This window comes from Sphaerisporangium album, from assembly GCF_003323745.1.
GTDB lineage: Bacteria > Actinomycetota > Actinomycetes > Streptosporangiales > Streptosporangiaceae > Sphaerisporangium > Sphaerisporangium album.
Genome location: NZ_QOIL01000034.1, coordinates 1 through 54514, shown reverse-complemented (window position 1 = coordinate 54514; position 54514 = coordinate 1). Strand labels below are relative to the sequence as shown.

At 69.7% G+C, this 54514-nt stretch carries 65 protein-coding genes (1 of these 65 cut by a window edge); 9 read left to right on the top strand and 56 right to left on the bottom strand.

Translation table 11 applies throughout. The annotated features are described in order from the left end of the window. Positions 1-269, top strand: partial view of a hypothetical protein gene (locus tag DQ384_RS38290; RefSeq protein WP_114033787.1) — the final stretch only. The gene continues 397 nt to the left of window position 1, outside the view; 269 of the gene's 666 nt are visible here — the last part of the coding sequence; the start codon falls outside the window, past its left edge; it ends in the stop codon at positions 267-269. Positions 270-688: 419 nt separating this feature from the next. On the opposite strand, the gene murJ is transcribed toward DQ384_RS38290, so the two are convergent. The 28 genes from murJ to DQ384_RS38155 form a co-directional block, all read right to left on the bottom strand. After that, positions 689-2353 carry a murein biosynthesis integral membrane protein MurJ gene (gene murJ, locus DQ384_RS38285; protein WP_114033786.1) on the bottom strand — a complete coding sequence of 555 codons (1665 nt, stop codon included), beginning with the start codon at positions 2351-2353 and terminating at the stop codon, positions 689-691. A 1085-nt stretch (positions 2354-3438) separates the two neighbouring features. Then, on the bottom strand, positions 3439-3684 hold the full coding sequence (locus DQ384_RS38280; protein ID WP_114033785.1) for a hypothetical protein: 246 nt from the start codon (positions 3682-3684) through the stop codon (positions 3439-3441). A gap of 395 nt (positions 3685-4079) precedes the next feature. Then, entirely contained in the window at positions 4080-4358 is a 279-nt protein-coding gene (locus DQ384_RS38275) for a hypothetical protein (RefSeq protein WP_147269058.1), read from the bottom strand. A 54-nt stretch (positions 4359-4412) separates the two neighbouring features. Beyond that, positions 4413-5000 (bottom strand): hypothetical protein, encoded by a 588-nt coding sequence (locus DQ384_RS38270; RefSeq protein WP_147269057.1) that lies wholly within the window; start codon positions 4998-5000, stop codon positions 4413-4415. A gap of 150 nt (positions 5001-5150) precedes the next feature. Then, the gene (locus DQ384_RS38265; RefSeq protein WP_114033782.1) at positions 5151-5480 is read right to left on the bottom strand and encodes a hypothetical protein; all 330 of its coding nucleotides are present in this window, start codon (positions 5478-5480) and stop codon (positions 5151-5153) included. After that, positions 5470-5922, bottom strand: a complete 453-nt coding sequence (locus DQ384_RS38260) for a hypothetical protein (RefSeq protein WP_114033781.1) — start codon at positions 5920-5922, stop codon at positions 5470-5472. The genes DQ384_RS38265 and DQ384_RS38260 overlap by 11 nt, the downstream gene beginning before the upstream one ends. Further along, entirely contained in the window at positions 5919-6164 is a 246-nt protein-coding gene (locus tag DQ384_RS38255) for a hypothetical protein (RefSeq protein ID WP_114033780.1), read from the bottom strand. The genes DQ384_RS38260 and DQ384_RS38255 overlap by 4 nt, the downstream gene beginning before the upstream one ends. An 8-nt stretch (positions 6165-6172) precedes the next feature. Beyond that, complete coding sequence (locus DQ384_RS43895; RefSeq protein WP_114033779.1) at positions 6173-7363, bottom strand: hypothetical protein; 1191 nt, start codon at positions 7361-7363, stop codon at positions 6173-6175. Beyond that, the gene (locus DQ384_RS38245; protein ID WP_114033778.1) at positions 7360-7878 is read right to left on the bottom strand and encodes a hypothetical protein; all 519 of its coding nucleotides are present in this window, start codon (positions 7876-7878) and stop codon (positions 7360-7362) included. Before DQ384_RS38245 ends, DQ384_RS43895 begins: the two co-directional genes overlap by 4 nt. Beyond that, entirely contained in the window at positions 7879-8346 is a 468-nt protein-coding gene (locus tag DQ384_RS38240) for a hypothetical protein (RefSeq protein WP_114033777.1), read from the bottom strand. Beyond that, a complete protein-coding gene (locus tag DQ384_RS38235; protein WP_114033776.1) occupies positions 8340-10946 on the bottom strand; it encodes a LamG-like jellyroll fold domain-containing protein in 2607 nt (868 codons plus the stop codon). The genes DQ384_RS38240 and DQ384_RS38235 overlap by 7 nt, the downstream gene beginning before the upstream one ends. After that, on the bottom strand, positions 10946-14539 hold the full coding sequence (locus DQ384_RS38230) for a hypothetical protein (RefSeq protein ID WP_114033775.1): 3594 nt from the start codon (positions 14537-14539) through the stop codon (positions 10946-10948). Before DQ384_RS38230 ends, DQ384_RS38235 begins: the two co-directional genes overlap by 1 nt. Beyond that, entirely contained in the window at positions 14536-14982 is a 447-nt protein-coding gene (locus DQ384_RS38225; RefSeq protein WP_114033774.1) for a hypothetical protein, read from the bottom strand. Before DQ384_RS38225 ends, DQ384_RS38230 begins: the two co-directional genes overlap by 4 nt. 132 nt (positions 14983-15114) lie before the next feature. Beyond that, positions 15115-15501, bottom strand: coding sequence for a hypothetical protein (locus DQ384_RS38220; protein WP_114033773.1), 387 nt, complete (start codon positions 15499-15501; stop codon positions 15115-15117). Positions 15502-15532: 31 nt separating this feature from the next. Continuing rightward, complete coding sequence (locus DQ384_RS38215) at positions 15533-16522, bottom strand: phage tail tube protein (protein WP_114033772.1); 990 nt, start codon at positions 16520-16522, stop codon at positions 15533-15535. A gap of 2 nt (positions 16523-16524) precedes the next feature. Beyond that, on the bottom strand, positions 16525-16776 hold the full coding sequence (locus DQ384_RS38210; RefSeq protein WP_114033771.1) for a hypothetical protein: 252 nt from the start codon (positions 16774-16776) through the stop codon (positions 16525-16527). Positions 16777-16785: 9 nt separating this feature from the next. Further along, the gene (locus DQ384_RS38205) at positions 16786-17316 is read right to left on the bottom strand and encodes a hypothetical protein (RefSeq protein ID WP_114033770.1); all 531 of its coding nucleotides are present in this window, start codon (positions 17314-17316) and stop codon (positions 16786-16788) included. After that, a complete protein-coding gene (locus tag DQ384_RS38200; protein WP_114033769.1) occupies positions 17313-18185 on the bottom strand; it encodes a hypothetical protein in 873 nt (290 codons plus the stop codon). Before DQ384_RS38200 ends, DQ384_RS38205 begins: the two co-directional genes overlap by 4 nt. Then, a complete protein-coding gene (locus DQ384_RS38195; RefSeq protein WP_114033768.1) occupies positions 18182-18454 on the bottom strand; it encodes a hypothetical protein in 273 nt (90 codons plus the stop codon). The genes DQ384_RS38200 and DQ384_RS38195 overlap by 4 nt, the downstream gene beginning before the upstream one ends. Positions 18455-18457: 3 nt before the next feature. Further along, entirely contained in the window at positions 18458-18706 is a 249-nt protein-coding gene (locus tag DQ384_RS38190) for a SprT family zinc-dependent metalloprotease (RefSeq protein WP_114033767.1), read from the bottom strand. Further along, positions 18703-18927 carry a hypothetical protein gene (locus tag DQ384_RS38185; RefSeq protein WP_114033766.1) on the bottom strand — a complete coding sequence of 75 codons (225 nt, stop codon included), beginning with the start codon at positions 18925-18927 and terminating at the stop codon, positions 18703-18705. The genes DQ384_RS38190 and DQ384_RS38185 overlap by 4 nt, the downstream gene beginning before the upstream one ends. A gap of 2 nt (positions 18928-18929) precedes the next feature. Then, the gene (locus DQ384_RS38180) at positions 18930-19268 is read right to left on the bottom strand and encodes a hypothetical protein (protein ID WP_114033765.1); all 339 of its coding nucleotides are present in this window, start codon (positions 19266-19268) and stop codon (positions 18930-18932) included. Positions 19269-19359: 91 nt separating this feature from the next. Next, complete coding sequence (locus tag DQ384_RS38175) at positions 19360-21030, bottom strand: hypothetical protein (protein WP_147269056.1); 1671 nt, start codon at positions 21028-21030, stop codon at positions 19360-19362. A 26-nt stretch (positions 21031-21056) separates the two neighbouring features. Continuing rightward, a complete protein-coding gene (locus tag DQ384_RS38170; protein ID WP_114033763.1) occupies positions 21057-22493 on the bottom strand; it encodes a hypothetical protein in 1437 nt (478 codons plus the stop codon). Positions 22494-22749: 256 nt separating this feature from the next. Next, positions 22750-23106 (bottom strand): phage minor head protein, encoded by a 357-nt coding sequence (locus DQ384_RS38165; RefSeq protein WP_181871646.1) that lies wholly within the window; start codon positions 23104-23106, stop codon positions 22750-22752. Further along, the gene (locus DQ384_RS41870; protein WP_181871645.1) at positions 23103-25319 is read right to left on the bottom strand and encodes a phage portal family protein; all 2217 of its coding nucleotides are present in this window, start codon (positions 25317-25319) and stop codon (positions 23103-23105) included. Before DQ384_RS41870 ends, DQ384_RS38165 begins: the two co-directional genes overlap by 4 nt. After that, the gene (locus DQ384_RS38160; RefSeq protein ID WP_220183369.1) at positions 25316-26866 is read right to left on the bottom strand and encodes a hypothetical protein; all 1551 of its coding nucleotides are present in this window, start codon (positions 26864-26866) and stop codon (positions 25316-25318) included. The genes DQ384_RS41870 and DQ384_RS38160 overlap by 4 nt, the downstream gene beginning before the upstream one ends. Beyond that, complete coding sequence (locus tag DQ384_RS38155) at positions 26826-27401, bottom strand: hypothetical protein (RefSeq protein ID WP_220183368.1); 576 nt, start codon at positions 27399-27401, stop codon at positions 26826-26828. Before DQ384_RS38155 ends, DQ384_RS38160 begins: the two co-directional genes overlap by 41 nt. A gap of 412 nt (positions 27402-27813) precedes the next feature. On the opposite strand from DQ384_RS38155, the gene DQ384_RS38150 reads away from it, so the two are divergent. Further along, positions 27814-28587 (top strand): hypothetical protein, encoded by a 774-nt coding sequence (locus tag DQ384_RS38150; protein WP_114033760.1) that lies wholly within the window; start codon positions 27814-27816, stop codon positions 28585-28587. 376 nt (positions 28588-28963) lie between these two features. Here the strand turns inward: DQ384_RS38150 and DQ384_RS38145 are convergent, their stop codons facing one another. From DQ384_RS38145 to DQ384_RS38120, 6 genes are all read right to left on the bottom strand, one after another. Then, positions 28964-29605, bottom strand: coding sequence for a hypothetical protein (locus tag DQ384_RS38145; protein ID WP_114033759.1), 642 nt, complete (start codon positions 29603-29605; stop codon positions 28964-28966). 243 nt (positions 29606-29848) lie between these two features. After that, on the bottom strand, positions 29849-30505 hold the full coding sequence (locus tag DQ384_RS38140; RefSeq protein WP_114033758.1) for a hypothetical protein: 657 nt from the start codon (positions 30503-30505) through the stop codon (positions 29849-29851). Continuing rightward, entirely contained in the window at positions 30496-31404 is a 909-nt protein-coding gene (locus tag DQ384_RS38135; protein ID WP_114033757.1) for a PfkB family carbohydrate kinase, read from the bottom strand. Before DQ384_RS38135 ends, DQ384_RS38140 begins: the two co-directional genes overlap by 10 nt. A 1-nt stretch (position 31405) precedes the next feature. Beyond that, the gene (locus tag DQ384_RS38130) at positions 31406-31843 is read right to left on the bottom strand and encodes an NUDIX hydrolase (protein WP_114033756.1); all 438 of its coding nucleotides are present in this window, start codon (positions 31841-31843) and stop codon (positions 31406-31408) included. A 95-nt stretch (positions 31844-31938) separates the two neighbouring features. Next, the gene (locus DQ384_RS38125) at positions 31939-33075 is read right to left on the bottom strand and encodes a radical SAM/SPASM domain-containing protein (protein ID WP_114033755.1); all 1137 of its coding nucleotides are present in this window, start codon (positions 33073-33075) and stop codon (positions 31939-31941) included. After that, positions 33072-33809: an adenylate kinase family protein gene (locus DQ384_RS38120; RefSeq protein WP_181871644.1), complete on the bottom strand. Its 738-nt coding sequence runs from the start codon at positions 33807-33809 to the stop codon at positions 33072-33074. Before DQ384_RS38120 ends, DQ384_RS38125 begins: the two co-directional genes overlap by 4 nt. 101 nt (positions 33810-33910) lie before the next feature. Here DQ384_RS38120 and DQ384_RS38115 point away from each other — a divergent pair, with 101 nt between their 5' ends. After that, positions 33911-34366, top strand: coding sequence for a TSCPD domain-containing protein (locus tag DQ384_RS38115; RefSeq protein WP_114033753.1), 456 nt, complete (start codon positions 33911-33913; stop codon positions 34364-34366). On the opposite strand, the gene DQ384_RS38110 is transcribed toward DQ384_RS38115, so the two are convergent. From DQ384_RS38110 to DQ384_RS38100, 3 genes are read right to left on the bottom strand one after another with little or no spacing between them, the layout of a single operon-like run. Further along, positions 34356-34973, bottom strand: coding sequence for a nucleoside/nucleotide kinase family protein (locus tag DQ384_RS38110; protein ID WP_114033752.1), 618 nt, complete (start codon positions 34971-34973; stop codon positions 34356-34358). The two genes, DQ384_RS38115 and DQ384_RS38110, sit on opposite strands and share 11 nt — an antisense overlap. Continuing rightward, entirely contained in the window at positions 34961-36340 is a 1380-nt protein-coding gene (locus tag DQ384_RS38105) for an NAD(P)-dependent oxidoreductase (protein WP_114033751.1), read from the bottom strand. Before DQ384_RS38105 ends, DQ384_RS38110 begins: the two co-directional genes overlap by 13 nt. Then, positions 36337-37353 carry a 7-cyano-7-deazaguanine synthase gene (locus DQ384_RS38100; protein WP_114033750.1) on the bottom strand — a complete coding sequence of 339 codons (1017 nt, stop codon included), beginning with the start codon at positions 37351-37353 and terminating at the stop codon, positions 36337-36339. Before DQ384_RS38100 ends, DQ384_RS38105 begins: the two co-directional genes overlap by 4 nt. Positions 37354-37593: 240 nt before the next feature. Between DQ384_RS38100 and DQ384_RS38095 the strand changes: the two genes are divergently transcribed. Further along, positions 37594-39072 carry an NsdA family TPR-like regulatory protein gene (locus DQ384_RS38095; protein WP_484378271.1) on the top strand — a complete coding sequence of 493 codons (1479 nt, stop codon included), beginning with the start codon at positions 37594-37596 and terminating at the stop codon, positions 39070-39072. 250 nt (positions 39073-39322) lie between these two features. Here the strand turns inward: DQ384_RS38095 and DQ384_RS41865 are convergent, their stop codons facing one another. From DQ384_RS41865 to DQ384_RS38075, 5 genes are all read right to left on the bottom strand, one after another. Then, positions 39323-39493 (bottom strand): hypothetical protein, encoded by a 171-nt coding sequence (locus DQ384_RS41865; protein ID WP_181871643.1) that lies wholly within the window; start codon positions 39491-39493, stop codon positions 39323-39325. A 189-nt stretch (positions 39494-39682) separates the two neighbouring features. Further along, entirely contained in the window at positions 39683-40297 is a 615-nt protein-coding gene (locus DQ384_RS40695) for a hypothetical protein (protein WP_147269054.1), read from the bottom strand. A 112-nt stretch (positions 40298-40409) separates the two neighbouring features. Next, on the bottom strand, positions 40410-40751 hold the full coding sequence (locus DQ384_RS38085; protein ID WP_220183367.1) for a hypothetical protein: 342 nt from the start codon (positions 40749-40751) through the stop codon (positions 40410-40412). Positions 40752-40894: 143 nt separating this feature from the next. Beyond that, positions 40895-42151, bottom strand: coding sequence for a DUF932 domain-containing protein (locus DQ384_RS38080; RefSeq protein ID WP_114033747.1), 1257 nt, complete (start codon positions 42149-42151; stop codon positions 40895-40897). A gap of 52 nt (positions 42152-42203) precedes the next feature. Further along, on the bottom strand, positions 42204-42521 hold the full coding sequence (locus tag DQ384_RS38075) for a hypothetical protein (RefSeq protein ID WP_181871642.1): 318 nt from the start codon (positions 42519-42521) through the stop codon (positions 42204-42206). 376 nt (positions 42522-42897) lie between these two features. Between DQ384_RS38075 and DQ384_RS38070 the strand changes: the two genes are divergently transcribed. Continuing rightward, a complete protein-coding gene (locus DQ384_RS38070) occupies positions 42898-44070 on the top strand; it encodes a hypothetical protein (RefSeq protein ID WP_114033745.1) in 1173 nt (390 codons plus the stop codon). Positions 44071-44313: 243 nt separating this feature from the next. Here the strand turns inward: DQ384_RS38070 and DQ384_RS38065 are convergent, their stop codons facing one another. Both DQ384_RS38065 and DQ384_RS38060 read right to left on the bottom strand, forming a co-directional pair. Further along, positions 44314-44685, bottom strand: a complete 372-nt coding sequence (locus tag DQ384_RS38065; RefSeq protein ID WP_114033744.1) for a hypothetical protein — start codon at positions 44683-44685, stop codon at positions 44314-44316. Positions 44686-44816: 131 nt separating this feature from the next. After that, on the bottom strand, positions 44817-45038 hold the full coding sequence (locus DQ384_RS38060; RefSeq protein WP_114033743.1) for a hypothetical protein: 222 nt from the start codon (positions 45036-45038) through the stop codon (positions 44817-44819). Positions 45039-45177: 139 nt separating this feature from the next. Here DQ384_RS38060 and DQ384_RS38055 point away from each other — a divergent pair, with 139 nt between their 5' ends. From DQ384_RS38055 to DQ384_RS38040, 4 genes are all read left to right on the top strand, one after another. Then, the gene (locus tag DQ384_RS38055) at positions 45178-45636 is read left to right on the top strand and encodes a hypothetical protein (RefSeq protein ID WP_114033742.1); all 459 of its coding nucleotides are present in this window, start codon (positions 45178-45180) and stop codon (positions 45634-45636) included. Positions 45637-45754: 118 nt separating this feature from the next. Then, positions 45755-46006 carry a hypothetical protein gene (locus DQ384_RS38050; RefSeq protein ID WP_147269053.1) on the top strand — a complete coding sequence of 84 codons (252 nt, stop codon included), beginning with the start codon at positions 45755-45757 and terminating at the stop codon, positions 46004-46006. Then, positions 46003-46437 carry a MerR family transcriptional regulator gene (locus DQ384_RS38045; RefSeq protein WP_114033740.1) on the top strand — a complete coding sequence of 145 codons (435 nt, stop codon included), beginning with the start codon at positions 46003-46005 and terminating at the stop codon, positions 46435-46437. Before DQ384_RS38050 ends, DQ384_RS38045 begins: the two co-directional genes overlap by 4 nt. A 264-nt stretch (positions 46438-46701) precedes the next feature. Next, on the top strand, positions 46702-48333 hold the full coding sequence (locus DQ384_RS38040) for a DNA methyltransferase (protein ID WP_114033739.1): 1632 nt from the start codon (positions 46702-46704) through the stop codon (positions 48331-48333). Here the strand turns inward: DQ384_RS38040 and DQ384_RS38035 are convergent. Genes DQ384_RS38035 through DQ384_RS37980 form a run of 12 tightly spaced genes read right to left on the bottom strand, consistent with a single transcriptional unit; the run spans position 48330 to position 54221 of the window. After that, on the bottom strand, positions 48330-49220 hold the full coding sequence (locus DQ384_RS38035) for a hypothetical protein (RefSeq protein ID WP_114033738.1): 891 nt from the start codon (positions 49218-49220) through the stop codon (positions 48330-48332). The genes DQ384_RS38040 and DQ384_RS38035 overlap by 4 nt on opposite strands. Then, entirely contained in the window at positions 49217-49648 is a 432-nt protein-coding gene (locus tag DQ384_RS38030; protein WP_114033737.1) for a DUF4326 domain-containing protein, read from the bottom strand. Before DQ384_RS38030 ends, DQ384_RS38035 begins: the two co-directional genes overlap by 4 nt. Beyond that, positions 49648-50046, bottom strand: a complete 399-nt coding sequence (locus tag DQ384_RS38025; RefSeq protein ID WP_114033736.1) for a DUF7694 domain-containing protein — start codon at positions 50044-50046, stop codon at positions 49648-49650. The genes DQ384_RS38030 and DQ384_RS38025 overlap by 1 nt, the downstream gene beginning before the upstream one ends. Next, positions 50039-50431 carry a hypothetical protein gene (locus tag DQ384_RS38020; RefSeq protein ID WP_114033735.1) on the bottom strand — a complete coding sequence of 131 codons (393 nt, stop codon included), beginning with the start codon at positions 50429-50431 and terminating at the stop codon, positions 50039-50041. The genes DQ384_RS38025 and DQ384_RS38020 overlap by 8 nt, the downstream gene beginning before the upstream one ends. Then, positions 50424-50900 carry a hypothetical protein gene (locus DQ384_RS38015; protein WP_114033734.1) on the bottom strand — a complete coding sequence of 159 codons (477 nt, stop codon included), beginning with the start codon at positions 50898-50900 and terminating at the stop codon, positions 50424-50426. The genes DQ384_RS38020 and DQ384_RS38015 overlap by 8 nt, the downstream gene beginning before the upstream one ends. After that, positions 50893-51105 (bottom strand): hypothetical protein, encoded by a 213-nt coding sequence (locus DQ384_RS38010; RefSeq protein WP_114033733.1) that lies wholly within the window; start codon positions 51103-51105, stop codon positions 50893-50895. The genes DQ384_RS38015 and DQ384_RS38010 overlap by 8 nt, the downstream gene beginning before the upstream one ends. After that, positions 51098-52237 (bottom strand): hypothetical protein, encoded by a 1140-nt coding sequence (locus DQ384_RS38005; protein WP_114033732.1) that lies wholly within the window; start codon positions 52235-52237, stop codon positions 51098-51100. The genes DQ384_RS38010 and DQ384_RS38005 overlap by 8 nt, the downstream gene beginning before the upstream one ends. Continuing rightward, positions 52230-52781: a hypothetical protein gene (locus tag DQ384_RS38000; RefSeq protein ID WP_114033731.1), complete on the bottom strand. Its 552-nt coding sequence runs from the start codon at positions 52779-52781 to the stop codon at positions 52230-52232. The genes DQ384_RS38005 and DQ384_RS38000 overlap by 8 nt, the downstream gene beginning before the upstream one ends. Beyond that, a complete protein-coding gene (locus DQ384_RS37995; protein WP_114033730.1) occupies positions 52774-53004 on the bottom strand; it encodes a hypothetical protein in 231 nt (76 codons plus the stop codon). The genes DQ384_RS38000 and DQ384_RS37995 overlap by 8 nt, the downstream gene beginning before the upstream one ends. Positions 53005-53015: 11 nt before the next feature. Beyond that, positions 53016-53351, bottom strand: a complete 336-nt coding sequence (locus tag DQ384_RS37990) for a hypothetical protein (protein WP_114033729.1) — start codon at positions 53349-53351, stop codon at positions 53016-53018. Between the two features lie 41 nt (positions 53352-53392). Further along, positions 53393-53812: an ASCH domain-containing protein gene (locus DQ384_RS37985; RefSeq protein ID WP_114033728.1), complete on the bottom strand. Its 420-nt coding sequence runs from the start codon at positions 53810-53812 to the stop codon at positions 53393-53395. Between the two features lie 13 nt (positions 53813-53825). Beyond that, positions 53826-54221, bottom strand: coding sequence for a hypothetical protein (locus tag DQ384_RS37980; protein WP_114033727.1), 396 nt, complete (start codon positions 54219-54221; stop codon positions 53826-53828). Positions 54222-54514: the final 293 nt, after the last annotated feature.

Sequence of the window (54514 nt, the reverse complement as noted above, 5' to 3'; positions counted from 1 at the left end):
GGCACGCCGCCGGGTTGCTGGTGGCCGCGATCCGGTTCCGCATCCGCGACCTGGCCCGCCCCGCGATGAAGCTGCTGGACTGGTTGCTGGTCTCCCCTCGTACCGAGTGGCTGATCGCTGCGGTCACGCTGCTCACCTGCCGCTACTACTACGGGCAGGGCCGCGGCTGGGACGGGGTGATGGACAGTGCCGAAAAGATCGGCGCCATCGCCGGGTCGGTGGCCAGCGTCCTTTTGTGGCTACGCCACCGACGCGACAAGAACCGCTGATCCCGCGTGTGGCCTGCCCAGGCGTGGGCTGGCCCGGACTCGCAGCCGCTGATCGGCGGGTTGGTCGCCTCAGGTGAACAGTACCTGCGCGGCGGGAATCTCCCGCCGCCTCAGCTCCTCGAGGAGAGGCTGTCCACACCAGGTTATGAGATCGATCCGAACGCCCTGTCCTGCGCGATATGCCGACCTTACGGGGTGGCCGCCAGGTCACTGCCTCGTTTCAGCGTCGGCCTCACGCGGTAGGCGTCTAAAGCGGTCACGCGAGCCATGGCATTACCACCTGCGCGGGAATGGCGCCACGATCTGTGCGCCTGGCCCAGAGTCGGGTGAGGTCGAGGCCCTGGACCCGGTGAGCTACGCCGATTCATGCGGGACGCCGTCGATCCTTTACATCGACCTCTTACTCACCCGGTCCTCGGTCAATCAGGTACTACCGCGGTGTCATCGATCGCGTCGGCGTCTTGTTTCACCGGTGGGGCTGCTCGCCTGGTCACCATCCCGAGGATCGAACTGATCTCCGGGATGCGAGTCTTGAGGGCGATACCTAGATAGAGCAGCATTCCAAGGCCTCCACCGACGACCAGGATGGCGAGTGCGCTGACGAATCCGAGGCCTCCGGACAAGCGCTGGGCCGCCCAGACCGAGGCCAAGGCCAGCACAGCGGCGGGCAGCGATGACCAGTACATCCGGGTGATGGCCGCCCCGACTGCCCAGCCACCGAGGCCTTGTACGCGGCGGCTGGCCAGAACCCAGGCGACGATCCCACCGAGCGTGTAGGCGATGGCGTAGGCGAAGGCCAGTCCCATGACGACATACCGGGCGGGGAGTGAGACGTACAGGATCACCATGAGCAATGCGTTGACTGCGGTCGTACCCGCGCCCACGAACACCGGCGTACGGGTGTCACCGAAGCTGTAAAAGACGCGCAGCAGCAACTGGAACACCGCAAAAGGCATCAGTGCTAGCCCGTACACCTGGAGGACATTGCCGATGTAGATGGCATCGGCCACGGAGGTAGCTCCATGGGCGTAGATCGGCACGGTGATGGCGGGGCCCAGAACCATGAGCAGGATGGAGACCGGTACCATCACCGAACTGATAAGTCGCACGCTCGACTGAAATTCGTCGCGGACGTCGTCGAGCCGTCCCTTGCCGACGGCCCGGCTCATACGCGGCAGCATGGCTGTGATCACTGAGACGCCGATGATGCCGTAGGGCAGCTGGAAGAGCTGGAAGGCGAAGGTGTAGGGGGTGATGCCATGGCCAGGCGCCTGGTCACCGGCTGCGCTGGACAGATTCGTGGTGAGCATGAAGCCGAGCTGGGTGATCACTACGTACCCGATGGTCCAGACGCCCATCTTGGCCATCTCACCTAGCCGAGCGTTCCGCAGATCGAAGCGGGGGACGAAGGAGAACCCGGCTCGCTTGAGTGAGATGATCAAGACGATCGACTGCGCCACGATCCCGGCCGTCGTACCCAGGCCAAGAAGTGCCAGCTGCGCCTCAGTGACCTGTGAGACGTTGCTGCCCCCCCTACCCGCGACCATCGCGAAGGCCAGCAGTATGCAGATCACTACGAGGTTGTTGACCACCGGCGCCCACATCGGCGCGGCGAAACGATCGCGAGTGTTCAGGATGGCGCCGGCGACAGCCCCAATGCCGAAGAAGGCAAGCTGCGGCAGGATGAACCTGGCCAGCATCACCGCCACCTGGAACTCGTCGCTGTCGGGCGCCCAGTTGGTGGTGTAGAGGTCGATCAGCAACGGCGCCGCAAGCACGGCCGCAACCGCAACCACGATCAGTGCGAGCGTGACCACCGTCAACAACCGCTGCTCGTAAGCCCGCCCGCCATCAGGGTCCTCCTGCTGCGCTCTGACGATCATGGGAACCACGACACTGCTCAGAACGCCAAGCAGGAGCAGGTCCAGGATGCTGTAGGGAATGGCGTAGGCCGCGTTGTAAGCGTCGCCCATCGCTGCGGTTCCGATGGCGTAGGCGAGCACCATGGTACGGACGAATCCGGTGACCCTGGACACTGTCGTGCCTGCGGCCATGATGGCGCTGGCACGCAGGCCGCGACTCATGACGTTTCACACTCCAACCGGTGTTTTTATTAGCGACGATGAGGGCCCTGCATGGACTGACTCCGCTTGGACGCCGGTCCATCGCGTGAGGACTCCGGCATAAGCCAGTCGAAAATACCTCAGTTGCTGTGGCTGTGCTGAGCCGGCGAGCGTCCCAAGCATCAGAGTGGCAGCAACTCGTGCACCTGCCTCGCTGTAGCGCTGCCAGTAAATCGTGTTGAGGAAGTGCCGTTCACTGTGATATGGGCCCCCGGTAGGAGCGGATACCCCTCATCAAGGTCGCAGCCCAACACATAGTACGGGCGAGGCTACTGACTGTGCATCAATTCGGCAGCACTCCCTAGGAGTAGACGATGACCGCATCAGACCACACTTCCAAATATAGAATACTCGTCGTTCCGAAACGTTATAGTTTCTAACCCTGAAAGAAATACTATGGCCATCCCTATATCCACCAAGATCTCGATTGATTAATATCTGGAGTGCGACGCGGGTTTGTCGAGGGCTCATAGCAGCCCGGTCATTCTCAGATCTCCGCCACGCACGGCACGCGCAGTTTCAGCGAGTAGCGCGTGCAGTTCGGCAAGGTTCGTCATCCGTTCCCCGAAAGGTAGGACATGAAGAAGCGACTCGTTCTGGCATCGGTATTGACGGGAGGGGCTTTCGCTGCCTCCCTGCTGGCAACAAGCATGCCGGCCTCTGCCACCAGCACCTTAGCCAACCTCTGTACGCATCAGGCAACTTCGAGCGGAGGCTACGTTACCGGCAAGTCCTGGTGTCCCACCAAGCCGGCCCAGCATACACACCGTGTATGGATGGACTGCAGGCCTCAAGGAAGTCCCGTAACTTACAGGATTTACGGCCCGTACGTAGGCGGAAACCAAACCTCTACGGCTAGGTGTGGTCTGTACGAGACCTCGTCCAACATCGGTCACGACGAGTTCCCCGAGCCCCCCCTATTGAGTAATTAGGGGCCGCATCGAGCAGGCATCGCCGAGATAGCGGATAGGCGCTACAACGCAATACCGTGAGCTGCGGCGGACTATTACAGTTCGCCGCAGCTCACATCTACAATAAACAGGTACTTAACCCTGCTGCTGCGGCTGCACCAGCAGCCTGGCAGGCCTGGTCTCCGCATGGGCGATCCAACCAGCGCGAGAGTCCCCGGCCGACCTTGCCGCGTGTTGGGCCTTGAGTTGGCGCGTCCGGGTGCCGCTGAGGGTGTGCGGCGCCGGCCGTAGCGCAACCGAGGCATACATCGCGATGTCTTTGACCTGCTCGGCGGGGATGCCGCCTTCCAGCAGCGCGGTGAGCAGGGTGGTGCGCACCATGTACGGATGCAGGGCATGGGCGCGTTCGGGGCGACCGACCCCCCGTCTTTGCGTGCGAAGAGCAGCGCGCTGGCCGGGTGGTCTGTAGGCAGCGGCCGTAGAGGCTTCGACACGGGCAGCGGCTCGGTCTTGCCCGCCTTGTGGCAGAACCTCACCGTAAGGTGTCGCTGCCGTCGGCCTCGATCGCCGTCAGCTCGCGGCAGGAATTAGTCCCAGAAAGACGAAGCGTCCCCGTCTCCAGCCAAGTGGAGACGGGGACGCAGGCACGTCGGTGCTGGTCGTCCAGATAGGGCCAGACCCAGCCACCGGCGCTGAGCTAGGCGAACGTGCCTCCACCGGTACGGCCAGACCCTATCGGCGCCGCAGCGATCTGGGGCCGGATCCGCACAGGTCGTTCAGCTTTCCTGCTCGTAGGCGCGCGTGGTGACTGGTATCAGCACGCGGCCCGTAGCGTCACGCGGATCGGCCACGGGGGTGACCGCGCGATGGGCCGACCACCACGCGAGCACGACGATGATGCCGTCGATGACCTGCTCGATGCTGACCAGATCGACTCGGGCCCACTCGGCGGGCAGCCATCCTGCCCAGACGGCTAGGCGGAGCGCGCCGACGCCGATCAGGGCGAGTGCTCCCCGGATCGCCAGCGGCTGGCGGATGCGCAACCTGATTGGCATTGTGCTCCTTCCACGGGGTGAGGCCGGCCGCCGGGGCGGCCGGCCGGTGGACTGCTACTGCTGCTGCTTGCGGACCTCGCCGGGGACCATCTTGATGGTGGCGGTGCCGCCCGGGACCACGTCGATGGCCTCGGTCACGCTGAGGTCCAGCGCGGGGATGCTGGCCGTCACGGTCGCGCTGCCGGGGACGCCGGCGATGACGTCGGCCGAGCGGGTGTCCTCGGCCACGCGCAGCGTGGCGACCTCGGGGTTGTCGACCGACCAGGTGATGGTCTCGGGGGTGTCGAACCCCTTGGCGTCCTCGGTGTCGACGGTGTAGGTGATCTCTTCGTCGTCGTGCAGCTGCACGGTTTCTCCTTCGGGGATGGGGGTGCCGGTCGGCGCCCCGGTGGACTGGCTCCGGATGGGGCCAGGGATCAGGCGCAGGCGCACGGTGCCCTGCAGCCAGGCCAGGTAGGTCTGTGCGGTGCGGCGGATGTTGGTCTCGGCCTGGGCGATGGTGGCGGCCCGGTCGACGCCGGGGCACAGCGTGAGGCTGCCCAGGCGCACGTGGGTGTCGACGGCGGCCTGCAGCGCCGCGATCCGTACGGCCATCGGGTCGGCCGTCAGCGCGGGGAGCGGGCCGGTCTCGGGTTCGGTCACGCGGATGATCACCTCATTCGTGGGCGAGAAACAGGAACCGGCCGGCCACGTAGGCCACCAGCGGACGGAAGGGCTGGCCGGAGGGGGCAAAACGGCGGCCGACCCCGGGTTCGTCGTGCCGGGCGTAGGCCAGAGGTGCCGATCAGATGGTCATGCCTCGCGGCGTGGATCCCGGGCGGCGAGCTCGCGCTCCAAGGCGCTGACGCGGTCCTCCAGCGCCCGGCGCTCGCGGCGTTCGCGCGCCACGGTGTCCTCCAGCTCGCGGCGCTGGGCGCGTTCGGTGTCCAGCCGGGACTGCAACTCCACCAGCTGCACGTTCAGGCGGTCGTTCATCTCCTTGAGCGTGGAGAAGGTGGAGACGGTGAAGTCGCCCTTGTCTTTTCGCCGGTCCCGCAGGTAGCTGGTGATCGCGGTGATCGCTCCACCGCCGAGCACCGCGGTGACGATGGTGCCCAGGGTGGTCAGGGTGTCACCCGCCATCGCGGTCTCCCGGGCCTCCCGTGGCGTCGCGGCGGATGGTCAGGTCCACCCTGCGCATGTAGGTGGCCAGGGTGGCGACGATCAGCGGGTACGCGGCCAGCACGCCGTCCCATCCGGCCACCGCGATGATGGCCACCGCGTACACCAGGCAGGTGATGGACAGTAGCTGCAAGCCCAGGGCGAGCACCGGCAGACGGGTGACCACCAGGCGTCCCTCGTGCTCACGGACGCTGGCCAGCCCGGTCAGCCACGCCGCGCAGCCCACCAGCAGGCACACCGCCCACAGCCGGGTCGCCCACCACGGCAGCAAGGTGTCCAGCGCGCGGGAGCTGGTCAGGTTGCACAGCGTCGCGACCGCGGAGGGCAGGCCCATGACGGCGAACATCGTGTCCATGGGCTGGGTGCGCACCCAGGCCGGCAGGCGCAGGACCAGGCGCCTCACGCAGGTGCCGGGCGGGGGACGTCGACCACGATGACGGCCTGGGCGCCGGGCTCCTCGGCGCTGAGGAGTTGCTCGCCGCTCCACCACGCGCCCGACGCCGGCGCGCGGGGAACGTCGAGCTGCGCCACCTGCAGGGGCGGCATCCCTTCTTCGAGCAGCCACCGCTCGGCCTCGCGGCGCGCCTGCGCGACGTCGGGCGCGGTGAGGACCAGGCCGCGGTCGTCCACGTAGGTGATGACCATGTCCGCTCCTATCCCAGGTTGGTGAGGGTCCAGCGCAGCGCGTAGGTCGCGTTCGCGAACACCGTGCGCGACCCGGCGCCGACCCGGCCGTACAGCCGCACGGTGACCTGCCCGCCGGTGACGTCGCCGGGCTGCACGGTGTAGCGCTCTCCGCCGCGCGGGCCGGTGAAGTCGCCGGTCGGCACGTACCAGGTGCCGATACCGCCCGGCCACCTCGAGGACGTGGTGCCCGTCGACCACCACCCGGTGTCGGTGCCGGAGACCCGGGTCGCCGCCTCCAGCTGCAGATCGGACCCGGCGTTGTTGGCCATCAGGTCTGGATCGAGCACCAGGACGTCGCCGGTGGCCGCGGCGACGGTGCGCTCGGGGCCGAGTTGCGTCCAGGCGGTGCCGACGGTGATGTTCCCGGTGTCGATGTATCCGGTGTCCGCGGTGGCCAGCGCGCCGCCGCCGGCGCCCGGTGGCCCGGCCGGGCCTTGCTCGCCCGGGTCGCCCTTGGGGCCCTGCGCGCCCGTTGCTCCGGTGGGGCCGGTCGGGCCGGTGGGGCCTTGGGCGCCGGCCGCGCCGGCGGGCCCGGTGGCGCCCTGCGGTCCGCGCAGGTTGCCGGCCAGCACCCAGGCGCCGGCCTGCTGCTGGTACAGGTCCCCGTTGCTGGTGCGCAGGTACAGGTCTCCGTCCACGCGCAGCGTGCTCGGCGCGTTGGTGCCGGAGTACAGCTGCGGGGTGTGCCCGCCGCCTCCACCGCCGCCGTTGGCCGCCACGTACGCCTGGGAGGCGGCCGGGAAGCCGTCCTGGAGCAGCAGCGGGCCCGACAGTGCGCCGCCACCGAGCGGCAGGAACCCGGCCAGCTCCTGGCCGGCCGCCCCGGGCAGCGGCACCCGCAGGTCGCCGGCCCAGGGCGTCCCGGAGTCCGGGACCACGATGTAGTACGACGCGCCCACCCCTGTTAGGACGCGTTCCTGCACGTGGTACAGGGTGTCGCCGCGTGGGCTGGTGATATGGGCGGTGGGCGTTAGCGGGAGGGCCCACGTCCCGCCGGCGGCGACCTGGACGCTCGCCATGCCCAGGACCTCGGCGTCGGCGGCCTGGTCGAAACCGGCGACGGGGCGGCCTTCCAGGTCGACCAGCGTGATGACCACCGACGCGCCGCGCGGGGTTCCGGCGCCCGGGGCGGTGATGGTGCCGTGGACGACGGTCATTTGCTGCTCCACTGCCCCTCGAAGGAGATGCCGCCGTTGGCGGTCTGGGTGTTCAGCGCAGCCCCGGAGGATTGGAAGGTCTGCACCTCCACGAAGTCGGCGACGGCCAGGTAGATGCGGCGGCTGAGGCTCAGGCCCATGGATCCGGACGCGCCGGCCTGGAGCGACACCCATCCGGCCAGGGTCGTCCCGTTGATGAGGAAGAACACCTGCCGGACGCCGGTGCCGTTGGTCACCCACGGGACGTTGGCCGACAACGCGTAGTAGCCCGCGGTCTGCGAAACGTACCGGGAGGTGTTGGTCACCGTGCTGTGCCCGTTGTCACGGTCGACGACCTCGGTGTCGAACAGCAGGTTGTAGTTCGCGCTGTTGGGGGTGGCCTGGGCGACCGAGTGGCCCAGGATGAACAGCGGCGGCGACAGCATGAAGTTCAGCGCGTCACGGAGCTCGTTCATCTTGGCCGCGGTGACGACCTCCCCGACGACCCAGGTTCGCGGGGCCGGGACGGTCGCCATCTACACCTCCCCGATCGTGCGGCAGGCCTGGCACATCGCCGCGGTCTGCCCGGCCTGGTAGCGGGCGATGTCCTCGGCGCACGGCCAGGAGGCCAGCGAGGCGGGCAGCGTGGACAGGTTGGCCTCGATCCGCTGCCGCGCCGCCGGCCACGCCAGGGCGCAGGTCTTGCCGGTGGCGCCGTTGGCGCCGTTGGCGCAGCCGGTGCACCAGAACCGGGTCTCGGTGCGCGGGACGGCGTGGGAGGCGCCGCACTGCCACGGGCAGTCGGCGATCCACCGGGCGTGGTCCACCCGCGCGTACGCGGTGCCCGACTCTGGCGCGTCCCCCTCGGGCCGGGGGACGAACGGCACGCCGAGCCGGTCCACGTTGGCGTCCAGGTAGTCCAGGTACGCCTCCAGGGAGGTGACGCCGAACATCTCGTCGGCCGCCTGAATCACGCTGCGCCGTGCCGGCGCGGGCATCACCATCCGAGCACCCCCGGGCCATCCAGGACGCCATAGGTGGCGTCGTCGAGTCGGAAGAAGAACGGGTCGGCGGGGGCCAGCGACAGGCGTACGCGCCATTCCTGGTGCGGCACGACGTGGTGGCCGACGCCGATGACCTCGAACGTCCCGGTGATCAGCACCCCGCCCATCGGCCGCCGGTTCACGGCCACGATGTCGCCGGTCTCGATCCCAAGGGCGGTCGGCCAGATGGCGGGGTTGGATGCCGGGTCCAGCACGATCTCCGCGATGCGCTGGCCGGGGGCCTTGTTGCGCATCAGCAGGTAGTTGGCCATGTCGGTCACGCCGAGCGGGTCGTTGACGTGCGTGACCGCGTCGCGGGTGCGCCAGCCGCGCTGCTGGACCGACGCGTCGTCGACCGCGCGGGCCTGACGGCCGTAGTGGGCCTGGGTGGCGGTGATGTCGTTGGCGACCTGCCCGGGATCACGGTCGACGCCCATGCCGACGGCGTAGGGGACCTCGCCGAGGTCGGGCCGGTCTCCGAAGACGTAGGCGGGGGTGCGGTTGTAGCGGTAGGTCTTGCTGGTCTCGCACACATACCCCATGTCGTCCACGTACAGCCCTGCGCCGTCGGTCGCGGCGATCTCCTCCACGGCGCTCGCCAGGGCCTGGCCCTGGATGCCGCTGGCCGGGACGACGTACCCGCCGGTGGTGTAGGAGATGTTCCGGGGGCCGCCCCATCCGGCGATCTCCATCAGCTTGTTGATCCGCTGGTCGGGGGAGTCGTTCTCGTTGCCGGAGCTGGCGGCCCACCAGTGCGCGAGGATCCGGCCGTAGGGCAGGATCCGCGGGTAGATGGCCACGTGCGCGAAACTGCCGTTGCACATGCGGCCGTGGTAGACCTCATCGGCCTGCCCGCACACCGACACGAACGTCGCCGTGGAGTCCAGCGGGCACACCCGGCTTGCGACGAGCTGCGCGTTGACGTACAGCTTCCACCCGGCGGTGTTGAAGGTCAGCGCATAGTGCAGGTACTTGCCGGTGAGCGCCGGCCACGAACTCACGCTGTTAGTACGCGCCTTGGTGACCGGGTCCCAATCCCCGACCGCGACGTTCCCGGTCGCGATGTCGACATAGACGATGATCACGGTCAGGCCGGAGTTCTTGATGGCGATCAAGCCGAGGTTCGCCGCGGGCTGCGAGGCGGCGACGTCCAGCCGCGCCCAGAACTCCGCGGTGTACCCGGCGGCGACCGGAGGCATCTGCGGGACGGGGCCGTACCGCAGCGAGTAGCCGTTGCTGACCTGCAACGAGGTCAGGCCGCGGTTCTCCCACGCGGTGTTGTTCGGCGACCCAGTCAGCATGCCCTGGTCGACGCCGAACGTCGCAGCCGCCGAGCCGGGGCCGTACTTGGACACGTACTGCACCATGGGCTCGGTGTTGCCCTCGGCGAGGTTGCTGCCCGAGGTCGCGGTGTCGGGGTCCGACAGCGGCCAGTACCCGTACGGCGCATCCACCAGGATCTCGCCCTGGGCGATGTTGGGCAGCTCGGTCGTCATCGTGGCCCAGGCGTCCACCGCCGTGGCGTTGACCTCACCCCAGTGCGGATCGCGCCAGGTCTGCGGCCAACGCTCCATGAAGGAGTGCAGCACCGGATAGACCCGGCCGCCCCAGGTGGCCAGCACCCGGACCGGCGTCATGTCGGTCACGTTCGGATAGAACGGGCCCGAGCTGTTGGCGGGGTTCAACGCACCATCGTCGTTGCGCAGCCGCAGTTGCGCCTCCCCAGCCTCCAGCGTGCCGAGCTCGAACTGGCGGCCGCGGCTGGCGTCGAGCTCCAGCAGCCGGCCCGGCAGCGGGGTCCAGGTGATGGCGTCACGCGGGGTCTGCGCACCGGAGCCGAACCCGGCCGCCAGCTCGACCACGGGCCAGTTCGGGTTCGGCTGCGCCGGAGCCGCCGCCGCGGTGAGCACGGTCATGCCCGCCACGACAATGTTCGCGGCCGCCGAGGTGGTGTAGGTGACGCTGACGCTTCCGCTGGTGGTCTGGAAGCGCGGCAGCAGCCGGGTGTCGGAGGTCTGGTCGACGCCGTTGGTGCCCGACACCGGGGCGGCTGAGGACCATCCGGCCGTCGCGCTGGCCAGGGTCGCGGTCGCGCTGTCCGAGCCGCCAGCCACCAGCGCCAGCGCCTGGGAAGGCGGCGCGGCCAGGGTGATGGAGGCCGTGGTGCCCGGTGAGATGGTGGCGGTCTTACGGTCGGCGACCTGCAGGTAGTTACCGAGCCCGGAGTGCTCCTCCACGTTGGCCGCCAGGCCGGTCACGTAGTCGGTGGGTGACAGGTATACCCGGGAGGCGGCACGGGCGTTGGGCGCGGCCCAGATCGCCACCCCGCCGCCCACACCCGAGATCCGGATCAGGGGAACCCAGTAGTTGTGGACGTCGTCCCCGACGTGCACCGTCGGCACGCTCTGCGCGCCGGCCCCGGTGTGCCAGGACACCGAGCAGACCAGCCAGTTCCCGGCGGTGTTGGCGACCGCGATCTGCCGGGTGGAGATGATCGGGTCGGGGATGACGAACCCGGCGGACAGCGCGTAGGAGTCCACCCACTGATTGACCAGCGCCATCAGCCACCGCCCGGCAGCGACAGCCCGTTACTCGGGTTACGCCGGGCGTAGCGCAGCGTCTCGACCTGGACGGCCGCGCGGACCTCCCGGCCGCCGACGAACACCTTCACGTTCACCGCGGGCACCGAAGCGGACACCGCCGCCGCGGTGGAAGAGCCGCGATGCGCGACGACCGGCGCGATGACCGGGCGGGCGCGCGGGCGGGCCAGCCGCGGGGCCATCAGCGCGCTCGCCTGGTCCAGCGCGCCGAGGCTGGAGGTGACACCGACGGCGACGCCGGCGACCGTCATGGCGCCGGCCGCGCGGATCTCCGGATGCTGCGACGGGCTCTTGATCTTCAATGCCTTCTTGAGGCTCTTGGCCATCCGCTGGGCCAGGGTGTCCATGGTCTTGTCCAGGGACTTCAGCTCCGACTGCAACCCGGCGAGGAAGCCGCGCCCGGCGTCCTTTCCCGCGTCGTACAGCATGTCCGCCCCCGAGCGGCCCAGCGCGGTCGACGCCGAGTCGATCTGCTTCTGCACGGTGTTGATCTGCGAGAAGGTGCCCTTGTCGGCAGCCATCAGCATCTCGGCGTACTTCAGGCCGTCGTCGGGGCCCATGTCCAGGACCTGGCGCAGCAGGCTCTTGGACAGCCCGCGCTTGCCCAGGGCGGCCACCAGGGAGGCGAACCGGGTCATCTGGGAGAGCTTCATGCCCAGGCCCTGGCGGATCTGGCGGGCGTCGGTCGGGCCGTCCAGCGCGCTGAGCCCGGCGAACGACCGGGCGTTGCTGGTCAGCCCGGAGGCGTACTCCTTGCCCGCCGCCAGCGCCTTGGAGGCCGCGTCACGCTGCTTGGCCAGCGACTCCAGGCGGGCACTGTTGCGGTCCAGGTAGGCGATGAGCTTGTTGTCCAGCTGGGTGCGCTTGCCGCCGAACAGCTTGGCGATCGCCTTCTCCAGCCGCGAGTCCAAGGAGGCGATCTGCCGGGCGGTGCCGTCGGACATGGTCTTGAGGAAGTCCTTGCCGAGCTGCTGGCCCAAGCTCCGCCACTGGGCCGCCGAGACGTAGACGCCGCCGACGCTCACCTTCCCCCCGGAGGCGTAGCCGATCGGGCCGCCGCCGGCGTACCGCTCGACCAGGCCGCCGCCAGCGAACTTCCCGGCGTTGATCGCCTCGATGAGCGCGCGGTGCCGGCGGGTCTGCTCGGCGTTGATCACGTACTCCTGGTCCGACAGCATGACCAGGCCGCCGCCGTCCACCATGGCGGGGATGCTGTCGCTGGTGGTGGTGCCCGGCCCGCGCACCAGGCCGCCGCCCGCTCGGCGCACGATGCCACCGGCGGCCCTCTTGGGCGCCCACGGCACTCCGGTCTGGGAGACGTCGATGCCGAAATCCCGCCGGACCATGTTGATGTACACGGTCCGGCCCTGCAAAGCGTTGATCTTCGCCTGCGTCGCCGAGATCGCGGCGTTCGCTTGGGCGTTGTCGGCCTTAAGCTTGATGATCTTGCCGTTGGGCAGGACCTTGACGCGGTTGCCCAGCCGGTCGGTGACGATGATCGCGCCCTTGACCCGGGTGATGGTGCCGCCCAGCGAACTCGCGAGCCCCTCGATCGCCGCCGACCCGACCCGGCTGTTACCGGCCAGTGTCAGCAGCTTGGGCAGATGTGAGGCGATGGCCGCGTCGGTGAGCTGGACGCTGCGCTTGGCCTGGCTCTGCGCCGTGACCCACTGGCCGATGGTGCCGAGGTCGGCTTCCAGCTGACGGCTGCTTTCGGCCGCCGTCCGGTTGCGCTTCTTCAGTACCTGCTCGGTCGCGGCGAACGCATCCCGCATCCGGTTCGTCGCGCTGAGCACCCCGAGCGCCGGGGTGAAGAACGCGTTCATGGCATTGCTGACCGCCTGGACGCGCTGCTCAAGGACCAGCCCCTCGTTGGCCGCATCCTTCCAGGCCTGGGTGACCACGGCCGTGGGGTTGCGGGCCATCTCCACGGCCTGGCGGTAGCGGTCGAACTTCGCCGCGGTGGACGCGACGACGCGGCCGTTCTCCAAGATCCCCTTGGACATGTCGACGCCCACCGCGTCGGCCAGGGTGATCGCCTCATCGGAGGTGATGCCGTACTGGCGGGCCAGCGCCGCCGCCCCGGCCCGTACGTTGGCCATCTTCTTGTCGACGTCGGACTTGGCGGCCGAGACCCACTCGTTGGTCAGCGCCTGGGCGGCCTGCGCGCCCTGGTACAGCTGGATGTTGCTGGCGTTGACGTCGCCGGCGAGCTGCTTGGTCATGGCGTCGACCCGCTGGGTCGCCGGGACCAGTTGGGCGGTCAGCGCGCGGTTCATCGCCTCGTAGCCGGCCAGGTTGTTGCCGAGCGCCCGGTTGGCCACGGTCATGGACTCGACCAGCTTGTCGGTCGAGCTCTTGGCGTTGATCGCCTTCAGGGCGAAGTAGCCGATGGCGACCCCGGCCGCCACGTACAGGGCGGGCCCGGCGGCGGTGGCCAGGTTCAGCGCCTTGGTGGCCACCGAGGCACCCTTGGACGCCGCGGTGTAGGTCCTGGCCCTGTCGCCGAGTTTGCCGAGCATGTTGCCGGCGCCGGATATCGGGCCGCGCAGGCCGATGCCGAGCACGGCGAGCTGGGCGAGCTCGGGCGACAAGTCGCTGAGCTTGGCGGCCAGGTTCGCGGTGATGCCGATCAGGGACAGGCCGGTGGTGGCCAGCGGGGCCAGCGACTGGGTCAGGCTCGCGGCCAGATGCGCGGTCGACCCGAGGGTGTCGCCGAGCACGCCGATCGAGGGGCCGGCCTGCGACTCGATCCAGGTGGTGAACTGCCGGGCCTCGGGGCTGTCGAGCGCCCGGCCGAGGTTGTCCTCGAAGTCGAGCAGGGCCCGCGAGGTGGCCCGGGTGATCGGCTCCAGGCGGGGCATGATCTGCGCGGTGACCGCCAGGGCGCCGTTGTAGACCTTCAAGGTGTCCGGCTCGACGGCCTTGGCCAGGCTCTTGTAGTCGGTGACCAGGGTGCGGGTCGCGGCCGCGGAGACCTTTTGCCGGGCCGAGAGGCTGTCCCAGGTGTCGGCCATCTCGGTCTGTGCGTCGATGACCTTCTTCACCGCGGGGATCGCGAGCGCGCCGAACGCGACGGCCCCGCCGCCGGCGGCGATGAACGCCGGGGCGATGGCCACCGCGGCGGCGGCCAGCGTCACCAGCTCGCTGCGCATCAGGGTCGCGCTCTTGGTCGCCGAGGCCGACCCGGCGGCCTGCTTGCGGTAGGCGGAGGCGGCCTTGTCGGAGGCCTCGGCCGAGGCGATCGCGGCGGCCGCCTCGGCCAGGGACGCGCGCTCCAGCTCGCGCACCGCGCGGGCCGCGAGCCGGGCGGCCTGCTCCTCCTTCAGCAGGCCCTTGGCGGCCTTCTCGGCGCCCTCCGCCGCGGCCCGGGTGGCCAGGGCGGCCTTCTCGCCGGCCTCCTTGGCCGCCAGGCCCATCCGGCGGGCGCTGAGAGCGGCCTTGCTCGCGTCGCGGTCGAACTTCTTGGCCGCCTCGACCGCGGTGCTGGTACCGCGGACGAAGGGGTCAGCGTCGGCGATGTACTTCGCTACCGCCGGGGGCAGCTCGGTCACGTCAGCCCGACCTTGGCTGCGAACGCCGCGCGGGCCTGCCGCTCCAGCTCCCCAGAAGCCATCAGCCGGATATGGGAGGGCCCGACGTAGGGGCGGGGCGGCAGATAGGAGAGGTGGCCGCGGCCGGTCCACCCACCGAGCTCCTGGATGCGCGAATACTCGATGCTGGGCGCGGTGTGGGCCTCCCAGCGGGCTGCGCCGGTCTGGCGGGGCCTACGCGCCTTCACCGACCGTCGCAGGCCGCCGGAGACAAGCGCGGGCGGCGACCCCGGCGGCGACGGCGTCAGCGTGCCCTTGGAGTGGGTGTACGTCCGCAGCGTCGTCTTGATCTCCCGCTCGGAGGCCAGCGCCATCACATCGGCGGCCGCCCGGGCGCCGTCCGAGGCGCGCCGGCCGTACCCTTCCAGCGCCACAACGAGGGCGCCGACCTGGACATCAGCCACTGCCACTCCTCACCTTGTCGATCTCACCGGCGATCGGGAGCAGCCACGGCTCTACCGTGGCGGGGAGTTCGTCGACCTGGGCGGGGGTCCAGCCGTACCGGTCGGCGTACAGGGCGTAGTCGACGATCTCGGTCAGGTGCTCGCCGAGGTCGACGGGCTGCCCGGAGAGGTACCAGCGGATTCGCTGGAGGGTTTTGGGTCCGAGGCCGGGTCCTCGTGGATCAGCGCCATGTGCGGGGCGATCGCGGCGACCAGCGCCCGATACTGCGGGATCGTGATCTTGTCGAGGCTGCCCGGCTCTCCGGTGTCCGCGTCGCCGGGCAGGTCCTTGGGCAGCGGGAGCTCCAGGGACCAGGCGGTGATGACGCGCCGCAGCATCACGCAGTCCATCTCGTCCAGGAAGGCCGCCGACCTGGCACCGATCGGCACGGCCCGGTGGACGGCCTTGAGGTCGCCGGCGCGCAGGTCGGATGGTTCCAGGATCTCGGCCCACTGGTCGTCGGGCAGGGGTACGCGCATCGGGACTCCTCGAGTAACCGGGGGGCGGGGGTCAGTAGGTCGTGACGGCGTTGTTCAGCACGACCTTGGCCGGGGCCAGGCCGCCGCTCGCGCCGGCGTTGGTGGCGTTGGCGATGGCCTGGAACTCGACGTCATAGACGAAGATCGTCCCCTGGTTGATCTTCGTGGTGCGGTAGCCGACCTTCTGGAAGTCGAACTGCACCGACACCAGGCCGCCGAGCGTGCCGCCGTTGGACAGCAGGAACTGCAGCTGCGGCTGGGTGTTGGCCAGCAGATCCAGCAGCCGCTGCTCGGACTGCGCGATCTGCGTGAACTTCCCCGTCACGTCCAGCGCGCCGCGCGCGATCACGAACGGCGCCTGCGACCCGTCGGCGGTGTTGTACGGGGTGACCTCGCGCGACAGCGTCACCGAGAACTCGGTCACATCCGTCACCAGCGTGCCGGCCGACGCCGGGCCGCCGATGCCCACCGCACCCCGCCACGAGGGGATCGGCGGCACCGTGGACAGCGTGTTGGTCGGCGGCGCCCCAGGGACGACACTGGGCCAGCCGGTGGCCTTAGCCTCCCAGCTGCACAGCTGCTCGGCATTCCACGTGATCGTCAACTCGCTGACGCAGCTGTAGGGGTACTGGCGAGCCAGCCCGGTGGCCGGGATGCCCGTGGCGTCGGTGAGCGTGTGCGTCACCGGCTGCCCGTCACCGCTGTTGAGCAGCGAGAACGTGTGACTGTACGGCGCGCTGGCGCCGGTGACCGCGTACCCGCCGAGCACGTTGTGCAGCAGGTACCCCAGCGCGTCGCCGAACATCGGCCCGCCCAGGTCCCAGCTCGACATGATCGGCCCGGAGTACTGGCCGTACTGCTTGGACATCGACCCGCGCAGCGCCTGGTCGTCCAGCTGCGTCACGTCGTCGGAGGGGTCGAACTTGTCGACGGGGATGGTCAGCGCGGGCGCGACCGCCGTGCCGGGGGTGACCTCCTTGGCGATGCCGACCCATCGCCGCGCCCCTGCGAAGACGCCCACGGCTACTCCTTGCCCTTGTCGCTGGTGGTCGCCTTGACGCGCTCCCACGGCCCATCAGGCGGGACGGGAAGTTTCCGCACGGTCGGCTTGTCACCTTCCTTCTCGCCCGGCGTGACGGTCTCGGTGCCGTCGGCGGGCCGGATGTTGTACACCTGGCCCGGTTCGGCGAGCAGGGTGGTGACCTCGCCGTCCTCGCCGACCGCGAGATAGGCGGGGTAGGTCGCGGGCGTCTCGCCCGTGTATCGCCAGCTCACGGCGCTCTCCTATGCCTGGATGTAGACGTCGGCGTCGAACGTCAGCGACGCGTAGGTGCGGATGTGCTCGGTGCCCGGGCCATAGGCCGGCTGGCCCAGGAAGAACCGGATTCCGTTGGTGGACTCGCCGGCCTGCAGGACGACCTCGCCGAGCGTCCGGTCCCCGTGGATGAGAGCGGCGGCGGCCTCCAGGAGCTCGTCGAGGTCAGCCTGGGCCTGTTCGGCGGTGGGCGTGGTGGCCAGGTGGTACAGGTGCAGGCTCACCGAGTAGACGCGGGCCTTCCACCCGCCGGTCGCCCCGCCGATCGCGGTCCGCCGCTCCACCGCGTCCCCCAGGTGGACCACGCCGACCGTGCCCATCGCCCGGCCGGGCTCCAGGCCGGCGGTGTAGTCGGTGTCCGGCACCCGCTTGGCGAAGTAGGACCGCACGGTGGCCAGGCCGTAGGAGTGCAGCGGGCCGCCCCGGTAGAGCCGCTGGCCGGCATCGAACGGGCCGCCGAAGAACGTGGCGATGCCGTCGCGTACCTGCGCCCGGGTCACCGGACCCTCCGATGCGGCAGCAGCAGCCGGGCCGCCTCGCTGAGCAGGTCCCGGCGCCGGGTGCTGCCGTCGGCGCGCCGGGCGGCCGGCTCGTAGGGCGCCTCGGGGTAGTCGCCGCTGCCGGCGGTGGGCTCGCGCAGCAGCGAGGCGGCGGCGTGGCAGATGACGGCCTGGTGGGCGTCGGCGGGCAGCGCCGAGGTTCCCGCGCCCGCCGCGTGCCCGGCGCGCACCGGCCCGGCCAGTGCCACGGTCGTCGAGCCGGGGAGGTACCCGGGCGCCACGGTGACGGCCTCCTCGGCGCCCGGGTCCCAGATCCGCAGCACGTCCCCGGGGTAGATGCCGATCGGGTCGGCCACCGTGATGGAGGTCGCCGCCGCGGCGACATCGGCCGCCAGCGTGGTGGAGGCGTACCCGGCGACATATGACATTCGCAGGTGTACCTCGGCGCCGGCGCTGGGAGCCCCGAACTCCAGGAACCCGCCCCAGTTCCCCGCCACGGTGAGACCGCACACGATCTGCACGCCGTCCTCGACCCACAGCGCGGACAGGTCCGCGATCGCCGTCAGGCTGCCGGGAGTGGGACCGTAGGACAGGGCCGTGACCTGGCGCACCGGGGAGTGCTCGGCATGCACCGACAGGCGGCCTGCTCGGCCGATCTGGACGCGCATCTGCTCGGTGTGGGGGTGTGCGCCGAGCGGCTGATTCACCTGCCCGTCCGCCCACGAGCTCGCGCGCAGCAGCACGTTCACCAGCTCGGCGTCCTGGGCGGATTCGGCGCCGCCGGGCACGAGGTTCTGGGTGTCCAGCCACGTGGGCGACGCGCGGAACTCGGCGGCCGTGACGTACGGCTCGGTGAGCAGGAACGTCACTGGCTCTCGCCATCGGAGGCTGGCGCCTGCCGTCCGCCCCCGCCGGCGTCTTCCCGCGCGTCGCCGGGGGGCTCGCCCTGGGGTGCGTACCAGATGCCGTGCTCGCACCCGGCCGAGAAGACGCCCTCGCCGAAACCGGCCGGGAAATGCTCGGAACACGGCTGCTCGGCCATCGTGGCGAGCCCCGCAGGCTCTGCGGGCTCGGCAAGGTCGGCGGGCTCGGCCGCGGGCGCCGAGGCCCTGGTCTGCCCGCGCCTGGTCGGTGGCATGGCTCACTCCCTTTCGCACAGGCCGCCGCAGCGGCTGCAGGTTTTGATGAACGCCCCGAACCCGCAGGCCTGACACCGGTAGCCGGTGGAGCGGGACGTGGCGCCTGACAGCGACGGCAGGAACCCTCCCGCCGCCAGCAGGGCGCGACCGTCGCGCTCGGAGGTTTCGTAGATGCCGTCGCGCGCGGTGTAGCGGCGCCCGGACAGGCCATCGACCTGGACGCACGCCGCGGCGGGGGCGACGACCCTCACGAGGGTTTCCGGGCGTCCGCGGCGCGGATGAAGGATTCCCTGGCCTGCAACAGGGAGTGCAGGCCGGCGGCGAGGTGGTGACCGTCCGGCAGCGCCTTGATCATCTGCATGGCGAGGTCGTGGCACGGCTTGCCCACGGCCTGCTGGTGCGGCGGCAGGTGCCCGAAGCCGAACAACTCGGCGTAGTGCGCCGTCTCGGATGCGCGTCCGGACAGGTCCATGGTCAACCCCTCCGAGGCCAGAACGCGCGCTGCGGGACGGCGGGCGGCAGGTCGGGGAAACGCTCGCGCGCGGAGTCCTCGTCGGCGTACAGCGTCAGCGAGGTGAGCCAGTCGGACTGGTTGGTGTCGTACTGCACCCGGGCGTTGATCAGCCACGCGTCGCGGACCCCCGGCTCCTCCTTGAGGTCCTCCGGGTCAAGGCGGTCGACGCGCTCACCCCGGTTGTTGACCTTGATGGGCTCCCAGGCGCGGGTGACGATCCCGGCGGCGATGTCGCTGCCGTTGTTGCCGGCGGGATCGACCAGGACGTGGACCATGTCGCCGATGGTGGGCTGCTGCACTGTGGTTCCTTCGAGGTATGGGTGAGGCCCCGGGCTCAGGGGAGCGCTCGGGGCCTCACGACGACAGGAGGGGCTGCCTGGCGTGGCTCTGCTACGGCAGGACGCCGACGACCAGACCGGACCATCCAGGCGCGTAGTGCACCAGGGATCCGTACATGTAGGTCGAGGAGTCGTAGGTGTACTGGATAACCGGCCAGTCGATCGCCATGTAGTCCTGCACGTTGACGATCTCGGAGGTGTTCGACACCTCCGAGTCGGGCACCGGGAGGCTCCGGGAGCGGATCAGCACGCAGCCGAGCGGCATGTACGGATGCACCTGCAGGTCGACCATCTTGCCGGTGACCTGGTTGGCGATCGCGTTGACCACCGAGCCGATGGTCGCCCCGCCCGCGGCGTCGCTCTCGGTGAGCGCGATCCGGTACGCCGAGCTGGTGGCGGTCTTCTTCAGGTAGTCGCCCAGCACCTTCCTGATCTGCCCGTCGAGCCACACCTCGTCGGGGTCGGCCAGCCGCCGGTCGGCGTTGCCGATGGCGTTGGCCCCGTACATGCCGATGAACGCGGCCTGGAGGAACTCGTCCCCGGTGGTGGCGATGGAGGCGTTGTGCCGCTTGAAGTACCCCGACACCGCCGGGTCGGCCTGAACGGTGAGGAACCCGTCGTAGCCGTTGGCGTTGGCCGTGCCGTCGGAGACGGGCATGGCCGCGCCGCCCGTGACCGGGGTGGTCAGGACCGTGATCGTGTTCCCGGCGAAGCTGGTGACGAACGTCTCGGCCCCTGAGGCGGTGCCGACGTACAGGTTGTAGCCGAGCGCGCCGGTGGGTTCGGTGGCGACCGTCACGGTGAACTGGTTCGCCCCGCCGGACAGGGCGCCGGTGTTGACCTCGTTGGAGACCACCGACTCCCCGCCGCCGCCGCGCGCGGTGACCTTCACGTAGTAGGTGCCCGCCGCGACCGCGCCGCCGTTCGCCGAGGAGGTGATGGAGATGACCGGTGCCGAGATGGCGCCGGCGTAGCCGTTGCCGGAGGCGCCGCGGCCCAGCAGGATGCCGCGCTCCTCGGCGCCGAGCGTGGCCCACAGCAGCGCCGTCTGCGACAGGCTGCGGATGTCCTGGAACCCCTGGCCGGCGAACTGGGCCTTCCAGATCACGCTGTCGGACAGGCCCTGTTCGACATAGGCGACCGACTTCGAATCCGACGTGTAGGCGATCTTCGCGCCGCGGCGCAGGTTGACCGGCCCGAACGCCGTGCTGATCGACCCCGAATCCATGAACGCCATCTGGTCGGCCACGCCGCCGGTGCCGGAGTTGGACCAGCCGAGGATCCGCTTGAACTGGCGGGCCGTGCCCTGCCCCTTGCTGCGTGGCAGCGAGTTGCGCAGCGGCGTCGCCCGGGGCACCAGCAGCTTGGCCGGCGCCTCCAGGTCGTAGGGGACCAGGCCCGTGGAGTTGGGGTTGGTGAGCGTCCAGTCCTTGCCGATGTCCGCGGTGACCGCCTTGAGCGCGTCCAGCTCGCCCTGCACGGCGGCCAGGGCATCGGCCGACAGGCCCTTGGTGATCGCCTCCACGCGGGCGCCGACCAGCTCGGCCTGGCGGCCGGCGTCGGCGACGATGCCCACGCCGGGCATGAACACCTCGGCGCCGGACTGCGCCCGCGCATGCTGCGTCGACAGCGCGGACTTGTAGGTCTCGAACCGCTGCGCCACCTCGGCGCCGGAGGTGGCGTCGGAGAACATCTCCGACGGGGTGGGAACTGCGTAAGGCATGGTGATCTTCCTTTGCTGGCTGAAGGTCAGTTGCCGCCGTCGGCGGTCAGGCCGCGCTCGGCGTCGGCGGCGAGCTTGAGGTAGCCCGCCCGGGCCTGCGCGTCGGTGACCTGGCCGGCCTGCTGCCGGTAGTAGGCGGCCTTGTCGGCGGCCTCACCTCGCGCGGGGGTGGTGACGGCGGTCCGGGTGATGACCGGCCCGCCGGGAATCGGGGTCGCCTTGACCTTCGCCAGCTCCGCTTCGAGCGTCTTGGCGCGCTCCTCCAGCGGACGTGTGGCCTCTGCTACGGCGTCCCGCACGAGATCGGCGATCTCGCTCAGCTTGATGGTGTCCGGCACCGCGGCCTTGGTCCAGTCCTGCGGGACCAGATCGGCGGCCTCCAGCGCGCGGGCCCGGCTGATGATGTGCCTCCGCGCGGCGGCCGGGTCCTTGGCGCGGCCGACCGCCCCGATCGCGTTCTTCAGATCCTCGCGGGTCTTGATCGGGAACGACCCGTCGGGCAGGGCCTCCCCGCTGCCGGCCGCCTCATCGCGCTGGGTCTTGGAGTAGGCGCGCTTGACCAGCGCGCCGAGTTCGGCGACCTGCGAGGCCAGCCCTTCCAGCGTGGCGGCGCCCGGGACGCTCTCACCGGCCGGGCCCTTGGTCGTGTCGGCGCCTGCGGCCAGGGAGAGATACCCGGCCGTCTCGCTCATCGCCGTCGTACCCGTGCCCGCGCGCTCGCGCGCCAGGAAGACCTTCAGCGCCTCCACCGCCCGCAGCAGCAGACTGATGTCGTAGGTCTCGTCGTAGCACCCCGCGGCCAGCTCGGCCGCCTCGGCCTGAATCAGGCCCGCGATCAACGCAATGGCCTGAGCGGCGCCCTCGATGTCGGGCTGCTCGTCCACCGTGCCGTCGGCGGCGATCGCCTTGACCAAGCGCACCGCCCGGGCACGGTCGAACCCGTCCTGCTGGTCGTCCGAGCCCAAGATGGGGTGCCCGGCGGTGTCCACGGGGGCCAGGACCTCCTGCGCGCCGGCCGCCTTGGCGATCGCCATCGTCGCGGTCGGGTTGCACGGCCGGTCCACATAGGACACCTCGACGATCTCACCGCCGACGATGCGCCCGCCCGGGGCCTGCGCGTCCTTGACGACCTGCGCGTTCTTGATGCCCACGCTGTAGCCCTTCAAGGCACCGGCTTCGATCTTCTTCGCGGTGCCGTCGTCCACGACCTTGGACTTCAGCATCCAGTCGTCGCCCTCGGCGGCGAGTTCGATGCCGATGCCGGCCGCGATCGGCTGGTGCATTTCACGCAAATTGCCCCAAGTCATCCACTTGGGCATCGCGGACTTGAGCCACTTCGGGTCACAGATCTGCGCGTCGAGGTCGATGTCGGGCCCGGTGGCCTTGCCGTACACGATGAGGTCGCCGGCGGCATCCCGCTCGGCCTTCGTGACGGTCGCCGCGTAGGCGTGCGTGATGTCCATGCTTCTCCCCGGAAATTTGACATGAGAACTGCTTGAGCAGGGAAAACACCTCACCCTGCGATCCCTAACCTCTGACGTCGTGAGGGAGTACTGCGAAGGTCGTGGCCCACCCTGGCGACGTCGAATGCGTCAACTGCGCCGCCCTGCCAGCTCTGGCCTTGTTCGAGTGGTACGTCGATGACCAGGCATGCTGGGGGTTTGAACAGACGACACAGTGGCCGGTATGCGCAGCCTGCCTCGGGCCGATCTTGGTCCGTCACACCGGGATGACCTCCAGTACCGGCTGCGGCGCACATCGGCACCAGGGGTGCTGCGGCGGCGCGAACGCATCGCCTGGAAAGACCTGACCGATCCGCACCGGACCTGCCTCCTCGTTCTCCTGGCACACCGGGCAGACCCGCTCGTCGTAGGCGGTATCCCACTCCACGAACTCGATACCGGCATCTCGGTAGCGCTCCAGGGACGCGGTCGACACCACCCGCGCGATCTCGGTGGTCGCGATCATTTCGGCGCGGTCCGGCCGCCTCAGCATGCCGCGGATCTCGTCCGCGAGCCGGTCGGCCGACCAGCCCTCATCCACGGCCTGGGCGAGCTTGGCGGCCAGGTCGTTCATCCGGGTGGCCGCAACGCTGCGGATCGTCTCGATGCCGTCCCGGTCCAGCAGGTCCTGCAGTCCGCGGTGCCCGGAGTACAACCGCGCGGCCGCCTCGTGGTCGCCGGGCGTCCAGGCACCCAGTCCACGGGCGCGCTGGTGGCCGCAGCCTGCGCCGCGCGGATGCCCAGGTGCCATGCCTCGGGCCACAGCCGGCGCAGCACCCGCCCCAGGGCGTCGCGGATGCGCGACCAGATGCCGCGCGCGTCCAGCCAGGAGCGTGCGTCCCCTGGGTCGGCCGCCTTCTGGCCGCGCGCCGCGAGCCAGGCGCGGGCGAGCCGCTCGGCGTCGACCGCGTCGGCGAGAGCGTCGGCGATCAGTGGGGCGTAGTGCCGGGCCAGGGCCTGGTCATGCTCCCAGCCCGCCCACCGGGCTTTTGGGGCCGGGCTCGCCGCCTTCCAGGTGACGCGGTTGTCGTCGGCCAGGTCGGGCGCGAGCGTGAGCACGACGTCGCGCTCGGTGGTGAACTGGAAGCGCCGATCGGCGCCGACGTGCTTGCGGGCCCAGCGGCGGAACGTCGCCAGCTCGGCCTTGGCCGCATCGCTCGCTGGCGGCCGGTCCTGCGCTGGCCGGTCCTCACCTGGGGCGCCAGGGCGGGCGGTCTGGTCGTGTCCCCCGGCCGCGCGCTGCGCCTCCTGCGTGGCCAGCGCCCCTTCCAGGAAGACCAGGCCCGAGCTGGTGACGATGGCGGGCCGGTCGGCCTCGGGGATCGCGTACCGCGGCAGGCCCAGTTGATCCCTGCCTTCGTTGTAGGTGAGCCGGCCCGACTTCACCCGCGCTTCCACGATCTTGTCGGCCGTTTCCTCATCCTGGTCCTCCAGGCCGAGGAAACGGAACTCCAGCTCGCGCGGCATGCCGAGGAAGCGGCGGGAGATGCCCGTGAGCAGCGCCTCCAGCCATCGGGCCGTGGGTAGCACGCCCTGGCGGTGCTGAACGGCCTCCTGGCCCTCGCTCCACCCCGAGCTGCCGAGCCCCTTGGCCTCGGAGAACCCGAGCTCGGGCAGAGGAACCCCGAAATGCGAGGCGACCAGCTTGATCAGGTGCAGGTCGTAGTCGGGCTTGTACCTCTCGCCCTGGTCGGCCGAGTCGTCCGGCTGAAGGCCCGGGGGCAGGAACCTCCACCGCGCCCGGTTACTGGAGACATCGTCGTTGAAGGCGCGCTCGTACTCGCGCAGCTGATCCGGCGACCAGTGCACGGTCCCGCTGTTGACCATGAACGATTCGCGCTGCACGCCCGGGGTGTACTCATCCCGCATCCACGCCAGCCGCTTGAGGTAGATGTCCATGTCGATCAGCGCCTGCTCGACCGGGCTGTAGCCGTACGGGGTCCAGGTGCGGACGTTGTACCGCTCGTAGACGAGCTGGTCAGCCGCCAGACCTTGCACGGTGCCGTCGTCGGCGACGGCCGCGGTGAACTCTCCGCGGGGGAAGCCCTTGACGATCTGCTGGTAGGCCGGGTGGGGAGGAAGCGGGCGGCCGCCGCGCTCGGTGAGCAGCGGCTTGATGGTCGAGCCGTCGATCAACTCGTAGGAGAACAACTCTCCGCCGTAGGTCATGCGCGGGTAGATCGCCACGGCGTCGAGCACCAGGTGCTCCTCCAAGAGCGCGCTTAGCCAGGCGGCGAAGCCGAGCCCGTTGCCCCGGTCAGGCTCCTTCCAGAACTCCACCAGCCGGGCGACATCCCCCGCGAAGCGATCACGTAGCCTGCTGTCGGCGTCGGCTCGGCTGGTGCCCTCGGCCTGCGCAGCCTCTACGGCGTCCTGGCTGATGGTGATGTCCCACCCGAGGTCGATGATGCCCCGTTTGCGAACCTGGATGCACTGCCGGATCACCGGCGCGTCCGCCGCGCTGCGCAGGATGGCCCATGGCACCAGGCGTTGCCCGCCGGGTTGCAGGTTCCAGCTGACGGGGTAGTCCCACAGCCGAGGTTCGGGCCGGCCGGTGTCGGTGCGCGGCCGGTTTATCGCCTCAGGGATCAGGGGCGTCCCCGGGCCGAACGGCGCGGCGAACCACCCCTCGGGTCGCGGCATCGGCGTGACGGCGGCGGCCTCCGCAGGGGGCCGTTGGGTGAGCGCGGCGACGACCTCCGACAGCGGCACCATGTGCGCCTGGGGAGGCGGGGCGGCCTTCTCCACATCGTCCGGGGGGACACGGCGGCGCCACCAGGCCATCACGACCCCCTCCTGAGCAGGTGCTCCATGTAGTCGGTTACAGCGTCGGCCGGGCAGAAGAACGCCAGCAGCAGCGCGTCGGCGTTGTCGGGTGACCGGCCGAGGCGCTCGATGATGTCGTCCTTCTTCTCGACCAGGACCCGGCCCTTGGGGTCCAGGCTCCATTGCGGTTCCAGCAGCTGGGCCACGGTGTCGTCAGCGTTGTCCATGGTGGACAGGTCCCACTCGCGGGCCTCAGACAGCTCGCGGCCGATGCACCACCAGATCTCGGCGCGCAGGTTCGCGAAGCGGGCCGGGTCGCGCGGGGCCTCGCTGACGTTCACGGCGGAGATCCGCGCGGTATGCAGGCCGCGGGCGGCCATGTTGCGCAGTTCGCCGACGACGCCGAACCCGACCCCGTTGGAGTCGATCTTGACCGAGGTGGCGCCGGTCTCCCGGATGGCCTGCAGGACCATCGGCGCGATGACCTCGGGCCGGTCGGTGTGCTCGCGCCACTCGCGGCCGGCGACCTGGCCGCGGCGCTCACGGATCACGGTCTCGTCTCGCCCGCCCCCGACGTCCACGCCGAGCTCCACCGGCAGCAGCTCCACCGGCGCGTACGGCTTGTCCAGGTCGATGCGGCAGGCGGCGACGTCGGAGGTGCGCACGACCTGCCACTGGCTGTCCTCGCTGAACTCTCCGAGCACCTTCGAGCGATAAAGGGGGTTGTCCTCGCCCCATTCCCGCCGTTTCTCTTCGACCCACTCGCGGCTCACCAAGGCCTTGCCGACCTTCGGCGGGACGGCCTCCCCAGTCAGATTCGGGCTGTCGAACGCGCTGATGCCGATCACATGCCAGCCCGAGCCCGGCAGGCACACCCGCTTGAAGTGGCTCGCCGGGTTGTCCGGATTTCCGATCGCGAAGATGCGGCACTCGGGCCCGGTGGCCAGGGCGTCGGCCGCGATCCACAGCTGCTCGGGGATGCCGCACGCTTCGTCGATGATCACTAAGACGAATTCCGCGTGGATGCCCTGAAACGCGGACTCGTCGTGGTCGGCTGGCTTCCGGCCGTACGCGACGAGCTCGTCGTCGATCAGCCACTCGACTTGGTTGACCTTGCCCGGCAGTCGCGCCGCCTTGTGGATCCGCCGGATGTACCGCCAGAGGATTGCCCGCACCTGGGGGAAGGTCGGGGCGGTGGTGACGACGAACGCGGTCCCGGGCTCGTGGGTGTCCAACCACCACGCCGCCACCAGGGAGGCGGTGTGCGACTTCCCGACGCCGTGCCCGCTGCGCACCGCCACCCGCCGGTGGTCGCGGACCGCAAGCAGAATCTCCTGCTGCTTGCTCCAGACGATCTGCTTGAGCCGCCGGATCACCCAGGCGATCGGGTCGCGGACGTACTTGCGGGCCCGCTCGGCGACCCGCTTGCGATCGACCGCGCTGGTGAGCAGTCGCTGCGCCGCGCGCAGGCGCCGGGTGTCTCCGGCGCGCACCAGCTCGTCGATGCCGGCCTGGATGCGTTCCAGGTCAGCCGGTCTCGTCGGGCTCCTCTTCGTCGGCGTCGTCATCGTCGTCCTCGCCGGTGAGAGCGGAGATCAGGCCGCGGATGTCGTCGCCGAGGTTCTGCGCGTCGATGCTGACCCGCTGCGGGGAGTCCAAGCCCAGCAGACGGGCCCGCCGTTCCTGGATCCGCAGCATGCGGTCGATCGCCGCGAGCACCGGGGCGTCGTCGACCAAGGGCGCGCCCTGGTCGTCATCCACGGCGGCTTCGCCGTCGTCGTCGATGTACGGCTCGCCGAGGCGCACGATCTTGCCGTGTGACACCACGTAATGCGTGTTCTCCATCACCGCCAGGGCGGCGCGGTACAGCTCGTCTAAGCGGAGGACTTCGAGCTGGCGAACCTCCTCGGCCGGCTCCCTGACCGTGTCGGCCAGGGCGCGCTGCACGGCGTCGTACGCGCGGCCCTTGCCGGACATCTTGAGCTCGACGGCGATCTGTTCGTAGGTGTAGCCGCGTGCGCGTAGACGGCATGCCTCGGCGTCGCGTTTGGCCGTCCTGGGGTCGCGGTGGTAACGGCCGTCCCCACCTCGCACCTCGGACATGGCGATCCCCGCCCTCCCGACGGAGCGGGCGGCGGGGTCGCCGTCCCGCCGCCCTTCCCTCTTCCCCATCTCCCTGGCCGTCCCGAGGGGCCAGGAAGTCCGTGACATGCGAAGGCCCGGACAGGCGGGCCCAGCACCCTGTCCGAAGCGTGGACGGGTGCTGCTGGGTGTTTCTGACGAGCAGGAGACAGCCCGCGTCGCGGCTGCGGGCACCGGCCAGCGCTACGGCCCTTCAGCTCCGCTGGCACGCCCTTCCCTGTGCGTCCCCCGCTGTGGAAATTCTCCAGGCTCCAGAAGCGGCCCCAGCGGAGGTGGCGGGCCTGCTGGCGCCGAAATGATCACACCCGTAGTTTTCAATGCGAAAACCTAGTACGCTAGTTTCCGCATCGAAAACCACTACTCGGGGGTTCCGTTGTCCGACTCCACCAGAGGTGGCCGGCCGCCGGTCGGCACACCCATCACCACCACCATCCCAGACGAACTCCTCGCCGAGATTGACAGGCGTGCCGCCATGTCCGGCGGCACGCGGGCCGCCGAGGTACGAGACCTGCTCGCCAGCTCTCTCGGTCTTTTCGGCGGACCGATCGAGCTTCCCGTCTCCGAGTGGGGCCGGGTAGCCGAGGAGGTACGTCCCGCCACCGAGTTGCTCGCACGATGGATCAGCCACAACCCGGCCAAGGCGCTGAAGAGATATCGGGATTACCGCGTTCGCTCTCTCGATCCGGACCGGCTCCTTCGCGTGATCGACGTGGCGCGCGGAGAACTTCAGCTCGCCAGGCAGCCCTCTCGGCATCTGGATGCCGAACTGCTCGATCGGCTGGGCAGCGAGAGCGGACGCCCGGCGCGCAGCCTCCTCGCCGCAACGGTCATGCAAGAGCTCGACCGTCAGGGTCTCTTCCGAGCCATCGAACTCCTGGACCGCGCCACGCGGGCGATCGAGGAAGGAGCGCGGCTGTCAACCAGTGGTCGGCAGGGGGATGACCGCGATGTTGCGCTCTGGCTGTCCAACTCCTACGAGATCCGCTTGCTGATGGACGAGCAATGGCGAAACGCTTACGAGATCGCCAAGAGCGTGGTTGACGAACTCGGACGGGCAGGGTTCGAGGTGGTCAGTCCTTCTCCTGGGGTAGACGTGTGTGCGCTGCTCTCGATGAGGGTCGAACTGGAGGTGCGGCCCCGATCTTGACCGCGGCTCGCTCGGGGTTGCATACGGCTGCACGCAGCTCAGCGGCCCCGATTAGCTCTCGCAGTGCGCGAGCACCTTCCCCGAGCACCCGCCGATGGAAATTTTTACGCAAGATGACGAAGGCCCGCGCGGTGGCGGGCCTGATCGTGCTAGCTGATCACAGGATGGCGTTCGCCCTGGTCAAATGTCAACTGGCACTGGGGACGCGTCGCGTTGGGGGCTGTGCCGGGTAGCGGGAGCAGCGCTGTACGCCGACCCAAGCTCACCCACTTGGGCTGGCGCGCGGCCTCTCCCTCGGGAACAGCGCAGCCGCCGCACTATGGGCCCGGCTTTCATGCCGGGCCCATGACCATTGCCGCCTGCCCTTCTGTACCTTTCATGATGCGCTGGTTGCGCGCCGATCCCGTATACCATCCCGCGCCGCTACGACCATCCAGGCGAAGCCCGCGAAGGGCAGGGCCCACCCGACATGCAAGGGAATCTCCGCCAAAGCCTCAGGAATCCCACTGAGGACGACGCCGAAACCGATGACGGGAAGTCCGCGAGCGTCGATGGTGGCAGTCTGCCGTTCCTTCTCCTGCAGCAGACGATGAAGTTCGTCCAGTCTCGCCGTGAACGTGCGGTTGAGCTCGGTGAGGGCTTCTTCTCGCGCACCTCGTTCCTGGCTTACCGCGCTCATGGTGTCGTTCAGCCGCTTTTCGAGATCAATGATGTATCGGTGGAGCGTTTCGATGCGCTCGTCGATGGGCGCATCCGACATCCACGGGTAGTTGTTCTTCTGGACGCTCATGGCGTCGGAGGCACGGCCCTCCTCAGAGAGCCCCTGCAAAGTGATCTTCTGTGTTGAACGACGGAAGCGATTGACCCTTGACCGGATCCGGGTTCCCGAGATCTGGAGAATCCTGCTGGCACCGTCTGGCGCGACGATGAAGGCGCCGATCAGCGCGATGGCAACGCCTACGAACTTGTTGACCTGTGTCAAGATGGCGGCCTCCCTCAGGAGGTCCGTGTTGTTCATAAACGTCCAGAGTAGCGACCTTGGCAAACTATGGCCGTCACCCCAGTGACCAGCGGTGGTACCCATTCCGAGCGGGCGCGGTTATAGCCGACTTGTCCCCATCACGCCCAGGCCAGAGACGCAGCAGACCCGCGCGGTGGCAGGCCTGATCGTGCTAGCCGATCAGCGGATCGCGTTCGCCCTGGTCAAAGGCCAACCAGGCCAGCCTTACTGGATCGGACTCCGGCCTTGGTGGTTCAGCGGTCAGAGGAGGTGCAGCTTATGGAGCGTGCGCAGGCATTCGTCGAACTGGTCTAGGGTCATGCGCTTCGCGGCTGCCTGCTCGGGGGATTCCTGCGCTGCGCCGTACTGCCACCACACCTGGCCTGTGGCTCGGTCGGTGACCAGGAACCGGTCCTTGACGGCGGGGCCGCGGGCGATGAGGGACACCGTGTCGGGCTCGGCGACCGCGGCATGGACCATCGTGTGGTGCAGCGTGTAGCTGTCACCGGCCTTCTCTGTGCGCACCATCTTGGCGTGCAGCTTCCTGACGTCGATCGACTCGTTGAACCCTTCCTCGGTCCCGTAAAGGGTGTGGGTGTAGCTGCCCGTGAGGAGACGGGCGGAGTAGGTCCATCGGTGGTTGTGCGGCCGGTCGTAGTGGTCCGGGCCGAACAGGTGCAGCCGGAGCCGGAACCCGGATTCCCGGTCGTCGTGCAGGACGAGCTTGTCGAGGATGTCGTAGTGCTCGCACAGCCCCTGCAGGTGTGCGTCGCCGCGGATCGCCTCGACGGCGGCGCGCAGCGCGGCGCGGTCCTGCGCGAGGTCGGCGAGCAGCCCGGCGGTGGTGAGCTGGACCTGTGAGGTGTCGTCCCAGTCGAGGGCGCGCAGGGCGGGCAGGTGGGGGTCGATTACGGACATGCCGGTACTCCTGTCGGTGAGGGCGGGGTTCCGGAGCGGCCGGGGTGGCTGCCCGGTGGGCCGCAGTGCGCCGTGCCGATGAGGCAGGCCTGGCGCAGCGCGGTGGAGGTGTCGTGGCCGTTGAGGTGGGCGGCGGCGAACCCGGCGGAGAACGCGGCCCCGGCGCCGTGGGTGTGGATGATCGGGCCGTCCCCGGCGGGGGCGCGGTGGCGTGCGCCGACCTGATGGGCGATCGCGCCGAGGCTACCCAGGGTGACCAGCACCACGTCCGGGGCCAGGCGCCGGGCGAGGTCGTCGGCCAGGTCGCCGGCGTGGTGCGCCTGGTTTTCAGGGAGGCTGGTCTGCACGATGGGACGGGATCCGGCGGCGGCCTGTGCGATGTCGGGGTGTAGCGGGTCGCCGCCGAGGTTGAGCATCAGCGGGACGCCCGCGCGGGCGGTCGCGGTGATGGCGCGGGTGGCCGCCGCAGTGAGAACCGCGTAGCAGTCGATGTAGGTGAGCCGGGCGGTGGTCAGCGCGGACAGATCGACGTCGGCCAGGCCCGCGTAGGCGGGGGCGAGGTAGGCGAACCAGGTGCGGGTGCCGGTGCGGTCGGTGATGATCGTGAGCTCGGCGGTCATGGTGGCGGCCTGCAGGGACAGCTGATGCTGAACGCCGGCGCCGTCCAGGCGGGACAGCAGTGCCGATCCGGTGACGTCGCTGCCGACGTGGTTAGCCGCCAACGCGGTGCGCAGCCCGAGGCCTCGGGCGGTGATCGCGGTGATCGGGCCGTCTCCGGCAAGGGAGTGGGTGACGCTGTGGACCTCGGCGCCGGTATCGGCGGCGGGGTAGCGGTCGACGGCCAGCAGGCGGGCGCCGGCGAGGTAGCTGAAGCAGGCGAGGTCCACAGCGCCGTCCATGTCAGCTCCAGCCGCGCTCGGAGTAGACAGTGCCCTTGGCGTAGAGGGTGAGGGCCTCGGCGGCGTAGGGAATCATCTGCTCGGGCAGGGCGTCGAGCGGGAACCAGTCCCATCCGGCGCACTTGTCCGGCTCGCGGTTGACGACCTCGCCGGTCCACTGCGTGACCTCGAAGAACATGGCGGTGCGAGCGTCGTCGGTGAAGTGGTGCATCAGGTGCGCGAAGCGCACCGCGGCCGCATCGACGGCCACGCCGATCTCTTCGGCGGTCTCGCGGATCAGCGCGGCGCTCGCCGCTTCGCCCGGGTCCAGGTGCCCGGACGGCAGGTGCCAGTCGCCGTCGCGCCAGCCGGTGTTCCGCCGCTCGCCGAGCAGGATCTCGTCGCCTCGGCGAAGGATGAGGTGGACGTCGACGCAGGTCTTGTAACGCTCTTTGGCCATGATGTGCCTCTTATCGTGTTTGCGCTGGCTGCGGCGGGCGTCGCCGCAGGAGGGCAAGGATGCCGGAGCCGGTCGACGGGCGGCGGGCGGATCGGTCAGTTGGCCGGGACGGACTTCCACAGCCGGCACACCGGGAAGATCTCCTCTTCGGCGCAGGAGGAAGCGCCATCGACGATCTGCTCAGCGGGGCAGCCGCCCATGCAGGAGCCGGGGGCCTTGCAACTCCCGCAGCCGTGCTGGACGAGCGCGCCGGTGAACAGATCGAACTCGTTGGGGCCCCGGTTCAACTCGATGCGGCCTTCGGAGGTGACGGTGGCGAAGTGCAGATCTGTGTCGAATAGGAACGAGCACACGTAGGCGCGCCCGTCGGGGAAGATGCTGATGCGGTCCAGGGTCCGGCCGATACACCCGCTGTACCCCTCGGCCTGGTATCGAGGCATCTCCTGCCGGCGTGCGAATGTCGGCTGGTACCAGACGCGAGTGCGGCGGCCGGCCGAGGCGGCGGGCAGCGCGTCGCAGAACTCCAGCCACTCATGCGGGCGCATGCCCCAGTCGTCGTTGCCGTGGCCACGGCCGATCACCGAGAAAACATGGAACTTGACCAGCGACACCCCCAGGCGGTCGGCGATGTCCAGCAGGTTCAGGCAGTCGCCGACGTTGGCCTTGTTGACGGTGCAGATGATCCGAGTGTCGAACCCCCGCTGCGCCAACTCCTCGACGGTCTCCAAGGTGGTGGCGAAGGAGCCCGGGCCGCGGACGACGTCGTGCGTGGCCGGCGAGCCGCCGTCCAAGCTGATCTGCACGTACGCGAAGTCACCGGGCTCCATCCGCGCGAACTTGCGGCGCGCGGGGGCCAGGCCGTTGCTGGTGGTGATGACCTGCTCGTAGCCGATCTGCCCGGCCAGGCGGATGGTGTCCTCGTAGCGAGGGTGCAGCGTCGGCTCGCCACCCAGGATGGTCAGCTTGGAGCCTCCCATCTGCCGCCAGGCGATGAGCGTGGCGCGGATCTGCTCGAAAGGCATCTTCAGCGCTCGCTCCAGCCGGTCGCCCATGTAGCAGGAGCCGCATCGCAGCTGGCACGCCTCGGTGATGTACAGGTAGACGTTGCGGAACCGGCCGTAGGGCACGCGGTCGATGCGCAGGAAGTCTGCGGAGTTGCCGGGCGCGGGCATGCGGGCGTGCCCGTAGGCATCTGCGCGGCCCCGGGCCGGCATGGGCAGGTCGACGGTCATGGGATCAGCGCTCCGGGGTCGGGGTGCAGGGACGGACAGATGCCGAGGGCGGCCTCAGCCGCCGCCACGACGGCCGCGGGTGAGCACCGGGTGTCGATGGTGTGCCAGGGCACACCGCGCGTCTGGAACTCGCGGCGGATGCGCGGGTGGTGCTGGCGGAAGCGGCCGGTGCGGGCCGCCAGCAGGTCGGCGGTGTCGTCGCGGCGCGCTCGCAGCGGCCCGCCGCAGCGGGCGCACCCGCCGTCGGGCCCGGCCGTGGCGGGCCGGTGCGGTTCGTCGGCCGAGCCGCTCTCGCAGGCCGGGCAGACCCGCCGTGTCTGTGCGCGCCGCCGGGCGCTCTCCTGGTCCACCAGGAGCTCCACGACATGCAGCTCCACGCCCATCCGGTCCAGCACCCCGGCGGTATGGACGGCCTGGACGGGGTTACCGGGAAAGCCCTCCAGCAGCAGCAAGATGCCGGGTGATGGGCGGAAGGGACCGTGAAGAGCATGATCGATCAGGCTCAGGGCCACGGGATCGGGCACCCACCCCAGGGGGTCGGTGCTGGTTCGCATCGTCTGGGCCAGGCCCTCGTCGTGCGCCGCCCGGTGGCGGGCATACTCGCGCAGCCGGAAGATCAGGCCCCTATGGCGGGACGCCAGGGTGGCGGTGAGGCTGGACTTGCCGGCCGCCGGCGGCCCGAGCACGCTCACGGCCACAGGCCCCTGGCGAGCCGATTGCTGAGCTAGGAGCACCTCACGCTCCTTACGGCGCGTCTGCGGGAATCCGTGCCGGCGCGCCGCGGGTGCGGCATGATGCGGCGTGCCCATCCGACCTCCGCCCACAGGGAGCCGATATGACCTCTCGCACTGCCCGGCCGAACGGCCACACCCGGCGTTTCAGCATCGGTGGCGCGCAAGGCCACCTGATCACCTCCGCCAACGCGGACGGCTCGCTGGGGCGAGTGGTGGTGCACCTGGGCAAGCACGGGTCCACGCTGCGCGGACTCACCGATGCCCTCTACAACATGATCAATGTGGCGCTCGATCACGGTGTTCCTCTCGTGAAGATCGTCAACGACCTGGTGGGCGTGGCCTACGAGCCGCGCGGCCTGACCGACGACCCCGATATCCGCATCGCGGCCTCGATCACCGACTACATCGGCCGCCGCCTGGCCCTGGACTACCTGCCACGCGCCGACCGCGCCGAGCTGGGCGTGCTGACCGCCGAGGAGCGGACCGCGCAGGCCGACCAGCAGAGCTCCGGTGCCGGCGTGCCCCAGCCGCGCAGCAGCGCCCTGGTCACCGCGTAGCGGGCAGCCGCGCCCGGGTGAGGATCTGGCGCGCGAGCTCGCGCGGGTGAGTGCGTCCATCCAGGACGTGCGCCGTGATCCCGGCCCTGCGCCACTCGCCCGGGTCGGCGCCCCGGTACAGCGCCTCCATGACCTCGGCGGCGGTGCCGTGGCCGCTGGTGCGGATCCGGGCGAGGTTGCGCCGGCACCGCTCCGGCCACGGCACGGCCAGGGCCACCACGGTGGAGTGCTGCCACAGGCGGGGATCGATGAGGTCCAGGGCGTGGCGGTAGGTGACGTCCACGCCGTCGGCGTGGCCGCCCCGCGCGAGCTCGACCACGGCGACCGCGTCGGGGTCGGCGGCGACCAGGTCGGCGAGGCGGTCGCTGATCCGCCGGACCCCCTCGTCGAACAGGTACCCGTCGGCGACGAACCGCCAATCGCCGAACGGGTGCCGGTGGTGGGTGTGACCGAGGTCGGCCGCCACGGCCTCCAGCAGCAGCTGCTCGTCGCTCAGCACCGTCACGGCGGCCTCCGGCCGTTCGTGCGTCAATAGCTCCACGACGGTCCTGGTGAGGGTGGACTTGCCGCACGCGGCCGGCCCGGTCACCCAGATCACCCACGCCATGCCGCGACCTCCTCCGGGGCGCGCAATCCGATCCGGGCCAGGTAGTCGCCGGCGTCGATACCGTGGAGAACGCACCAGGTACGCAGCAGCCCTTCCTGCTCGATCAGTGCCCGCCACGGGGCCGGCAGGTCGGGCAGGTCGGCTACGTCGGCGACCGTGTGCAGCCGGTGGCCCAGCCGGTGCGCGGCGGCGGGCAGCCCGGCCGCCGCCAGGAACAGCAGGGTCATCACCGGGTCCATCGCCGCGTTGGTCGCCCCGTGGCTGGCGGCCCGATGGAACAGGACCGGGTACCCGTCGGCCAGCATGACCAGCTCCCGCGCCTGCGGCCATGCCGGAGCCGTGAACTGGTAGCGGCGCCCGGCGGGGCCCGGCGATCGGGTGAGCCGAATCCCCGGCGCCGGGGCGAGGGCCTCGATCACCGATGGGGATTCCAGCGCTGCGATGAGGTGGGAGAACTCCACCGCCTTGGAGGAGGCGCTCGCCAGATACATGCGCCGCCGCCCTCTGGCGAGGAACGCGCTGACCAGTTCCGGCGGGGTCGCGGCCGTCCCGGTGGCGCCCACCAGCAGCACCGTGCCGCGCTCGGCCACCTGACGCCAGTCCACCAGCGTCATGCCGTCAGCGAGCTGGGGCCGGCGCGGGTCGATCACGGCGACCTGGCAGCCGCGCGCCGCGAGCTCGGCGGCGATGGCCGCGCCGATGCGGCCGTACCCGGCGACGGCCACCGGAAGGTGCCGGACGAACACGTGATCCTCGCGGAGCGCGAGCAGGATCTCGTCCACGGTGGTCTCGGCGACGAACGCCCCCTCGTGGCAGGTCTTGAGCGCGCACCCGGAGATGGTCACCGCCGGAAGCTCCAGCGTGCGCGGGGTGCCGGGAACCGGCCCGTCGACCTCGGCGTACTGGTAGTTCCAGGCGCCGCGGCTGGTGTGCTCCACCGCGCCCAGGCAGCTGGGCAGGTAGGGCCGCAGCTCAGGGGTATCGTGCAGCAGCGGCACCGCGTATCCGCCGTCCTCGACGATCATCCACCGGGCATCGGCGGTGCGGGCTTGCGTGGCGACCAGGTGGATGGCCTCGGTGACCGCCGCCCGCATCACCTGGGCGAACCGCAGCGGGTGCGGCGCGGGCGGGGCGATCACCGGGCCGAGCCGCTGGTAGGCGTCAACCACCTCCGGCTTGGCCGGCCCGTAGGGGATCACCACGCTGACCAGGCGGGCGCCGGCCGCGGCCAACGCGTGGGCGGTCACGGCGGCGTCGCAGATGCCGTGCCCGATGAACAGGACCTCGACCCCTGCCAGGGTGCCGGCGCAGCGGCGGGCATGGCCGTCCAGGACCGGCATCGTCTGGGCCATCGTCGCCGCAGTCATGACAGGATCCCCGCGCCGGTGAGGACCTGGCGCACCGAGCCGGTCGCCTCGTGCGGGGCCGCCAGCGCCCGCTCGGCCTCCTCCCGCGGCAGAAACCCGCAGGTGACCTCCCGGGCCAGGCGAACAGTGTCGGGATGGAACCCCAGAAGCCGCGCCGCCTTGGCCTCGGCCACCCGGCCCAGCAGACAGGAGTTCGCGCTGGACTCCACCACCCGCTCGCCGGCGGGCGGCTCCCACCCGACCTCCCGCAGCACGCTGACCGTGTCCTCCAGGCCGGCGCCGAGCAGGAACGGCAGATGCACCACCAGCACCGGCTCGTGCGCGCCAGGCGGTTGCAGCCGGCGCACCGCGGAGAAGGTGTACCGGCCGTTGCCCGGGTTCTGCGACAGGCCGACCCACTCGTTGGTGCCGAGGAAGAACACCCGCGCGCCGTGGCGGGCCGCCTCACGGTGGTAGGCCGGAACGACCAGGCGACGGCACAGCTGGCAGGTTCGCACGTAGGCCATCGGTTCGCGCTGCTTCACCGAGTAGCGTTCGCGGCCCAGCAGGTACAACTCCCGGAACCGCTCGGCGAGCAGCGGGGTCTCCTCGCGGTCGTACAGCTCCGCGGTGAGCACGTAGCTCGCACGGTCCTCGGGCTGGATATGCGGCCGCAGGTCGACCACCTCGTGGCGCACCCCCAGCTGGGCGGCGACCCGGGCGGCGCGCTGGGTGATGTGCGCAGGGTAGTAACCGGTGTCGAACGTGATCGCCACCGGAGTGAAGCCCATCTTCAGGACCCGCACCAGGGTGGCGGTCGAGTCCTTCCCGCCGGACAGGCCGACCAGCGCGTCGACCTCGCCCCGGCCGCCGCCGGCCAGCGCGCGCACGTGCTGCAGCTCCCGCCGGCGGATGGAAGCGTGAGGCGACTCAGCCCACCAATGGCAGATGGCGCACAGGCCGCTGGGCAGGATCCGCACCGTCGGGTTGCGGGTGGTGTTGGGGCAACGCGCACAGGACTGGACCTGATCCATCAGACCTCCAGAACCTTGAGAGAGGCCTCGGGCCGAGCGCTGCTACCCGGCCGTGTGCACTCACAGTGGTCGCGGCGGGGAGCGCAGGCCAGAGCGACCCTTTCGCACATCACACCGTTGCGAGAGCCGCTCACACCTACGGCCGGTGAGGGTGCGAGCAACTCGCACCGAACAAACCCATGACGTCGCGTAAGGAGCTGACTACGTTGGTAGGGGCCGGAGCGTGAGGAGACGAGCGCGATGCGCCCACGAGGTCATCAGTTCACTTGCGCGAAAGAGCTTCGTCAGCGGTACCTCGACGACGGATGCTCTCTGGCGGAGGGGAGCGCCCACCTTGTCGCCCTCGTCGCCGAGATAGTCGACTGCTGCGCGGTGCTCCCTGTTAAGGCCCACCGCCTGGCCCGAGGGTGGAAGGTGCAAGAGGCCGTCGATGCCCTGCACAGGCTGTGCCGGACGCAGGCACTGCCCTGCGGGATGACCCGCGAGCAGTTGTCGCACTTCGAGAACGGCCTGCAGCCAGGCCGGCAGTACGGTGACCTGCTGTGCCGCCTCTACCGGACCGGGCCGGTGCAGATGGGCTGGGCCAAGGACTACTCCCTGCCCGGGACGAAATCATCTCCGCCTCCGGCCGGTGGTCGCCAAACACCGGCCCGCCGTGTTTCGATAGGGACAAACGGTGACGACGGTGAGGCAGCCGTGAAACGACGTGAAATGCTGCGCAGCATTCTTACTGCCGGCGGCACCCTGCCGTTCCTGGTCCTGGACGAGCTGGACCAAATCCGCGGCCGCATGGACGCCCTTCTCGCCTCATCCTCGATCAGCGCCGCGACCTTGGACCGCTGGGAGGAGACGGTCCACGGCTACGCCTACGGCTTCAAATCCCGGCCGCCCCGCCAACTTCTGGAAGACGTGCTGCTGGACTTCGCCGAGCTCCACCAGCACGCCGCCAGCCGCCAGCCCGTCGACCACCAGACGCGGCTGTGCCGGCTCAGCGCCCAGCTCGCCGGCATGGCGGGCAACATCCTGGCCGACCTCGGCCACCACCGGCACGCCCGCCGCTGGTTCTCAACAGCACAGATCGCGGCCGACGAGACCGGCGACCGGTTCCTGAAGGCATGGGTACGCGCGCGGGAGGCGACCGTGAGCCTCTACCACCACCAGCCGCCCCAGACCGCGATCGCTCTGGCAGGCGAGGCACGGCAGTGGGCCGGGCAGGCACCCTGCGCCGGCGCCGCGCTGGCGGCCGCCACCGAGGCCCGCGCCTACGCCCGCCTCGGCGATGCGGCCCGCGGCCTGGAGGCGCTGCGGCAGGCACAGGCCATCACCGAGAAGCTCCCTGACGCGCACCTGGAAAACTCGATCTTCGGCTACCCCCGGCAGCAGATGGCCTTCCACCTCGAGGCCACCCTGACCGCGATCGGGCGGGTGAAGGAAGCACGCCAGGCCCAGCGGGAAGCCCTCGCCCTCTACCCGCCCACCGAGCACGTCAACCCCGCCCTGATCCGGCTCGACGAGGCCTCATGCCTCATCCGCTCCGGCGACCCCGCCAGCGGCTACCAGCTCGCAGGCCAGCATCTCCTGGCCATGCCCGAGGGCTACCGGACGCCCCTGGTGCTGTCGCGGGCACACGAACTGCTCGACACCTCCCGCCCCGGTCACCGAGGCGCGGCCTCCTACGACCACTATCGCGAGACGCTGAGCACCCTGACCACCGCCTGATCCAGATCCCTCGTCTCCCTGGCCGTCCCGAAGGATCAGGGAGTCTGTGTCACGTACCTGCCCGCGCTGCACGGGGCGGGCAGGTACGTGGGTCCGGCACCCACCCAGGGGGCAGCGGGTGCCGGGTGCGTTATCTCGCGGTCGGGAGACAGGGACCCGCGTCGCGGCTGCGGGCGCCGGCCCGCGCTACAGCCGTGTGGCCTGGGGCTCGCGTCCCTTCCCTGAGCGTCCCGTGAGTGGGAGTTCCGGATTACTGCTGGTCGGCGGGCTTATCGGCCAGATTCGCCAGCAGGGCGTGCGCGATGGCGTCGAGCAGGTAAGCGGTCCGCTGCTCTGGGGTAACTCCAGCGGTGGGGATGAAGCCCTTCCACGCAGCGGACAGACTCTTCTCCGCCGCAGCGATATGTGCTTGCTTGTCCATTAATCCTCCTTCCGTGTCCTCACGGAAGGATGCACTACAACACCGACATTTCAGCACGGATCGGTGCGACCTGAGCCCTCCTCGCCATCTCACGGACCCTCGGGCCACAGTTGAAACGACGAAGGCCCGCGCTGTGGCGGGCCTGACCGGCGTTCGCGCTGGTCACATGTCGACTTGGGGCGCGCGAGATTAACGGGGCGTGGTCTTCAGTGTTGCTGGGCCAAGGAGCTCGGTGATGTTCTGTGCCAGTTCCCTGTAGATCTCGACGTTGCTGATATGAACTATGTTGGTGATCTTGAGCTCATGCATCCGGCGAGCGCCTTCCGCCGCCGAATCGCCATCGATTTCAACCTGCATCTTCTGCTTGAGCAGCGCGGCATAGCGGGCCGGAATGAGAGGTAGGCGCAGGAGCAGACGCTGGCTGGCCACCTGCTTTTTGTCGGTGTCTTGCGTGACGAGGAATTCCGCATAGAGATCACCGACCTCCTGTAGTTGCCTGATTAGGGAGTAATTCACGTCCCGCCTGCGCTGTTCCTCCAGTTGCAACCGGAGTCGTGCATCTGCCGCGTCCCGTTCCTCACGTAGGCGCCGATCCGCGTCTTCCCGATCCGCAGCCCGCTGCGTCTCGCCGTCCGTTCGATCTCTTTCTCGCCTGCGGTTGTCGACCAAGGCGATGACCAGCGCAACGATCACTGCAGCTACGGTTCCCCAGCCCTGCAGCTGGTCGGTGAAAGGTACATCGTTCGGCGTGGGGGACGGTGCAGCAAGGGCTGATCGTAGATCCGGAAGCGAAGGCATGTTCATGCAGAGATTCTGCCGTTCGTCTGGGCTTCTCCAGGTCTATCCGTTTCGAGCTGTGTGTGACCGTGACGTCACCACGATGGTCAGCTTGAATGCACATCGCACGGCCAGGCACTCAGCCATCTTCGTCCTGTCCACGCTCATCGGGGGAAGCAGAGGCGTCCTTGCGAGGCCGGCCGCCACCGGCACCTTGCCCGGGGCGCTGCCAGCCGGTGATGGTCGACGGCCGCCATACCGGGGTCCGGCCGATCATCCGGTCTTCCTTGGGCAAGATCTTGGCGGTTCGGTAGGTGCGGACGCTGCGCACTCCTATGCCGAGGTGTCTGGCGATGTCGGCCATGGTCCACCAGTCGCCCGGCGGGTTGCCGGCGCCGGCGTCGTCGGGTTCGGCGTTGTCCTCAGTCACATGAAGATTATGGGGGCGGCGTTGCGGGGGTGCATCGGCACCGGCGGCCATCGTCGTCCTTCCTGGTGCGGACACGCCTGAGGGCCGGAAGCGAGTCGATGGGCTTTCGCCCAGGTCGCATGTCCGGCCCTCAGGGGCTCAGGGGTGTTGGTGGGGCGGCCCGTCCCCCCAGCCGGGCCGCCCCCGAGGGGTGATCAGTGGCGGGTCAGCGTCATGAGGTGCCGGTGGGCCTTGTTCTTGAGGCCGTCGTCGGTGCCCTCCAGCAACGCGGTCGCGCGGGCGATCTCCTCGGTCATCGTCTTGCCGGGGCGGCGGGGCGCGAGGTGGTCGAGGTAGTCGGTGATGACGCGCTCGGCGGCGTAGGCGGTGCGGCCCAGGCGTTCGGCCTCGGTCTCGAACATGCCCATGAGGGCGGTGCGGCGGCGGTCGGCGGTGTTGCGGGTGCGCGTCGGGGCGTCCTGCGGCACCGGCCACAGCTCGTCGATCAGGTTGCGCATGTCGTCCATCGCGATCTGCGCGCGGGCCAGGGCGGTCTCCTCGGCGGCGAAGGCGTCGGCGTACTTGAGGGTCAGGCCGAGGCTGCGGCGTGCCTCCTCCAGGCGGTCCAGCGCGCCGGAGGTGTGGCGGATGCCCCAGCGGGCCACCGCGTCGCGCAGGGCGAAGCGCTCGGTGTTCTTGCACAGTGGCCGCCACGGCGACAGGACGGTCTCGGCCTCGCTGCTGGCGTCGTGGCTGTTCATGGCGGCGAGGAACAGGAGGATCTCCTCGTTCAGGCCGCCAGGGTCGACGGTGACGGTCTCCGGGACGCGCATGGAGACGAACACGCGGCGGCCGCCGCGCAGTGCGCCCGCAGTCTCCCAGATGACGCCGTGCTGGCCTACGAGGTCCTCCAGGAACTCGAAGATCTTGCGGTTGGGGATCACCTCGTAGCGGGCGCCGACCACGCCGAGCGCGGTCCCGGTGTCCTCGCGGACGGTGACGTACCGGTCGGGCATGGTGCGCAGCGTCGGGGTGCTCTCGCCGTCGCCCATGAAGCTGTAGCGGACCTCGCGCTTGGTCACCTCCCAGTCGATGCGGCCCAGGGCGAGGACCTCGTCGATGCTGTCGGTGCCGCCGGGGATGACCTGGCCGAGGCCGTGCCAGGCCGGGACGGCGGAGTAGAGGGCCGCGGTGCCGTCGGCGGCGAGGTCCAGGCCGTGCTCGCCGACGACCTTGGCGATCTGACCGGCGAGGTTACGGCGGACGGTGAAGACTTCTCCGGCGTCGATGCCTTGGGTGACGCGGTAGCGGTCGCCGCCGATCGGGGTCATGCGGCCCTCGGCGACCTCGCGGTCGATCCACGCGGCCTTGTCGGCCTGGGCCTGGATGCGGCGGTCGCGTTCGGCGCGCTGGGCGGCGAGCTGGGCGGTCTTCTCGGCGGCGAATGCGGCGTTGACGTCGGTGACGGTCATGGTGCTCCCCCTTTCGTGAACCCCGCCCCTCGGGCGGTGGTGTTCTTGGGGGTCAGCCCCAGAACACCGGCCCGTGGTGTTGATGCGCCCAGGTGGCGATGTCCTGGAGTTCGGCGAGCCTCCCGGCCAGGTAGCCGGGGGGTGTGCCGCACCAGGTCCACCGACCGTCGTCGGTGACGGTCGGCCGCCCCTGCTCGTCGTCGGTGGCGACGTCGAGCAGGCCCCGGGCGGTGAGCACGCAGCCCAGGAAGTCCTCGGCCTCGCACTCGCCCCACGGTTCGGTCAGGCCCAGCAGCTCCAGCAGGCGGGCGGCGTTGCCGCTGGCCAGGTTGAGCTCGGGTCCGCCGGTGGTGGTGAAGGTGATGGACATGACGGCCTCCCGTGATTGGTGGATCTCGCGGAGGCCGTACGCCTCGGGGAGGGCCACGTCCGCCCGGGGGCGGGGTCCACTGTTGACTTGTAACTTCCTTGTTCTGACTACAATTAAGTATGCGCGGCGGCATCTGAGATTGCAATGAGTACAATGAAGTTTCCTGGCACTCCAAGTTGCCGCTTCCATGCAGGTCAGAAGCCCGGCGGCCCACGCCACCGGTGAGAGGCGCGTCAGATGCCGGGGCCTGCAGCGCCGAGCAACGTCGCGGCCCGCGCCGTCTTCGCGCCAGGCCCTCGACTCTTTAAGAACTATTGCGACGCCACCGACCGCACCTGTACCGAGACCACCAAAGGCGGAAATTACGCTCCGCACTATGAGCCTGACGCGCGGCTTGGACTCCCCGCGTACGCCACTTCGGCGGTTCCTTGATCGTGAGCTGTCGGCCGGGTGCCGTCGCCTGCGCGCGACCTACCGCGCGCGGCTGCCTTCCGGGCCGCTGATCCTGCCCGGCGAGGGAGTGGGCTACGAAGCGGGTACCGTCGGGACCGCGATCGATCAGCGGCTGCGACTGGCCTTCACCGCGGCCGCGCCCATCGACCAGGCCACCAAAGACGGCATCGCCACCGTGAAACTCACCGCTGACTACCTTGGACCGCATCCGGCGTGGGAGGCGATCGAAGCCGTCGGCAGTGAGCTGGGCCGGCTCATGCACTCCGCCATCCCTGATCTGGCGCTGGATGATCGGGCACGACCGTTCACGCGCACGGACGAGGACGAAGAACGACTTGCCCGGATGCTGATCGCGGCGGCGTGGTTCGCGCTCAACACCCGAAACTTCATGGCATTCCCGCTTACGCCGTTGTGCAAGGCGGCCTTCGCCGACCCCGGCGGCTTCGACCTCGCCACGCTTCTGGCGCTCCCGCACCGCCACCTGGTCGACGACATCCTGGCGCAGCTGCGCGCCGCCGAGCATGGCACCCTCGGCCGGCTCCGCGCCCAGAGCGACCGTGCGGTGTGCTCGCCGGGACCGACGTTTGATGGCAGCTCCTACCTGGCCGCCGACGCTGACCTGATCGTCGACGGCTTCTTGCTGGAATTCAAGAGCACTCGGCGGGTCGAGCAGTTCTACAAGCCGGTGATCTTGCAATTGCTCGGCTACGCCTTGATGGACTTCAGCGACCGGTATCGCATCGACAGCCTCGGGGTGTACATGACCCGCGCCGGCGCGTTGATCCTCTGGCCGCTGGAGGACTACCTGGCCCTGCTGGGTGCCCGCCGACGCGACCTCGCCGAGCTGCGGGCCGCGTTCGAAAAACTGCTGAGCCATCCCGAATACGGGGCCGACAATGACCCGCTGCCCGGCGAACTGCCCGGCGTCGAAGCACTCCTATCTGAGCTGGCCCCAGCGATCGACGAAGGCTGCTGCCGGGTTTGCGCGCAGCCCCTTGCCCGCCCGATGATCAGCGCCACTCGCCCCCGCCTGTACTGCTCACGGTTCTGTAGCAGCCGTGCATCCAGCCTCCGATATCACGGCTGGCTGACCTGATCGCACACACCTGGCGGCCGCCGAGCCGTCGTGCTTGCGTCGAGACCGAGTCGCAGCGATACCGCGGCGCACGGGGTTACGATGGGGGCCTCTCCTCTGTGGAGGAGTTTTCAACCCTGGGACCGGCGAGCTTCCGAATCTGAGCCTTCGGGCTCCGCTCGCCGGTCCTGGTTGTTTCCGGGGTCAACTCAACCAAGGGAGGGGGCCCGCCCCGGGCTGGCTGCGCGGGGCGGGGGTGGCTCGCTACAGGTCGAGTCTCGCGATCACGACCTTGGCGAGGGTGGAGACCCGGTCCAGCGAGTAGTGCAGCGCGTCCAAGCGCCACGGTGCTGGCCCGAACTCGTCCACCATGGCCACGATCTCGTGTGCTGTGATCCAGTCCAGCAGGACGTGACCGAGCATGCGAGCCGTGTCCTCCTCCAGCGGCATGTCCCGGATGAGCACCCGGGCGCGCTGGACGGCGGGGACGATGGTCTCGGAGTCGAAGTCCTCGCCCATCGGCGGGAGGCCGATGGGGACGGGGAGCTTCTCGCAGATCTTGCTGATCAGGGCGTAGAACCTGATCACGGCCTGGACGAGTGCGGAGTACTCGTCCTCCGGCGGAAGATCTTCCACCGTTCCTCCTCTGTTGAGTTTTCAACCGGTGTCGCTTGGGGTTCCGACCCCCTCCCGACACTTGAAACTATACCGCAGTCATGCCCCGATGTCAGGAGCTCGGGGATGTGGAAAGGTAAAGAAATCCGGAGTCAGAGCCGGGGGTCGTTGACCAGATGGAAGCCGTCGGCGTCGTCGGCGCCGAGGTGCGTCACCGTGAACTCGCGGCCGGGCAGTTCGTTGGCGGGCAGGCCGGCTTGCCGGGCGATGCGCTCGGCGGGCACGCGCAGGGGCGCGGATGCCGGGTGCATGGGCGTGACGAGTTCCGCTTGGTCGCCCGCGGTCATCAGGACGCGTACGTGGTGGGTGGCCATCTGTCCAGTGTGGGACACGCATGCATCCGGGGAGGCGAACACCTCGCCATGGGGGCATGAGTGCGGTATAGTTTCAGGTGTCGGGAGGGGGTCGGAACCCCGAACGGCACCGGTTGAAAACTCAAGAGAGGAGCCTCAGGTGGGCGCACGGCCGAAGACCTACCGTCACCGTCAGACCCAGGTGATCGTCCGGCTCGCCGGACCACACCAGGCCACCACGGAGGTCAGCCCCAACGGGGTCCGGGTGAACATCCCCGGCGCCGTGATCACCATCGGCGACACCAAGGCCTCCCGGTCCATCGTCTCGCTCTGGCGGGACGCGGCCGAGTCCTGGCGCCGCCTCTTCCCCACCGACCTGCGCGCCCCGAGCTACCCGATCACGACCGGGAGCACGACGTGGGTGTCGGTGGCCCTGACCGGCCGCATCAGCGGCCGCGATGTCCAGGGCAAGGCCCCCAAGTTCAGCCGCAGCCACTGCGGTGAGCTTCGGGTCCGGATGGGAGAGCTGGTGATCGTCATGGACGATCAGGCGGCCGCGCGCAGCCAGATCCCGGTCTGGCTCGAAGCGTGCGAGCTGATGGAGATCTTCTTCCAGTGAGCCTCGCGGGGGCGGGCGGTGGCCCGCCCCCGAGGGGCTTATCCACAGAACCCCGTTCAGGCTCCCCTCGGCGAGCCGTCCCCGCCCATGCTGATGCCCCGACAGAGAAAGGATGATCATGTATGAGATCCGCGACGACCTGAACAACGTGCTGGCCAAACCCGCGACGATCCCGGCCGCCGAGCAGGCCATGGAGGACCTGTGCGAGCAGGCGCACGCCCAGGCCGTCCGCAACGGCGAAGGCGCCGGCGAGCTGTGGGTGCGCCTGCGCGTGGTCGACGACTGCGGCGAGACGGTCATGTTCCGCAACTACAACCCCGACCCGACCAGGCCGTACATGCCACTCAACGACCAGGAGGACGACGCGTGATCCCGCACGGTCGTGACGCGGTCAACGGCCAGGAGGCCGCGCAGATGCTCGGCAAGAGCTACAAGACCTGGCGCAACGCCAGGATGGCCGACAAGCTCGGGTTGCGGCCGTTCAACCCCGGCCGCCGGACGTTGCTGTACGACCGGGCCCAGGTCGAAGCCGCCTGCGACGGCCGCCCGCTCCCCGCCTGGCCGGTCGGCACCACCCAGCACCCCGCCGATCTGCTGGACGAGCAGGACGCCGCCGAGTACCTCGGTGTGAGCTACGCCACGGTCAGGCACGACCGGGCCACCGAACGGCTCGGCGACGCCTGGACTCAGATCGGCGGTGTGGCGCACATCCGCCGCGGTGACCTGGACGAGCTGATCGCCGCGCGGCCGGGACGGGGTGTCGGTGGCGGCCGTCCCCGTAGCATTCAGCGTTCGGAATGACCTCGCACTGAACCAAGGCTCGCTTCGGGGGCTGGCCTACAACGTGTTGCCGAGCACTGGCTCGCATTCGCCCGGGTCAACCGCCGCTCCAGTTCGCGATCTCGTCGGGGCCGATACGTGGGCGCCCGGCGCTGCTGGTCTACATTGGCTGTACTGGCCGTGCGGTAGCAGACGGTACACGCTATGTCCGCTTCTGTTGCGTCTTGATCGCAATCACGGGTTTAGCGCTGACATGGTCCCCATGCTCATGGCACGCTCCAGAGCATGGCGAAGAAGAAGCGCGGTGAATGGTTGAACAAGCTCTACTACGGCGACAACCTGGAAGTTCTGCGTGAGCACCTACCCTCCGAGAGCGTAGACCTGATCTACCTCGATCCGCCTTTCAATTCCAATCGCTCATACAACGTTCTCTTCAAAGAGAAGAGCGGCGACGAGGCGCACGCCCAGATTGAAGCCTTCGGCGACACGTGGACGTGGAGCCACGAGACCGAGTCGTTGTATATCGAGATGATGAACGGTTCGGCGTCGAACAAGGTCAAAGACGCGCTGGAGGCAATGCGTAAGCTACTTGGCGATAATGACGTCTTGGCCTACCTTGTGATGATGACCGCGCGGTTGATCGAGCTATACCGCGTCCTCAAGCCCACAGGTTCCATCTACCTGCATTGCGACCCGACAGCCGGTCATTACCTCAAGATCATACTCGACACCATCTTTGGCGCCGAAAACTTCCAGAACGAAATAAGCTGGCAACGCGCCGGTGCGAAGAATGATCCGCACCGCTATGGCCGCAGCCACGATGTCATTTACTTCTACAGCAAGAGTCGCACATTCACGTGGAACACTCAATATACGCCCTTCGACGAGGCGTCAATAGCTAAGAACTACACGCACGTAGAGCCGGTGACTGGGCGCCGATACCGACGCGGTGATCTTACGGCGGGCAAATCGGGAGGCGATGTAAGCTTTGAATGGCACGGAGTCCTTCCCTACAAGGGGCGCTATTGGGCGTACTCGCGCGAAAAGCTTGATCAAATGCTCGCCGAAGGGCGGATTGAGTTCCGTAGTACCGGCATGCCCGTCTACAAGCGCTACCTAGACGAGCAACCGGGCGTGGCGCTGCAAGACGTCTGGACCGACATCCGGCTTACGTCCGCCGACAAAGAGAGACTTGGTTATCCGACGCAGAAGCCTCGCGCCCTGCTGGAGCGAATTCTCACGGCAAGCAGTAATGCGGGAGACGTTGTCCTCGACCCTTTCTGTGGCTGCGGAACCACCGTGGACGCCGCCCAGAACCTAGGGCGGAAGTGGGTCGGAATCGACGTCACGACCCTGGCAGTCGACCTGATCGACGCTCGCCTGCGACACACCTACGGCGAAGGCATCCGGGATAGCTACGAGCTACTCGGGATCCCGCGCGATCTCGGCGGTGCCCAGTCGCTTTTCAAGCGCTCCCCATTCGAGTTCGAGCGCTGGTGCGTCATGATGCTGGACGGACAGCCGAACGAGAAGCAAGCAGGCGACAAGGGTGTTGACGGCGTGATTCGGTTCCCGATCGACGCCAAGGGAAACTCTGAGAAGATCCTTGTCTCCGTTAAGGGCGGGGCAACGAATCCGGGACACGTCCGAGACCTGGTCGGGACCATTCAGTCTCAGCGGGCCGCTATGGGCGTCTTCGTCTGTATGCAGAAGCCCACGAAGGCGATGATCGATGCTGCTAACCACTCTGGGGTCTACACGTATCCCGTCAACGGCGTGAAGTATCCCGTGGTTCAGATCATCACCGTGGAAGAGCTGATCGCGGGCAAGCGCCCATCGATGCCAGCGACCCTCTTGCCGTACTTCCAGGCCAAACGGAGATACGACGACGCAGCGGATCAGAGCAGCCTCTTCTAGGTGATGTCTCCTCGGATTTCCTTGCAGGTGGCGTGCACGCACACTGAGCAGGCGGGCCCGTGTAAGGCCGTCTCGCCGGTGAGCAGGTCCATGACATCGCCCACCCGGTACAGCGGCCGGCCCGCCTGGTCGCGACCTCGGGCCTGGATGCGCCGGCGGTGGGCATAGCCGCGGACCACGGACGGCGTCAGCTCGGGGTGCCAGCCGTGCAGGGCCCGGGCGATCTCGGTGGCCGTGCCCAGGTGATCGGCGGCCTGGTCCATCAGCCAGGCCTGACGGGCCTGAGAATCGTGGTCGGCGCCGCAGGCGCGGCAGGTGATGCGCGCGGCGCCGTGGCGTGTGTACAGGTCGGCCGTACAGTCCCCGGCGCCGCACGGGCCGGCGTACCACGCGGCGGGCGGGCGGTCGATCGCCCGCCGGGCCAGGTTGACCGCAGCGCGCAACTCGTCGACCGCCTCAGGCGCGGCGGGATGGCGCAGCAGACGGACGCGATGGCGGATCAACCAGCGGGCGAGGCCCGGCAGGGTGTCGGCGGGTGGGCGGCCGAGGTCGGCCCACTCGCAGGAGGGGTGCTCGCAGAGGATGCAGACCGGCCCGGCGACGCGCGGCGCGCCCTCGGACAGCACGCGGTACCAGCCGAGCAAGGCCGAGCGCAGGACGTAGGCCGCCTCGCGGGCGCGCTGGTCCCACGGGATCGCGCGTTCCCCGCTGTGGCCGGCGCCGGGCTCGCCGAGCCTGGCCTGCCGGGTGCGGGAGATCTCCAGGTGGAGGGCCAGGGAGAGCACATCGTCCAGGTCGCGGACGGTGCGGGCGGCGCAGGCGGCGCAGACTCGGCGGTGGCCGGGCATGCTGCGGTCGCAGCCGGGGACGGGGCAGGGCAGGGTCACGGGCGCCTTTCTGCGCTGTGAGTGCCTGTGGGGGCTGATGGGGACGGTGAGGGTGCCGAGATATCGGATAGTTCCCCGCAGGCCGTCAGTGGCGACTGAGGGGCGCGTGGTGGTGTCTGTGCGTGAATGGCCTCCAGCAGCGGGTCACCATGGCACGGCTCCTCCTCGGCGCACCAGCACGCGACGTCGGCGTCCCCGATCTCGACGCGGGCGCGGGCGACCAGCTCGGGTGTCAGGCCGGCGCGGTAGGCCTCGACCGCGCCGGGGCGGTCGTGCACCAGGCCGCCGCAGGGGCGGCAGGGCTTGTCGACGGGGTGCGGGTTGGCGAAGACCGAGCGAGGCAGGCCGGGGGCGGCACGGCCGATGTAGACGGCGCCGTCGGGCACACGGCCGTGCCAGAGGTCGCCGATCACTCGGACGCGGGCCATCAGATCGTCCCCATTGCACCGAGGTCGGGCAGCACCTGGGCGCCGTCCGCGCGGCCCCACAGGTGCAGTGCGAAGCCGTGAATGTTCACGTGCCGGGCTGCCCGCGGGAACACCTGGTAGGCCTCCCTCTGGTCCCCGAACACGCCGGCCTTCAGGGTGGCGAGGTCCTCGTAGGACGGCATGTGGTCAGTCCAGGAGATGGAGGCGTGGATCCACTGGGCGCCATCGAGCTCGCACTGCGTTACGACCACGGATCCGGCACGGTCGCGAAAGGTGACGATGATGCCTGCCGGTCCGTACGGCTCGGGAGGCCAGGGGCGCAGGCCTGCACGGCGGAGCGTCCGGTACAGGTGGGTGGGGTCGACGTCGAGCAGCGCGAGATGATGCAGGTCAGTCACGGTCGTCCTTCCATTGGTGGTCGACGCAGGCGGGCCACCAGGCGCGGCAGTCGGTGGCCTCGCCGTGGCTGGCCCGGGGCGGTTCGATGTACGGTTCGCTGCTCCACCCGATCAGGCACTTCGGCCATCTGCGCCGACCCCGGCCGGTGAGCTCACGGTGCACGCAGTTGCCGCACCGGCGGCCCTCGGCCTCGCGGTCGTCGTGCCGGGGAGCCTCGGGGTGCAGGCGCAGCGTGACGGTGAGCACAGCCGACAGCGGGTGGATGCCGCGGCCGAGCATCTCGGCCTGGCGGCGGGTCCGCCGCACGGTGGCGGATTCGCGCGGCACCGGCGGCGCCGGTGGCCCGGCGTCGGGCAGCTCGAACAGCGGGGGCGTCTCAGCCATGCCGGTCCGCCTGCAGGTGCTCGGTGGAGCGGTGGGTGAAGAACCGCGCGGGGTCGGCGTCCTCGCCGAGCGCCTCCCCCAGCTGGGCCTCCAGAGCGTCCTGGGCCACCCAGGCCGCGCGGCCGGCTCGCTCTTCGTCGGTGCCGGGGCCGAGGTCGCCGGACAGGGTGAGGGTCCAGGCGTGCTCGTCGCCCTCCAGGTGCTCGAGAGTGCCGATCTCGCCGAGCCGTTCGAGCGCCTGGCGCGGGCCGGTCCAGGCGAAGGTGATGCGGACGGTCCACGAGCTTTCCCCGGCCGGCGGGTACAGCGCGAGTACCGGGCCCCAGACGGCTTCCTCCTGGCGGAGCTGGTCGGTGGTCAGCGTCAGGCCATGGGCGGTCTGCCAGACCTCGGCCGCCGCGCCGAGTAGCGCGGCGACGTGGCCAAGATCCGCCGGGAGTGGAATCGCGATGAGGGGCCGGTTACTCACTGTTGCCTCCCTGGTGAAGGTTGCCTTGGCGCCGGTTCCTGCTCAGGTGTCCGATATGCCAGAAGGTGCCGCACTTGTAGGGGCGCAGCTTGCCGTCCGGGTGGAAGGTCTTCGCTGCCTTCTTGGCTCTCGCGCGGGATGCGTAGATCTGTTTGCCGCAGGTCGTGCACCTGCCGAGGTTGAGGACCTCGTCGAGGTCACGCATCTCCGATCGCCTGCTGGTCGGGGTGGGTGCGCAGGACGCGGACGCGCTCGGGGTGGACGATCGGGGCGTCCTCCGGGCCACGCCAGTGCTCTTCGATCCACTTGGGCCGGTGCACGCCTCTGCTCGGGTACCACTGGTTGCGCCAGAACCCGTCGACCGGGAAGCGAACGCGGACCTTGCGGCCGGTCTCCTCGGCCCCGTGGTCGCCGGACTGCGGTCGCTCGCCGGCCTCCTGGTCGCGCGGCGCGGTGGTGTACCGGCGCGGACGGGCGTCCACGATCCGGATGTCCCCGGTCGGTAATCCGGAACGCTCCAGCTGCCGGCGAAGGCCTCGCCGGATCGGCTCGGTGCGCTGGTAGACCAGCGGCTGGCGCATCAGCAGCAGCGTGGCCATCAGGTGCTTGGCCCAGTGCGAGGTCCACGCGGGGTCATCCTTGGCGGCCAGGTCCTCCTGCAGACGGGCCTTCTCTGCGCCTTCGTCCAGGTACTTGATGCCGTATTCGTTGTCCGGCACCAGCCGCGCATGATCCGCGCGCAGGCCGTCACGGACCCGGTCATGCTGGAGCTTCGCGAGCATCTCGGCGCGATCGCGGTAGAAGCTCATCCACACACCGCCGTGCTTCCACTGGCCGCCCGCGTCGTAGGGGCCCCAGGTGCAGGCGCTGACGTTGATGTCCTCGTACGCGTGCTCGCGGTAGTCCAGTGTCAGACGCCCGTCGACCAGCACCAAGCCCCTCTCGGGCCGGCGGTGGGTCACCAGCGGCGCCCCGAACACGATCAGTCCGCGAGGCGTCGGGAAGTCGCCGGCGTCCGGAACGAACGCGGGCAGCTCGGCTGCGGCGGACCGTACGAGCTGGGTCATCTCCGCGGTCACGTAGTACAGCTCCGCGTCGCGCAGAGTGCGTGTCTCCTGTTCACAGACCATTTCGGCGTAGGCGCGCATCATGCCCGGGTGGCCGTCCAGTTCGGGGTGGCCCATCATGCTGCCGGCGCACTTTGACATCACGGCGTGGAAGCGGAATCCGCGGCCGTCGCCGAGCCAGCCCAGCAGCTCGCGGCGCAGCGCGGGGACGTCGGCGGCCTCGAAGGACGGCGTGCTGTGCTGCCCGGTCGTAGGGGTGTGCTTACTCATGGCGGGCCTGTCTGTGGTTGGCGAGGTCGTTGACGGCGGCCTGCGCGCTGCCGGGGTCAAGGCCGACGATGCCGATCAGGTGGCGGCGATAGGCGGCGTCCAGGTCGGCGGCGGCGAGCGCCTCCAGCACGGCGGTGGCGTGCTCGCGGGCGTCGCCGGGGTCCCACTGGCCGACCTGGCGCGCGCCGATGAAGACGGCCAGGAAGGCGTTGCCGGTCTTCTGCGACACGCCCGGGACCAGGCGCAGCGGAGCGGTGACGGCGTCGTCGATGGGCGGCCGGTCGGCACGCAGTTCCGCGACCGTTGCCGCTGCGTGCGTGAGCCTCACGCCGGTGGCGGTGAGCTGCCGGATCACGGCGGCATCGTGTTCGGCCTGGCTGGCCACATCGATGACGGCGGCTGCGTAGGCCAGGCCGGCGTGGCGGTCCAGGACGCGTGAGCGGTCCTGGTCGTAGTGGATGGAGGCGGCGTAGGTGCCGTCCGGGAGCAGGTTGGACTGGACCCAGATCGCGTCGGTGGTGTCGGCGGGGGTCTGCTCAGCCACGCTCGCCTCCCCGGGTGCGGGTGGTGCGAATCTGGCCGAGTTTGGCGGCGATGGTCTCCTCGGTGCGTCCTCCCACGATCAGCACGCGGACGTCGGGCAGGCCGAGTTCGGTGAGGTTGAAGGTGATCGGCTCGTCGGCCATCAGCCTGGTCATGTTCTCGCCGGACAGGCCGATGATGACCAGTGGGGCGCCGTCGGTGGTGGTGCCTGAGGCTTTGATCAACGGTGGTGCTCCTATCGGGACCGGCGCCGGCGGCGCCGCTTGGGGTCCAGGCGGGTGACGTTGGCGGGGAGGATCGGCAGGGCCTCCTGTGTCGCCTTGGGCTTCTTCGGCTTGCATGTGGCCACGTGCGGCACGTACCGGTGCTCCCACGCCGCAGGGGGCATGGCGCCGGCGGCGTCGAGCGAGCGGGAGTGCCAGACTCTGGGGCCGACGCGGTAGCAGGCCTGGTTGCCGCGCTCGTCCGGCCGCGGGTCGACCAGCAGGTAGCGACCCAGGCGCGTCACGGTGATCAGGACCGACTCGCCGCAGTCGCGGCATTGGCGCAACTCGCGCGGCAGGGGGATCACGTCGCCTCCTGGGTTCTGCTGGTCTGGGGTTCTGCCGGCCGTCAGCCGGCCAACTGGTCGCGTAGCTGGCGCTCGATGCCCTCGGAAAGCGGCCACAGGCCCAGGCGCCCGGCGGCGGGGATGGGGGTGGCCAGGGCGCGGGTGTTGGCCAGGTGCCAGTGCCATTGACCGCGGACCGCCCACACCGAGCACATGCCGGTGCCGGCGGCGCAGTCGCGGTGGCAGCCGGTGATCTCGGTGACCGCGATGATGGCGCCGAACCGGATGGCGCCCCGGGCCAGCGCGTCGGCGATGAGCGCGCGGCCCTCCTCGGTGCGGATCACGGCGTCGCCGTCCGCGGTCTTGCTGGCGTGGATGGCGATGAGGCCCAGGTGGGCGGTCTTCCAGGTCCGGTTCTCGATGTCCTTCACACCGGAGGCGATCAGGTGGGCCCAGGGCTGCTGGATGGACAGGGCTCTCAACGGACTCTCCTGGTCAGCGGTAGTTGGGTGGGAGCGGGGTGCCCGGGGCGCGGTCGCAGCGCGTGCAGACCCGCCAGCGGCCGTCGGCCCACTGCGGCTGGCCGCAGATACCGCACAGCGCGGCGACGGGCCGCAGGATGCGCTCCCAGATCCACACCGGAAGGCGCGGGCGGTGAGCCGCCGGGCAGGTGGCGTCGTGGAGGGTCGTCCGCTCCTCGTAGGGCCGTAGAGGCAGCTCGACGCTGAGCGGGCGCGAGCGCAGGACGCCCTCCGGGTCGCGCCAAACGGCGGTGTCGCCCTGCTGGTCGGGCTCGATGTCGACGAGCACGTGGCCGGTCTCGCCGGTGGTCACGTACACGCTGCGGGCGCAGTCGGGGCACTGGTGCCGGCCGCGCAGGCCGAAGGTCATGAGTGTCCTCCTGGGTCGACGCGGCAGGCTCACCACTGGTCCCATGGGCGGACCTGCCGGATCACGGTGGTGGGCATGAGGTCCTCGTGCGGGTCGGGGCGGGCGTTGACGGCGACGTCGGCGAGGCGGCCGGCGAAGCCGGGGTCGTCATCGAGCTCGGGGAAGGTGTTGAACGACTTTGAAGATGCCGATGTAGTGGGCGGAATGCGGCATCCTGTCTGCCGACAAGATCGGATGCATGTTCCGGGTGACCGGGGAGTTCGTCGGCGGCGGCACCTCGCCGACGAAGGGCA

Coding starts and splice junctions, on each gene's coding strand:
- DQ384_RS38135 (WP_114033757.1), bottom strand. CDS start 31,404: ATGGACGGCGCTGTGGACCTCGCCTGCTTCAGCTACCTCGCCGGCGCC.
- DQ384_RS38060 (WP_114033743.1), bottom strand. CDS start 45,038: ATGGCCACCCACCACGTACGCGTCCTGATGACCGCGGGCGACCAAGCG.
- DQ384_RS38115 (WP_114033753.1), top strand. CDS start 33,911: ATGACCTCTCGCACTGCCCGGCCGAACGGCCACACCCGGCGTTTCAGC.
- DQ384_RS38245 (WP_114033778.1), bottom strand. CDS start 7,878: ATGGCGACCGTCCCGGCCCCGCGAACCTGGGTCGTCGGGGAGGTCGTC.
- DQ384_RS38175 (WP_147269056.1), bottom strand. CDS start 21,030: ATGCCTTACGCAGTTCCCACCCCGTCGGAGATGTTCTCCGACGCCACC.
- DQ384_RS38005 (WP_114033732.1), bottom strand. CDS start 52,237: ATGAGTAAGCACACCCCTACGACCGGGCAGCACAGCACGCCGTCCTTC.
- DQ384_RS37980 (WP_114033727.1), bottom strand. CDS start 54,221: ATGACCTTCGGCCTGCGCGGCCGGCACCAGTGCCCCGACTGCGCCCGC.
- DQ384_RS38170 (WP_114033763.1), bottom strand. CDS start 22,493: ATGGACATCACGCACGCCTACGCGGCGACCGTCACGAAGGCCGAGCGG.
- DQ384_RS38255 (WP_114033780.1), bottom strand. CDS start 6,164: ATGGTCATCACCTACGTGGACGACCGCGGCCTGGTCCTCACCGCGCCC.
- DQ384_RS38235 (WP_114033776.1), bottom strand. CDS start 10,946: ATGGCGCTGGTCAATCAGTGGGTGGACTCCTACGCGCTGTCCGCCGGG.
- DQ384_RS38160 (WP_220183369.1), bottom strand. CDS start 26,866: ATGACGACGCCGACGAAGAGGAGCCCGACGAGACCGGCTGACCTGGAA.
- DQ384_RS38165 (WP_181871646.1), bottom strand. CDS start 23,106: ATGAACGACCTGGCCGCCAAGCTCGCCCAGGCCGTGGATGAGGGCTGG.
- DQ384_RS38155 (WP_220183368.1), bottom strand. CDS start 27,401: ATGTCCGAGGTGCGAGGTGGGGACGGCCGTTACCACCGCGACCCCAGG.
- DQ384_RS41865 (WP_181871643.1), bottom strand. CDS start 39,493: ATGGACAAGCAAGCACATATCGCTGCGGCGGAGAAGAGTCTGTCCGCT.
- DQ384_RS38085 (WP_220183367.1), bottom strand. CDS start 40,751: ATGGCCGCCGGTGCCGATGCACCCCCGCAACGCCGCCCCCATAATCTT.
- murJ (WP_114033786.1), bottom strand. CDS start 2,353: ATGAGTCGCGGCCTGCGTGCCAGCGCCATCATGGCCGCAGGCACGACA.
- DQ384_RS38265 (WP_114033782.1), bottom strand. CDS start 5,480: ATGGCGGGTGACACCCTGACCACCCTGGGCACCATCGTCACCGCGGTG.
- DQ384_RS38095 (WP_484378271.1), top strand. CDS start 37,594: ATGCGCCCACGAGGTCATCAGTTCACTTGCGCGAAAGAGCTTCGTCAG.
- DQ384_RS38105 (WP_114033751.1), bottom strand. CDS start 36,340: ATGACTGCGGCGACGATGGCCCAGACGATGCCGGTCCTGGACGGCCAT.
- DQ384_RS38075 (WP_181871642.1), bottom strand. CDS start 42,521: ATGTCCATCACCTTCACCACCACCGGCGGACCCGAGCTCAACCTGGCC.
- DQ384_RS38070 (WP_114033745.1), top strand. CDS start 42,898: ATGAGCCTGACGCGCGGCTTGGACTCCCCGCGTACGCCACTTCGGCGG.
- DQ384_RS40695 (WP_147269054.1), bottom strand. CDS start 40,297: ATGAACATGCCTTCGCTTCCGGATCTACGATCAGCCCTTGCTGCACCG.
- DQ384_RS38080 (WP_114033747.1), bottom strand. CDS start 42,151: ATGACCGTCACCGACGTCAACGCCGCATTCGCCGCCGAGAAGACCGCC.
- DQ384_RS38050 (WP_147269053.1), top strand. CDS start 45,755: ATGTATGAGATCCGCGACGACCTGAACAACGTGCTGGCCAAACCCGCG.
- DQ384_RS38100 (WP_114033750.1), bottom strand. CDS start 37,353: ATGGATCAGGTCCAGTCCTGTGCGCGTTGCCCCAACACCACCCGCAAC.
- DQ384_RS38110 (WP_114033752.1), bottom strand. CDS start 34,973: ATGGCGTGGGTGATCTGGGTGACCGGGCCGGCCGCGTGCGGCAAGTCC.
- DQ384_RS38240 (WP_114033777.1), bottom strand. CDS start 8,346: ATGGTGATGCCCGCGCCGGCACGGCGCAGCGTGATTCAGGCGGCCGAC.
- DQ384_RS38030 (WP_114033737.1), bottom strand. CDS start 49,648: ATGGCCCGCGTCCGAGTGATCGGCGACCTCTGGCACGGCCGTGTGCCC.
- DQ384_RS38145 (WP_114033759.1), bottom strand. CDS start 29,605: ATGAACAACACGGACCTCCTGAGGGAGGCCGCCATCTTGACACAGGTC.
- DQ384_RS38275 (WP_147269058.1), bottom strand. CDS start 4,358: ATGCCAATCAGGTTGCGCATCCGCCAGCCGCTGGCGATCCGGGGAGCA.
- DQ384_RS38130 (WP_114033756.1), bottom strand. CDS start 31,843: ATGGCCAAAGAGCGTTACAAGACCTGCGTCGACGTCCACCTCATCCTT.
- DQ384_RS38140 (WP_114033758.1), bottom strand. CDS start 30,505: ATGTCCGTAATCGACCCCCACCTGCCCGCCCTGCGCGCCCTCGACTGG.
- DQ384_RS38185 (WP_114033766.1), bottom strand. CDS start 18,927: ATGGACCTGTCCGGACGCGCATCCGAGACGGCGCACTACGCCGAGTTG.
- DQ384_RS38010 (WP_114033733.1), bottom strand. CDS start 51,105: ATGCGTGACCTCGACGAGGTCCTCAACCTCGGCAGGTGCACGACCTGC.
- DQ384_RS38040 (WP_114033739.1), top strand. CDS start 46,702: ATGGCGAAGAAGAAGCGCGGTGAATGGTTGAACAAGCTCTACTACGGC.
- DQ384_RS43895 (WP_114033779.1), bottom strand. CDS start 7,363: ATGACCGTCGTCCACGGCACCATCACCGCCCCGGGCGCCGGAACCCCG.
- DQ384_RS38280 (WP_114033785.1), bottom strand. CDS start 3,684: ATGGTGCGCACCACCCTGCTCACCGCGCTGCTGGAAGGCGGCATCCCC.
- DQ384_RS38125 (WP_114033755.1), bottom strand. CDS start 33,075: ATGACCGTCGACCTGCCCATGCCGGCCCGGGGCCGCGCAGATGCCTAC.
- DQ384_RS38220 (WP_114033773.1), bottom strand. CDS start 15,501: ATGCGCGTACCCCTGCCCGACGACCAGTGGGCCGAGATCCTGGAACCA.
- DQ384_RS38195 (WP_114033768.1), bottom strand. CDS start 18,454: ATGCCACCGACCAGGCGCGGGCAGACCAGGGCCTCGGCGCCCGCGGCC.
- DQ384_RS38020 (WP_114033735.1), bottom strand. CDS start 50,431: ATGGCTGAGACGCCCCCGCTGTTCGAGCTGCCCGACGCCGGGCCACCG.